Annotated in this window: 61 protein-coding genes and 2 tRNA genes (2 of these 63 cut by a window edge); 40 read left to right on the forward strand and 23 right to left on the reverse strand. The window is 30.7% G+C overall.

Annotated elements, in window-relative coordinates; all coding sequences use genetic code 11:
- The 15 genes from ACSIGC_RS06575 to ACSIGC_RS06645 form a co-directional block, all read left to right on the forward strand.
- A protein-coding gene (locus ACSIGC_RS06575) for a LytR/AlgR family response regulator transcription factor (protein WP_442267340.1) crosses the window boundary here: on the forward strand, positions 1-356 show its 3' portion. It extends 352 nt beyond the left edge of the window; only the last 356 of its 708 coding nucleotides appear in the window; its start codon lies beyond the left edge, outside the window; its stop codon occupies positions 354-356.
- A 39-nt stretch (positions 357-395) separates the two neighbouring features.
- Complete coding sequence (gene mvaD, locus ACSIGC_RS06580) at positions 396-1,475, forward strand: diphosphomevalonate decarboxylase (RefSeq protein ID WP_442267750.1); 1,080 nt, start codon at positions 396-398, stop codon at positions 1,473-1,475.
- A 6-nt stretch (positions 1,476-1,481) separates the two neighbouring features.
- Positions 1,482-1,967, forward strand: a complete 486-nt coding sequence (locus ACSIGC_RS06585; protein WP_442267341.1) for a toxin-antitoxin system YwqK family antitoxin — start codon at positions 1,482-1,484, stop codon at positions 1,965-1,967.
- 38 nt (positions 1,968-2,005) lie between these two features.
- Positions 2,006-2,932 (forward strand): mevalonate kinase family protein, encoded by a 927-nt coding sequence (locus tag ACSIGC_RS06590; protein WP_442267342.1) that lies wholly within the window; start codon positions 2,006-2,008, stop codon positions 2,930-2,932.
- A 6-nt stretch (positions 2,933-2,938) separates the two neighbouring features.
- Positions 2,939-3,859: a geranylgeranylglycerol-phosphate geranylgeranyltransferase gene (locus ACSIGC_RS06595; RefSeq protein ID WP_442267343.1), complete on the forward strand. Its 921-nt coding sequence runs from the start codon at positions 2,939-2,941 to the stop codon at positions 3,857-3,859.
- Positions 3,860-4,008: 149 nt separating this feature from the next.
- The gene (locus tag ACSIGC_RS06600) at positions 4,009-4,842 is read left to right on the forward strand and encodes a pseudouridine synthase (protein WP_442267344.1); all 834 of its coding nucleotides are present in this window, start codon (positions 4,009-4,011) and stop codon (positions 4,840-4,842) included.
- Positions 4,843-4,844: 2 nt separating this feature from the next.
- Positions 4,845-5,309 carry a GAF domain-containing protein gene (locus ACSIGC_RS06605; protein WP_442267345.1) on the forward strand — a complete coding sequence of 155 codons (465 nt, stop codon included), beginning with the start codon at positions 4,845-4,847 and terminating at the stop codon, positions 5,307-5,309.
- Positions 5,310-5,651: 342 nt separating this feature from the next.
- Complete coding sequence (gene purH / locus ACSIGC_RS06610; RefSeq protein ID WP_442267346.1) at positions 5,652-7,175, forward strand: bifunctional phosphoribosylaminoimidazolecarboxamide formyltransferase/IMP cyclohydrolase; 1,524 nt, start codon at positions 5,652-5,654, stop codon at positions 7,173-7,175.
- 80 nt (positions 7,176-7,255) lie between these two features.
- Positions 7,256-8,284 (forward strand): rod shape-determining protein, encoded by a 1,029-nt coding sequence (locus ACSIGC_RS06615; RefSeq protein ID WP_095070021.1) that lies wholly within the window; start codon positions 7,256-7,258, stop codon positions 8,282-8,284.
- 6 nt (positions 8,285-8,290) lie between these two features.
- Positions 8,291-9,103 carry a rod shape-determining protein MreC gene (gene mreC, locus ACSIGC_RS06620; protein ID WP_442267347.1) on the forward strand — a complete coding sequence of 271 codons (813 nt, stop codon included), beginning with the start codon at positions 8,291-8,293 and terminating at the stop codon, positions 9,101-9,103.
- Positions 9,096-9,605 (forward strand): rod shape-determining protein MreD, encoded by a 510-nt coding sequence (mreD, locus tag ACSIGC_RS06625; RefSeq protein ID WP_442267348.1) that lies wholly within the window; start codon positions 9,096-9,098, stop codon positions 9,603-9,605. The genes mreC and mreD overlap by 8 nt, the downstream gene beginning before the upstream one ends.
- A gap of 2 nt (positions 9,606-9,607) precedes the next feature.
- Positions 9,608-11,497 (forward strand): penicillin-binding protein 2, encoded by a 1,890-nt coding sequence (gene mrdA, locus ACSIGC_RS06630; RefSeq protein WP_442267349.1) that lies wholly within the window; start codon positions 9,608-9,610, stop codon positions 11,495-11,497.
- Positions 11,478-12,755, forward strand: a complete 1,278-nt coding sequence (gene rodA / locus ACSIGC_RS06635) for a rod shape-determining protein RodA (RefSeq protein WP_442267350.1) — start codon at positions 11,478-11,480, stop codon at positions 12,753-12,755. Before mrdA ends, rodA begins: the two co-directional genes overlap by 20 nt.
- Positions 12,756-12,915: 160 nt before the next feature.
- Positions 12,916-13,269, forward strand: coding sequence for an ISAon1 family transposase N-terminal region protein (locus tag ACSIGC_RS06640; protein ID WP_442267351.1), 354 nt, complete (start codon positions 12,916-12,918; stop codon positions 13,267-13,269).
- Complete coding sequence (locus ACSIGC_RS06645; RefSeq protein ID WP_442267352.1) at positions 13,256-14,245, forward strand: ISAon1 family transposase; 990 nt, start codon at positions 13,256-13,258, stop codon at positions 14,243-14,245. Before ACSIGC_RS06640 ends, ACSIGC_RS06645 begins: the two co-directional genes overlap by 14 nt.
- Positions 14,246-14,367: 122 nt before the next feature.
- On the opposite strand, the gene rpsT is transcribed toward ACSIGC_RS06645, so the two are convergent.
- The 4 genes from rpsT to proS form a co-directional block, all read right to left on the reverse strand.
- Positions 14,368-14,619 carry a 30S ribosomal protein S20 gene (gene rpsT / locus ACSIGC_RS06650; RefSeq protein ID WP_442267353.1) on the reverse strand — a complete coding sequence of 84 codons (252 nt, stop codon included), beginning with the start codon at positions 14,617-14,619 and terminating at the stop codon, positions 14,368-14,370.
- Positions 14,620-14,652: 33 nt separating this feature from the next.
- Positions 14,653-14,724, reverse strand: a tRNA-Glu gene (locus tag ACSIGC_RS06655).
- A 115-nt stretch (positions 14,725-14,839) separates the two neighbouring features.
- Positions 14,840-14,911: transfer RNA gene (locus ACSIGC_RS06660), tRNA-Glu, on the reverse strand.
- 73 nt (positions 14,912-14,984) lie between these two features.
- Positions 14,985-16,463, reverse strand: coding sequence for a proline--tRNA ligase (proS, locus tag ACSIGC_RS06665; RefSeq protein WP_442267354.1), 1,479 nt, complete (start codon positions 16,461-16,463; stop codon positions 14,985-14,987).
- 145 nt (positions 16,464-16,608) lie between these two features.
- Here proS and ACSIGC_RS06670 point away from each other — a divergent pair, with 145 nt between their 5' ends.
- The 5 genes from ACSIGC_RS06670 to porT all read left to right on the forward strand — a co-directional run bounded on the left by ACSIGC_RS06670 (position 16,609) and on the right by porT (position 21,611).
- Positions 16,609-17,763, forward strand: coding sequence for a hypothetical protein (locus ACSIGC_RS06670; protein WP_442267355.1), 1,155 nt, complete (start codon positions 16,609-16,611; stop codon positions 17,761-17,763).
- Between the two features lie 50 nt (positions 17,764-17,813).
- Positions 17,814-19,178 carry an OmpP1/FadL family transporter gene (locus ACSIGC_RS06675; RefSeq protein ID WP_442267356.1) on the forward strand — a complete coding sequence of 455 codons (1,365 nt, stop codon included), beginning with the start codon at positions 17,814-17,816 and terminating at the stop codon, positions 19,176-19,178.
- Positions 19,179-19,293: 115 nt separating this feature from the next.
- Positions 19,294-20,190, forward strand: a complete 897-nt coding sequence (locus tag ACSIGC_RS06680; RefSeq protein ID WP_442267357.1) for a NifU family protein — start codon at positions 19,294-19,296, stop codon at positions 20,188-20,190.
- Positions 20,183-20,911 carry a bifunctional demethylmenaquinone methyltransferase/2-methoxy-6-polyprenyl-1,4-benzoquinol methylase UbiE gene (gene ubiE / locus ACSIGC_RS06685; RefSeq protein WP_299673618.1) on the forward strand — a complete coding sequence of 243 codons (729 nt, stop codon included), beginning with the start codon at positions 20,183-20,185 and terminating at the stop codon, positions 20,909-20,911. The genes ACSIGC_RS06680 and ubiE overlap by 8 nt, the downstream gene beginning before the upstream one ends.
- Position 20,912: 1 nt before the next feature.
- Positions 20,913-21,611, forward strand: a complete 699-nt coding sequence (gene porT, locus ACSIGC_RS06690) for a type IX secretion/gliding motility protein PorT/SprT (RefSeq protein ID WP_442267358.1) — start codon at positions 20,913-20,915, stop codon at positions 21,609-21,611.
- A 384-nt stretch (positions 21,612-21,995) separates the two neighbouring features.
- On the opposite strand, the gene ACSIGC_RS06695 is transcribed toward porT, so the two are convergent.
- Genes ACSIGC_RS06695 through ACSIGC_RS06705 form a run of 3 tightly spaced genes read right to left on the reverse strand, consistent with a single transcriptional unit; the run spans position 21,996 to position 23,698 of the window.
- On the reverse strand, positions 21,996-22,859 hold the full coding sequence (locus tag ACSIGC_RS06695; RefSeq protein WP_442267359.1) for a mechanosensitive ion channel family protein: 864 nt from the start codon (positions 22,857-22,859) through the stop codon (positions 21,996-21,998).
- A gap of 23 nt (positions 22,860-22,882) precedes the next feature.
- On the reverse strand, positions 22,883-23,080 hold the full coding sequence (locus ACSIGC_RS06700) for a hypothetical protein (protein WP_442267360.1): 198 nt from the start codon (positions 23,078-23,080) through the stop codon (positions 22,883-22,885).
- Positions 23,081-23,125: 45 nt separating this feature from the next.
- Positions 23,126-23,698: an RNA polymerase sigma factor gene (locus ACSIGC_RS06705; RefSeq protein ID WP_442267361.1), complete on the reverse strand. Its 573-nt coding sequence runs from the start codon at positions 23,696-23,698 to the stop codon at positions 23,126-23,128.
- 210 nt (positions 23,699-23,908) lie between these two features.
- On the opposite strand from ACSIGC_RS06705, the gene ACSIGC_RS06710 reads away from it, so the two are divergent.
- From ACSIGC_RS06710 to ACSIGC_RS06720, 3 genes are all read left to right on the forward strand, one after another.
- The gene (locus tag ACSIGC_RS06710; RefSeq protein WP_075341103.1) at positions 23,909-24,772 is read left to right on the forward strand and encodes a sigma-70 family RNA polymerase sigma factor; all 864 of its coding nucleotides are present in this window, start codon (positions 23,909-23,911) and stop codon (positions 24,770-24,772) included.
- Between the two features lie 105 nt (positions 24,773-24,877).
- Positions 24,878-25,534 (forward strand): ribulose-phosphate 3-epimerase, encoded by a 657-nt coding sequence (rpe, locus tag ACSIGC_RS06715; protein ID WP_442267362.1) that lies wholly within the window; start codon positions 24,878-24,880, stop codon positions 25,532-25,534.
- A gap of 194 nt (positions 25,535-25,728) precedes the next feature.
- Complete coding sequence (locus tag ACSIGC_RS06720; protein ID WP_442267363.1) at positions 25,729-26,970, forward strand: N-acetylmuramoyl-L-alanine amidase; 1,242 nt, start codon at positions 25,729-25,731, stop codon at positions 26,968-26,970.
- A 36-nt stretch (positions 26,971-27,006) separates the two neighbouring features.
- Here the strand turns inward: ACSIGC_RS06720 and ACSIGC_RS06725 are convergent, their stop codons facing one another.
- The 15 genes from ACSIGC_RS06725 to mraZ form a co-directional block, all read right to left on the reverse strand.
- On the reverse strand, positions 27,007-27,816 hold the full coding sequence (locus ACSIGC_RS06725; protein WP_442267364.1) for a zinc-dependent peptidase: 810 nt from the start codon (positions 27,814-27,816) through the stop codon (positions 27,007-27,009).
- A gap of 84 nt (positions 27,817-27,900) precedes the next feature.
- A complete protein-coding gene (locus ACSIGC_RS06730; protein ID WP_442267365.1) occupies positions 27,901-28,347 on the reverse strand; it encodes a GatB/YqeY domain-containing protein in 447 nt (148 codons plus the stop codon).
- 77 nt (positions 28,348-28,424) lie between these two features.
- The gene (gene ftsZ, locus ACSIGC_RS06735) at positions 28,425-30,284 is read right to left on the reverse strand and encodes a cell division protein FtsZ (RefSeq protein ID WP_442267366.1); all 1,860 of its coding nucleotides are present in this window, start codon (positions 30,282-30,284) and stop codon (positions 28,425-28,427) included.
- 49 nt (positions 30,285-30,333) lie between these two features.
- A complete protein-coding gene (ftsA, locus tag ACSIGC_RS06740) occupies positions 30,334-31,680 on the reverse strand; it encodes a cell division protein FtsA (RefSeq protein ID WP_442267367.1) in 1,347 nt (448 codons plus the stop codon).
- Positions 31,667-32,410 carry a cell division protein FtsQ/DivIB gene (locus tag ACSIGC_RS06745; protein ID WP_442267368.1) on the reverse strand — a complete coding sequence of 248 codons (744 nt, stop codon included), beginning with the start codon at positions 32,408-32,410 and terminating at the stop codon, positions 31,667-31,669. The genes ftsA and ACSIGC_RS06745 overlap by 14 nt, the downstream gene beginning before the upstream one ends.
- Positions 32,410-33,756, reverse strand: coding sequence for a UDP-N-acetylmuramate--L-alanine ligase (murC, locus tag ACSIGC_RS06750; RefSeq protein ID WP_442267369.1), 1,347 nt, complete (start codon positions 33,754-33,756; stop codon positions 32,410-32,412). Before murC ends, ACSIGC_RS06745 begins: the two co-directional genes overlap by 1 nt.
- On the reverse strand, positions 33,756-34,844 hold the full coding sequence (murG, locus tag ACSIGC_RS06755; RefSeq protein ID WP_442267370.1) for an undecaprenyldiphospho-muramoylpentapeptide beta-N-acetylglucosaminyltransferase: 1,089 nt from the start codon (positions 34,842-34,844) through the stop codon (positions 33,756-33,758). Before murG ends, murC begins: the two co-directional genes overlap by 1 nt.
- A gap of 12 nt (positions 34,845-34,856) precedes the next feature.
- Positions 34,857-36,047, reverse strand: a complete 1,191-nt coding sequence (locus ACSIGC_RS06760) for an FtsW/RodA/SpoVE family cell cycle protein (RefSeq protein WP_442267371.1) — start codon at positions 36,045-36,047, stop codon at positions 34,857-34,859.
- Between the two features lie 4 nt (positions 36,048-36,051).
- Positions 36,052-37,386, reverse strand: coding sequence for a UDP-N-acetylmuramoyl-L-alanine--D-glutamate ligase (gene murD, locus ACSIGC_RS06765; RefSeq protein WP_442267372.1), 1,335 nt, complete (start codon positions 37,384-37,386; stop codon positions 36,052-36,054).
- Positions 37,386-38,612, reverse strand: a complete 1,227-nt coding sequence (gene mraY, locus ACSIGC_RS06770; protein ID WP_442267373.1) for a phospho-N-acetylmuramoyl-pentapeptide-transferase — start codon at positions 38,610-38,612, stop codon at positions 37,386-37,388. The genes murD and mraY overlap by 1 nt, the downstream gene beginning before the upstream one ends.
- 3 nt (positions 38,613-38,615) lie before the next feature.
- Complete coding sequence (locus tag ACSIGC_RS06775) at positions 38,616-40,082, reverse strand: UDP-N-acetylmuramoyl-L-alanyl-D-glutamate--2,6-diaminopimelate ligase (protein ID WP_442267374.1); 1,467 nt, start codon at positions 40,080-40,082, stop codon at positions 38,616-38,618.
- Positions 40,083-42,044 (reverse strand): penicillin-binding protein, encoded by a 1,962-nt coding sequence (locus tag ACSIGC_RS06780; protein ID WP_442267751.1) that lies wholly within the window; start codon positions 42,042-42,044, stop codon positions 40,083-40,085. It abuts the gene before it with no gap.
- 65 nt (positions 42,045-42,109) lie between these two features.
- Positions 42,110-42,433, reverse strand: a complete 324-nt coding sequence (locus ACSIGC_RS06785; RefSeq protein WP_442267375.1) for an FtsL-like putative cell division protein — start codon at positions 42,431-42,433, stop codon at positions 42,110-42,112.
- A gap of 2 nt (positions 42,434-42,435) precedes the next feature.
- Positions 42,436-43,335 (reverse strand): 16S rRNA (cytosine(1402)-N(4))-methyltransferase RsmH, encoded by a 900-nt coding sequence (gene rsmH, locus ACSIGC_RS06790; RefSeq protein ID WP_442267376.1) that lies wholly within the window; start codon positions 43,333-43,335, stop codon positions 42,436-42,438.
- The gene (mraZ, locus tag ACSIGC_RS06795) at positions 43,328-43,789 is read right to left on the reverse strand and encodes a division/cell wall cluster transcriptional repressor MraZ (protein WP_442267377.1); all 462 of its coding nucleotides are present in this window, start codon (positions 43,787-43,789) and stop codon (positions 43,328-43,330) included. The genes rsmH and mraZ overlap by 8 nt, the downstream gene beginning before the upstream one ends.
- A gap of 201 nt (positions 43,790-43,990) precedes the next feature.
- Between mraZ and ACSIGC_RS06800 the strand changes: the two genes are divergently transcribed.
- The 15 genes from ACSIGC_RS06800 to ACSIGC_RS06870 all read left to right on the forward strand — a co-directional run bounded on the left by ACSIGC_RS06800 (position 43,991) and on the right by ACSIGC_RS06870 (position 56,067).
- A complete protein-coding gene (locus ACSIGC_RS06800) occupies positions 43,991-44,755 on the forward strand; it encodes an alpha/beta fold hydrolase (protein WP_442267378.1) in 765 nt (254 codons plus the stop codon).
- 3 nt (positions 44,756-44,758) lie between these two features.
- Positions 44,759-45,370, forward strand: coding sequence for a ribosome biogenesis GTP-binding protein YihA/YsxC (gene yihA, locus ACSIGC_RS06805; RefSeq protein WP_442267379.1), 612 nt, complete (start codon positions 44,759-44,761; stop codon positions 45,368-45,370).
- 9 nt (positions 45,371-45,379) lie between these two features.
- A complete protein-coding gene (locus ACSIGC_RS06810; RefSeq protein ID WP_442267380.1) occupies positions 45,380-46,069 on the forward strand; it encodes an RluA family pseudouridine synthase in 690 nt (229 codons plus the stop codon).
- A gap of 33 nt (positions 46,070-46,102) precedes the next feature.
- Positions 46,103-47,131: an alkane 1-monooxygenase gene (locus ACSIGC_RS06815; RefSeq protein ID WP_442267381.1), complete on the forward strand. Its 1,029-nt coding sequence runs from the start codon at positions 46,103-46,105 to the stop codon at positions 47,129-47,131.
- A gap of 3 nt (positions 47,132-47,134) precedes the next feature.
- Positions 47,135-48,529: an aldehyde dehydrogenase gene (locus ACSIGC_RS06820; RefSeq protein ID WP_442267382.1), complete on the forward strand. Its 1,395-nt coding sequence runs from the start codon at positions 47,135-47,137 to the stop codon at positions 48,527-48,529.
- 4 nt (positions 48,530-48,533) lie between these two features.
- The gene (locus ACSIGC_RS06825) at positions 48,534-49,265 is read left to right on the forward strand and encodes a nitroreductase family protein (RefSeq protein WP_442267383.1); all 732 of its coding nucleotides are present in this window, start codon (positions 48,534-48,536) and stop codon (positions 49,263-49,265) included.
- 183 nt (positions 49,266-49,448) lie between these two features.
- The gene (locus ACSIGC_RS06830) at positions 49,449-49,979 is read left to right on the forward strand and encodes a hypothetical protein (protein ID WP_442267384.1); all 531 of its coding nucleotides are present in this window, start codon (positions 49,449-49,451) and stop codon (positions 49,977-49,979) included.
- A 408-nt stretch (positions 49,980-50,387) separates the two neighbouring features.
- Positions 50,388-51,179 (forward strand): hypothetical protein, encoded by a 792-nt coding sequence (locus ACSIGC_RS06835; protein WP_442267385.1) that lies wholly within the window; start codon positions 50,388-50,390, stop codon positions 51,177-51,179.
- A 163-nt stretch (positions 51,180-51,342) separates the two neighbouring features.
- Positions 51,343-51,681 (forward strand): hypothetical protein, encoded by a 339-nt coding sequence (locus ACSIGC_RS06840; protein WP_442267386.1) that lies wholly within the window; start codon positions 51,343-51,345, stop codon positions 51,679-51,681.
- Positions 51,682-52,014: 333 nt separating this feature from the next.
- Positions 52,015-52,623: a hypothetical protein gene (locus ACSIGC_RS06845; RefSeq protein WP_442267387.1), complete on the forward strand. Its 609-nt coding sequence runs from the start codon at positions 52,015-52,017 to the stop codon at positions 52,621-52,623.
- Between the two features lie 355 nt (positions 52,624-52,978).
- The gene (locus ACSIGC_RS06850; RefSeq protein ID WP_442264545.1) at positions 52,979-53,356 is read left to right on the forward strand and encodes a hypothetical protein; all 378 of its coding nucleotides are present in this window, start codon (positions 52,979-52,981) and stop codon (positions 53,354-53,356) included.
- Positions 53,357-53,498: 142 nt separating this feature from the next.
- On the forward strand, positions 53,499-54,029 hold the full coding sequence (locus ACSIGC_RS06855) for a hypothetical protein (protein ID WP_442267388.1): 531 nt from the start codon (positions 53,499-53,501) through the stop codon (positions 54,027-54,029).
- Positions 54,030-54,175: 146 nt separating this feature from the next.
- On the forward strand, positions 54,176-54,694 hold the full coding sequence (locus tag ACSIGC_RS06860; protein ID WP_442267389.1) for a hypothetical protein: 519 nt from the start codon (positions 54,176-54,178) through the stop codon (positions 54,692-54,694).
- 179 nt (positions 54,695-54,873) lie between these two features.
- Positions 54,874-55,293, forward strand: a complete 420-nt coding sequence (locus tag ACSIGC_RS06865) for a hypothetical protein (protein ID WP_442267390.1) — start codon at positions 54,874-54,876, stop codon at positions 55,291-55,293.
- Between the two features lie 189 nt (positions 55,294-55,482).
- Positions 55,483-56,067 (forward strand): Crp/Fnr family transcriptional regulator, encoded by a 585-nt coding sequence (locus ACSIGC_RS06870; protein ID WP_442267391.1) that lies wholly within the window; start codon positions 55,483-55,485, stop codon positions 56,065-56,067.
- Here ACSIGC_RS06870 and ACSIGC_RS06875 read toward each other — a convergent pair whose 3' ends face one another.
- Positions 56,068-56,496 (reverse strand): DUF6326 family protein, encoded by a 429-nt coding sequence (locus ACSIGC_RS06875; protein ID WP_442267392.1) that lies wholly within the window; start codon positions 56,494-56,496, stop codon positions 56,068-56,070. It lies immediately after the preceding gene.
- A 183-nt stretch (positions 56,497-56,679) separates the two neighbouring features.
- Between ACSIGC_RS06875 and ACSIGC_RS06880 the strand changes: the two genes are divergently transcribed.
- Complete coding sequence (locus ACSIGC_RS06880; RefSeq protein ID WP_442267393.1) at positions 56,680-57,390, forward strand: hypothetical protein; 711 nt, start codon at positions 56,680-56,682, stop codon at positions 57,388-57,390.
- A 153-nt stretch (positions 57,391-57,543) separates the two neighbouring features.
- On the forward strand, positions 57,544-57,671 hold the 5' end (the start) of the coding sequence (locus tag ACSIGC_RS06885) for a DUF6896 domain-containing protein (RefSeq protein WP_442267394.1). The gene runs 676 nt beyond the window's last position; only the first 128 of its 804 coding nucleotides appear in the window; its start codon is at positions 57,544-57,546; its stop codon lies off the right edge, out of view.

Raw genomic sequence — 57,671 nt, forward strand, 5'->3', positions numbered from 1 at the left:
AGAAAAGACAAATCATTCAAAAGACAGAAAATAAAAATAATAATGAAAATTTTCTATTTGTTAGATCTGAAAGGAAAATGGTAAAGGTTAACTATAGAGACATCATTTATATTGAAAGTCTAAGTGATTATCTTAAAATTCATCTTCAAGAAAAAACAATAGTTACAAGAGAAACTATAAGCAATATAGAAAATAAATTACCAGAAAAACTGTTCATTAGAGTTCATAGATCTTTTATCGTAGCTGTTCATTTTATAGATGCTTACACAAATGAATTTATAGAAATAAATAACAAAGCAATTCCTATAAGTCGAAATTATAAAGAAAGTACACTACAAAAGTTGACAGATATTTAAGTGAAAAGCTATCTTTACACAAAAATTAAAGATTTGAGTATTAATACAACTTCTTTTATTCCTAAAGAATTAGATTTTTCAATCAAAGAAACTACTGTAACTTGGAAAACCCCAAGTAATATCGCTTTAGTTAAATACTGGGGAAAAACCAATCCTCAACTACCAAAAAATGCTTCAATAAGTTTCACTTTAAGTAATTGTTATACAAAAACTAAAATTACTTTTACCAAAATTAAAAAAGTAAAAGAAGCTGATTTTGAATTATTTTTCGAAGGAAAAAAGAAAGATGAATTTAAACCTAAAATAGCTACCTTCTTTGAAAGAATAGTTACCTACTGTCCATATATTTTAGAATATAAAATGGAAATTCATTCAGAGAACTCGTTTCCTCATAGTAGCGGAATTGCTTCTTCTGCAAGTGGAATGAGTGCTATAGCTGCATGCTTAATGAGTTTAGAAAAATCATTAGACAATACAATTTCAGAAGATTTTTTCAACCAAAAAGCTTCTTTCTTAGCTCGTTTAGGTTCGGGTAGCGCAAGTAGAAGTATTGAAGGACCTTTAGTAATTTGGGGAAAACATGATGATTTTGAAACAAGCTCTGATTTATATGGTGTAAAATTCCCTCATTATATACACTCTATTTTCAACAACTATCAAGATACTATTTTGTTAGTTGACAAAGGAGAAAAACAAGTTTCGAGCACTGTTGGTCACAACTTAATGTTCGATCATCCTTATGCAGAAAATCGTTTCAAACAAGCAAACGACAATTTGAGTAAAATTTCTAAAATTTTACAAACTGGTAATATCAAAGAGTTCATTAAACTAGTAGAAAGTGAAGCCTTAACTTTACATGCAATGATGCTTACTAGCGATCCTTATTTCATTTTAATGAAACCTAATACTTTAAAGATTATTAATGAAATCTGGGAATATAGAACCAAAACCAATAGTAATGTTTGTTTCACCTTAGATGCTGGTGCAAATGTTCACTTATTGTACCCTAATAACGAGAAAGAAAAAATCCATAGTTTTATAGACCAAAAACTTTCTCAATATTGTCAAAAAGGTCAATATATTCATGATTTTTCAGGAAATGGAGCAGTCTTAATTTAATTCTTTATGAAAACTTTATTTATCCTTTTTTTTGTTTTTTTCTCGGTTAATATTTTTGCTCAAAAAACTACATGGTACGATAATAACTGGAAAGAAGTAAAACAAACTGAAGCTTATTTTTATGTTCCAATGCCTAAGAAGGTTAAAAACGGATATTGGATTGTAAAGTTTTACAAAAATGGAAATCGATATTTAGAAGGCTACAGTAGTAATTCTAAAATCAACAATGAATTATTCGAAGGAATCGTTAATTACTATGATATTGATGGTACACTTTCTAAAAAAGTAAGTTATAAAAATGGTATTGTAAACGGCCCTAAGAGAACTTATTTTAAAACTGGTGAACTCCAATCTTTAGGACGATTTAAAAATGGAAAAGAAAATGGAGTTTGGAAAACTTTTTACAAAAACGGAAAAATAAAAACTAGAGGAAAATACAAAGACGGAGAAAAAGTTGGGGTTTGGAAAACCTTTTACAAAAATGTTTATTAAATATTGAGTATCTTTGTGTTTAGAAAGAATTCTGAAAAATGAAAGGACCTTTATTTTACGCTAAAATTCTACTTTTTGGAGAATACGGTATCATCAAAGATTCAAAAGGATTAGCAATTCCTTTTAACTCTTACAAGGGAGCTTTAAAAGTTTCTAAAAATTTATCTGGTCAAGCACTAAAATCAAACGAGTGTTTACAAGATTTTTACGAATATTTAGTCAAATTAGAAACTGAAATAGTTTCATTTAATTTAGCTGAATTAAAAAATGATATCGATTCTGGAATGTATTTCGATTCTTCTATACCAATGGGTTATGGAATTGGAAGTTCTGGAGCTTTAGTTGCGTCTATTTACGACAAATATGCTAATGATAAAATAACGGTTCTTGAAAATTTAACTAGAGATAAATTATTAAAGCTTAAAGAAGTTTTCTCTTTAATGGAATCTTTCTTTCATGGTAAAAGCTCAGGATTAGATCCTTTAAATTCTTATTTAAGCTTGCCTATCCTTATCAACTCTAAAGAAAGTATTGAAGCTACTGGAATCCCTTCACAAAAAGAAGGAAAAGGAGCTGTTTTCTTATTAGATTCAGAACAAGTTGGTGAAACAGAACCAATGGTAAGCCTTTTCATGAATAAAATGAAAAATGAAGGTTTCAGAAAAATGTTAAGCGATGAATTTGCTACCTACACAGACGCTTGTATTGAGGATTTCTTAAAAGGAAATGTAAAATCTTTATTTTCAAACGTGAAACAACTTTCAAAAGTTGTTTTAACCAACTTTAAACCTATGATTCCTAATGCTTTTCATAAAGTTTGGGAAAACGGAATACAAACCAACGATTATTACCTAAAATTATGTGGATCTGGTGGTGGAGGCTATATTTTAGGTTTTACTGAAGACTATGAAAAAGCAAAAACTAGTTTAAAAGATTATAAACTTGAGCTAGTATACCGATTTTAAACACCTATGAACCTGAAGTTTTACGACAGAAATTTATTGGTAAAACTATTAAGCCTTTTATCTGTTGTAAGAGGATATAACATATTAGTATTAATAGCCGCTCAATATCTTGCGGCTATTTTCATTTTCTCAGAAAACAGATCGTTAAAACACGTTTTATTAGATTGGCATTTATTATACTTAGTACTTGCAACTGTTTGTGTTATTGCTGGAGGTTATATCATTAATAATTTTTATGATGTAAAAGCAGATAGAATTAACAAACCTATAAAAAGTACACTAGATGAAAAGATTAAACAAGAAACAAAACTTTCTTTATACTTTTTATTAAATTTCGCTAGCTTCACATTTGGTTGGTTAGTTTCATGGAGAGCAGCATTTTTTTTCGCTAGTTATATTTTTGGAATTTGGTTATATTCTCATAAACTAAAAAAATATCCTTTAATCGGATTATTAAGCGTTACTATTTTAACTATCTTACCTTTTTTTGTAATTTTTGTTCACTACAAAAATTTTTCTAAGGTGATTTTTGTTCATGCATTTTTTCTATTTTTAGTCATAGCCGTAAGGGAACTCATCAAAGATTTAGAAAACATTAAAGGAGCAATAGTTAGCAACTACAACACCTTTCCAATTGTATATGGTGAAAAAAAAACTAAAAAATTTATTTTCTTATTATTAGGTTTAACTCTAATTCCTGTTATTATTTTATTTGATTATCCGGCCATTCACTACATGAAATACTATTTTTATTTAGCAGGAATCTCTTTATTAATAATTGGTTTTTTCATTTGGAAATCTAACACAAAAAAGCAATATCAATTAATTCATAATGTATTAAAAATACTACTTTTAATTGGTGTGTTTAGTTTATTACTAATTGATAAATCTTTATTATTAGATAAAGTTATCAATCAACTCAATTAAAACTTCTCCTACTACTAAAAAAATCAAACAAAAGCATTCCTTAATCTATTAAATATCAAAGATTAAAACCCAAATTAATTTCACAATAACTTACACTGAAAATCAAATATTTAAACTATATTTGCGCCCGTTTTAAAAATCATTATAAGATGAATAAAAATAACTCGTCGAGAGGACGACAAGCTGGAAAGAACAGCAATCCTCGCTCAAGAAAACAATCAAATTTCAGAAAACCTGTAAAGAAAACTAATAATACTCCTAAAAAAGAGGAAAACACAGGAATTCGTTTAAATAAATTTATTTCTAACTCTGGAATTTGTTCAAGAAGAGAAGCTGATACATTTATCGAACATGGAAGTGTTACCGTAAATGGAAAATTAGTTACTGAAATGGGATATAAAGTTCAACCTGATGATGCTGTGCGTTTTGATGGAACTTTAATTTCTATGGAAGAAAAAAAATATATTTTATTAAATAAACCTAAAAATTACATTACCACAATGGAAGATGATCGTGGAAGAAAAACTGTAATGGAATTAATAGGTAATGCGACTAAAGAACGTATATATCCAGTAGGTAGATTAGATAGAAATACAACAGGATTATTATTATTTACTAACGATGGTGAATTGGCTAAAAAATTAACTCACCCTAAACATAATGTACGAAAACTATATCATGCTTCGTTAGATAAAAAGTTAACACTATCTGATCTAGAAAAATTAAGAGGTGATGTAGTAATTGAAGGTCGTAAAGTTTTTATTGACGCTGTTTCTTATGTTGAAGGTGAAAAGAAAACAGAAGTGGGAATAGAAATTCACTCAGGTAGAAATAGAATTGTAAGAAAAATATTTGACCACTTTGGTTATCATGTTGTAAAATTAGATCGAGTTATCTTTGCTGGATTAACAAAGAAAAATTTACCACGCGGTAGATACAGAACTTTAACACAACAAGAAGTTAACAACCTAAAGATGTTATAAAAATGAATATTGAAAATTTAAAAGCTAAATCTGAAGCTATTTTTAATAATGAAGTTACTTTAGAAGAAAAACTACAAAACATATGCGATTACTTAAAAAAAGAAGTATCATATTATGATTGGGTTGGTTTTTATTTTAAAAATGGAGATAAAGAAGAATTAAAACTAGCTCAATTTGCAGGTGAACCAACAGAGCATACAATTATTCCTTTTGGAAAAGGTATTTGCGGACAAGTTGCAATTAGTAATGAAAACTTTGTTGTTCAAGATGTCTCAGAACAAGACAATTATATTTCTTGTGGATGGAAAGTAAAATCTGAAATCGTAATTCCAATTTTTGTTGATGGAGAAAATATTGGTCAAATAGATATTGATTCTCATACAATTAATCCATTTTCTAAAAAAGACGAAGAACTTTTAGAATTTATTTGCGAAAAAGTTTCGTTTTTTTTACAAAAAAACAGCTAATCCCTTGGTTATAAAGTTTTTTTGTATAGATTTGTAAAAAGTTATCAACAATTTTATTACTAATCTTTAAATCCCCTAATGATGAGTAGAAATATCCCTAATTATGAAGGCTTGGGTAAATCTACCGATGCCGGAAAATTGACTTTACTGGAAAGAATAGCTCTTTGGGTAAGAGATTTCCTTGAAAACGCAGAATAAAAAGTCAATAAAAAACTTTAAACCGGAAAAACTTTTAAGTTATTAACAAGTTTTTCCGGTTTTTCTTTTAAAATCCCTCTTCAAACAATTGCAGTAAAATTCAAGTTTTAGTAAATTTGCGCGCTCATTAACAACACAACAAACATGAGCAATAAAACAATTAAATCTGCACTTATATCTGTTTTTCATAAAGATGGATTAGCACCTATAGCAAAAAAACTTAATGAGTTAGGAGTAACGATATACTCTACTGGTGGTACCGAAAAATTTATTACTGAATTAGGTATCGATGTTGTTCCTGTAGAAAGTGTTACAGATTATCCTTCAATTTTAGGAGGGAGAGTAAAAACATTACACCCTAAAATTTTTGGAGGAATTTTAAATAGACAAGAAAATGAAAGTGACGTAGCTCAACTTTCAGAATTCAATATTCCACAAATCGATTTAGTAATCGTTGATTTGTATCCTTTTGAAAAAACTGTAGCTTCTGGCGCTAGTGAGCAAGATATTATCGAAAAAATAGATATCGGAGGAATTTCTCTTATCAGAGCTGCAGCAAAAAATTTTAAAGACACCGTAATTGTTTCTTCAATGGAACAATATGATGAGTTTTTAAACTTAATTTCAGAAAACAACGGAGAAACTTCAATTGCTGACAGAAAAAAGTTTGCTGCTAAAGCATTCAATATTTCTTCACATTACGATACAGCTATCTTTAATTATTTTAATGAAGATGAAGTTGTATTTAAAGCTAGTGAAACCACAGCTAAAACTTTACGATATGGTGAAAACCCACACCAAAAAGGATATTTCTTTGGAGATTTAGATGCTATGTTTGATAAATTACATGGTAAAGAATTAAGTTATAACAACCTTCTTGATGTAGATGCCGCTGTAAACTTAATCAACGAATTTAAAGGAGAAGCTCCTACATTCGCTATTTTAAAACACAACAATGCTTGTGGTTTTGCTCAAAGAGAAACTGTATACCAAGCTTATGTAGATGCTTTAGCTGGAGACCCTGTTTCTGCTTTTGGAGGAATTTTAATTTCTAATGTTACAATAGACAAAGAAACTGCTGAAGAAATTCATAAATTATTCTGTGAGGTTGTTATTGCTCCAAGTTTCAACGATGATGCCTTAGAAATATTAAGAGGAAAGAAAAACAGAATTATTTTAGCTCAAAAAGAAGTGGCTTTACCAAATCAAATTGTAAGAACTTCTTTAAATGGATTATTAGTTCAAGATAAAGATGCAAAAACAGATAGCATAGAAGATTTATCATACCCTACTTCTTCTAAACCTTCATCAGAACAAATAGAAGATTTATTATTTGCTTCTAAAATATGTAAGCATACGAAATCAAACACTATAGTTTTAGCTAAAAACAAGCAATTATGTGCTAGTGGAACTGGACAAACAAGTCGTGTTGACGCATTAAGACAAGCAATTGAAAAAGCAAAAAGTTTTGGTTTTGATTTAGAAAATGCTGTGATGGCAAGTGATGCTTTTTTCCCGTTCCCTGACTGTGTAGAAATCGCAGATAACGCTGGAATTAAATCAGTTATACAACCTGGAGGTTCTATAAAAGACGAATTAAGTATAAACTACTGTAACGACAATGGATTGTCGATGGTGTTTACAGGAACAAGACACTTTAAACATTAATGTTTAAGGTGTATTTTCTAACGTTTTTTTTATTAGATTTGTGAGAATACATAAACGGGTTACACTTTTAAATATTTTTTATGGGATTTTTTGACTTTATGACGGAGGATATCGCAATCGATTTAGGCACTGCGAATACACTTATCATACATGATGGCAAGGTAGTTATCGATAGTCCTTCGATTGTTGCGAGAAATAGAGTTAATGGAAAAATTATTGCTACGGGTAAAGAAGCCCAACAAATGCAAGGTAAAACCCATGAAAATATTAAGACAATTCGTCCATTAAAGGACGGTGTGATTGCCGACTTTCAAGCTTCTGAAGAAATGATTAAGGAATTTGTAAAACAAATTCCTGCAATTAGAAAAAAAATATTCCCACCTTCTCTAAGAATGGTTATTTGTATTCCTTCTGGAATCACTGAGGTAGAAAAGAGAGCTGTAATTGATTCTGCTCGTCATATGAATGCCAAAGAAATTTATCTAATCTATGAACCAATGGCTGCTGCAATTGGTGTTGGGGTAGATATTATGGAACCAAAAGGTAACATGATCATTGATATAGGAGGTGGTACTACAGAAATCGCTGTCATAGCTTTAGCTGGTATTGTATGTGATCAATCTGTAAAAGTTGCTGGTGATTTATTTACTAGTGATATCATGTACTACATGAGAACTCAGCATAACTTATATGTAGGAGAAACTACTGCTGAAAAAATGAAAATTCAAATAGGTGCAGCCACTGAAGATTTAGACGAAACACCAGAAGATATGATGGTTCAAGGTCGTGATTTATTAAGTGGAAAGCCGAAACAAGTACAAGTTTCATACAGAGAAATAGCAAAAGCATTAGATAAATCTATTTTAAGAATAGAAGACGCTGTAATGGAAACTCTTTCGAAAACTCCACCTGAATTAGCTGCTGATATTTACAATACTGGTATTTACTTAGCTGGTGGTGGATCTATGTTAAGAGGATTAGATAAAAGATTGTCAAGAAAAACTGATTTACCTGTTTATGTAGCTGAAGATCCTTTAAGAGCTGTAGTAAGAGGAACAGGTATTGCTTTAAAGAATTTAAATAAATACAAGAGCGTATTAGTTAGCTAAAAAGTTATGCAACAGCTTATTTATTTTATTCAGAAATACAAATACTTTCTGTTTCTTTTGCTGTTACAAATTATTGGTTTCACTTTAACAATCAATAATCATAGCTATCATAGAAGTAAATTTATTAGTTCTGCAAATACTATTACTGGTGGTGTTTATGAGAAAAAAAGTAATCTTAGAAACTACTTAAACTTAAAAGACGAAAACCAGATTTTAATTGAAGAAAATTTAGCATTAAAAAACAAATTATCTAAGTTAGAATATTTTTTAGATAGTGTTTATGCGAAGACTGTTATTGACACTAATAATTTTAATCAGCAATTTAAATTTATTGATGGTAAAATTAGTAAAAACGAATTCCATAAACCTTATAATTACCTTACTATTAATCGTGGTTTAAAACATGGCGTAGAAAAGGAAATGGCAGTAATTAACAATAAAGGTATTATTGGTATTACTGACGCTGCTTCAAATAGTTACTCTAGAATTCGATCAATACTAAATAGGAATAGTAAAGTTAATGCACGGCTAAAAAGTAGTCCTTATTTTGGATCTTTAAGTTGGGATGGAAAAGATTACAACATTGTTCAATTACATGATATTCCTAGGGAAGCCAAGATAAATTTAGGTGACACAATAATGACTGGAGGTAATTCAACTATTTTCCCGAAAGGAATTTTAATAGGAACTGTTATTGACAAAACCAATGGAATAAACATCAAACTTTTTAATGATATGAGTAATCTTGAAAATGTATATATCATTAAAAACTTTCATCAAAAAGAAATCAAAGCTTTAGAAAACGTAAATAATGAGTAGAAAACCTTTCTATCTAGCTATAGTTTTTGTGAGTTTAATTCTAATACAAGTATTAGTTTTAAATAATATTAGATTTTTAGGTTATGTAAACCCTTACATTTACATTGCTTTTATTTTTGTTTACCCTTATAAAACCAATCGTTTTCCAATAATATCTTTAGCTTTTTTACTTGGATTATTGGTGGATATGTTTGCAGACTCTGGAGGTATACATGCAATGGCAACTACTTTAATTGCTTATCTTAGACCTAGTTTCTTTAGAACATTTTTTCAAAAAACTGAAGTTGACTACGAGTTCTTCCAAATGAATCAAGAGTCGTTTGGGAAAATATTTAACTTTGTAGCATCTTTAACAATTATTCATCATTTTGTCGTTTTTCTACTGGTAAACTTTAGTTTTAGTAATTTAATTTCAGTATTAATTAACACAATTTTATCGGCTATATTTTCGTTAATTTTATATTTTCTAGGAAACTTTATTTTAACTAGAAAACAACAATAATTGTGAAGCGAAGTTTTTTATTAATTTTTTTAATTACTCTTGTTGGATTAATCTATATAGGTAGGTTATTCCAACTACAGGTTATTGAAGGACATGAATCAAGTCCAACAAGTAGTGCAACTATAAAAATCGAATACGATTATCCAGAACGTGGTTATATATATGATCGTAACAATAAACTAATGGTTGCAAATGAAGTATCTTATGATGTAATGGCTATTCCTAAGGAATTAAAAACTATAGATACGCTAGAATTTTGCGAGTTAGTTAAAATTTCCAAAGAAGATTACATCAAAAAGGTTAAAAAAATTAAAAACCCAAGAAAATTTGCTCCTTGGCTTCCAGCTGTTTTTATAAAACATCTCGCAAAAAAAGATTACGCCTTCTTACAAGAAAAACTTCATAAATTTAAAGGTTTCTACATTCAAAAAAGAACTATTAGAAATTACCCCGAACCAGTTGCTGCAAATGTTTTAGGTTATTTATCTGAAGTAAATGAATTGCAAGCTAAAAATAATCCTGATTATGAAAACGGAGAACTTATAGGTAAATCTGGAGTAGAGTATTATTATGAAAAAGCCTTAAGAGGGAATAAAGGTAAAAAACACTTTAACCGAGACAACTTAATGAGAATTACTGGTAACTATAAAGATGGCATATATGATACTTTAGCTGTTCCAGGAAAAGATTTATTATTAACAATAGATTTAGATTTACAAAAGTATGGAGAGAAATTAATGACTGGTAAAAGAGGTGGTATAGTTGTTCTTGAACCATCGTCTGGAGAAATACTAGCATTAGTTACTGCTCCATCTTATGATCCTAATGTTTTGGTAGGAAGAAAACGATACAAGCATTCTACCATACTCTTTAATGACAGTATAAATAACCCTACTTATGATAGAGGTTTGCAAGGAGTTTATCCGCCAGGATCTCCTTTTAAAATTTTAAATGGTTTAGTGGGGTTACAAGAAGGTGTTATTAATGAGAAATCTTATGTTTATTGCTACGGAGGATATCGCTATGGAAAAAGAAAAAACGAATTTATGAAATGTCACTGTGGTATTTATGGTAGACCAATTCGATTAAAAAAAGCGATCGCTAATTCATGTAATAGTTATTTCTCTGATGTTTATCGTAAAATTATAGACAAACCTAAAAATACCAAAGTTGGATTTGATAACTGGAGTAATCAAATCAAAAGCTTTGGATTAGGAAATTTCTTAGGCTATGATTTAAATGTTGGTTTACCTGGGTTAATACCAAATGCTAAATATTATGATGATCGTTATGATTTTAGATGGGGAGCTACCACAAATATTTCTAATGCTATTGGACAAGGAGAAATTCAAACAACCCCTATTCAATTAGCTAATGCAACTGCTGCAATTGCTAATAGAGGTTTTTATTACACTCCTCATATTGTTAAGCAAATTGATGGAAAAAACATAAAAAATCCAAAGTTTACAACTAAAAAGCAAACACTGATAAACGAAGAACATTTCCCTGTAGTTATAGATGCTATGCATGAAGTATTCAAAACAGGAACTGGAAAATATAGCCGAGTAAAAGGCATAGATATTTGCGGTAAAACCGGAACTGTAGAAAACTTTACAAGAATTAATGGAGAAAAAGTTCAATTAGAAGATCACTCTATACTTATTGCCTTTGCTCCAAAAGAAAATCCTAAAATAGCCATGGCTATTTTTGTTGAAAATGGAGGTTTTGGTTCATCTATAGCAGCTCCAATCACTAGTTTAATGATTGAAAAATACCTAAATGGTGAAGTATTAAGAAAAGACTTAGAGGAAAGAATGATTAATTTAAGTTTACAAGAAGAATACGACAAATTAATTGTAAAAAAAGACAGTATTGAGACAGTTAGAAAATAACATATTTAAAAATATCGATTGGATAACTATAATTATATTTCTATTATTAGTGGCATTCGGATGGGTTAACATTTATGCTGCTTCCTCTACTGGAACAGAAAAAGAACTTTTCGATTTTAGCACTAGATATGGTAAGCAATTAATTTTTATAGCTTTAAGTTTCCCTTTAATAGTTTTTATTTTATTTCTGAATTCTAAATTTTATGAACAATTCTCGAGTTTAATTTATTTATTCTCTCTTCTTCTTTTAGCTGGTGTTTTAGTTTTTGGAAAAAAAATTAATGGAGCTACATCTTGGTATAACTTTGGCGGAATCGGACTACAACCCTCAGAGTTTTCCAAAGCTTTTACTGCTTTAGCTTTAGCTAAATTAATGAGTGATCGACAATACAATTTAGACTTGCTTAAAAACCAAATTAAAGCTTTTGTCATTATTTTTTTACCTGCTTTTTTTATTGCTTTGCAACCAGACATGGGATCCGTTTTAATTTACTTTTCATTCTTTTTTGTGCTGAATAGAGAAGGATTAACTTTAAAGTATTTTATTCTTGGCGTTATTACTGTCGTTTTATTTCTACTAACAGTTAATTATGGTACTTCTAAAGTTCTTATTGGAACACTTATAGCTTTAACCTTCGTATTTACTTACATTATTTATAGAAATAACCAATTTTTTAGATTTAACTGGCCAGTGATACTAGTTACATATATTATTTCTGCTTTATTTATTTCTGCAGCAGGTTACACATACACTAATATATTAGAACAACATCAGAAAAACAGATTTGATATCTTATTAGGCAAAATAGAAGACAAAAAAGGCTTGGGCTATAATACACACCAAGCAGAATTAACTATTAAATCTGGAAATTTTTTCGGAAAAGGTTTTTTACAAGGAGATCGTACTCAAGGTAATTTTGTACCTGAACAGGACACAGATTATATATTTTGTACTGTTGGAGAAGAATGGGGATTTTTAGGTACTTCCATCGTTATACTATTATTTATGGCTTTATTGTATAGAATAATATTTTTAGCAGAACGCCAAACAAATAAATTTGCAAGAATTTATGGATACGGAATAGCTTCAATACTGTTTTTCCATGTTGTAGTAAATATAGGAATGGTTATAGGTATTTTGCCAACAATTGGTATACCTCTACCCTTTTTTAGTTACGGAGGATCATCTCTATGGGGGTTTACTTTACTTATTTTTATCTTTATAAGATTAGATGCTCATAAAAAATATGACTATTAGTGTCATTTATTGTAAAGCTTTTCTGAAACTACAACTTTTTTGTCATTTCATATAATTGATCTTGTTTATCTAATTCGATAATTGTTCTTTTAATGGGGCAATCCCAAAAGTTGTGTGTTAATTGAAATAGAATGTTGATTTTTGCAAAAAAAGAGATTACTTGGACTTATCACTAGAGTTTTTAAAATTTATATTACCAGAGTTATTAATTACTCATTTTGATTTAACCAAACATGAATTAAAAGGAAAAGACTTGCATCTTTACTTTGAAGAGAAGAAAGGTATTCCAGAAGAGTTTTCTAAAGATATCGTGATATCTCACGGTTTTCATAAAGAAATTATGGTAGAAGATTTTCCTTTAAGAGGTAAAGTTGTGCTACTTCATATTAAACGCAGAAGATGGTTGAATAAAACAAGTAATAAAGTTGTTTATAGAAACTGGAATTTAGTAGCACAGGGAACTCGAATGACCGTTGAGTTTGCTGTTTTTTTAAAATCACTTGATCAGTACTAAAGCCAATGACTGTCATACCATAGCTAGTTTTTATGGTTTAAATGGTAAAAAGTTGCAACGCCAATTTAAAGACTATTTAAGTGATTTTAAACAGTGGAAAGAAAAGTCACATGCTAAAGACTGGTTACTTTTTCCTGAAAATATAGGAAAGCGACTTTCTATAGATGAAGTTACTTTGTCTAAAGGAGAGCTATATACCATTGTCACTAATAAGAAAGCCAAAGGAAAAGCAGGAAGTATTGTAGCTATAATCGCAGGGACTAAAGCTGAACATGTAATAGATAGACTGCTTAAAATCCCAAGCTCAAAACGAAATAAGGTTAAGGAAATTACTTTAGACATGGCTAACTCAATGAAGCTAATTGTTAAAAGATGTTTTCCTAAAGCAATACAAGTAACAGATAGGTTTCATGTGCAAAAACTAGCTCTGGATGCTTTACAAGATATTCGAATAAAACATCGTTGGGACGCTATTGATAAAGAGAATAATCAAATCAAAGAAGCTAAGAATAATAACAAAATATATCAGCCCGAAACTTTTGCAAATGGCGATTCTTTAAAACAATTATTGGCTAGAAGTAGGTACTTACTTTATAAAACAAAAGTAGATTGGACACAAAAACAACAACAAAGAGCAGATATATTGTTTGAACAATATCCAGATATTAAAAAAGCATATGGAATATGTCAAAAACTCAGAAACCTTTTTAATAACAAAACCATAACTAAAGGAATTGCTTATACAAAATTAGCGAAGTGGTTTAAAGAAGTAAAGGACTCAGGCTTTAAAGCGTTTAATATTGTAGCAAACTCCATTAGGATAAACTATAAATCAATTCTTAATTATTTTGATAACAGGAGTACAAACGCATCAGCGGAATCTTTTAATGCAAAAATAAAAGCCTTTAGAGCACAATTTAGAGGCGTAAGAAATGTAGAATTCTTCTTATACAGATTAACTCAGATTTTTGCATAACCACAACAATTGAGAATGATCCGATATCTCCTTTTTTCATATAAATACTTTTCTTTTCTTAAAACAAAAAAACACCTCGATATAATCGAAGTGTTAAATATTAACTAACTTTAAAGTTTTTTTTATAAAGCTGCAACGTGCTTAGCTAGTTTTGATTTTAAATTAGCTGCTTTATTCTTGTGAATAATATTATTCTTAGCTAATTTATCTAGCATTGAAGCAACAGTAGATAACATTCCTTCTGCTTCTTTCTTATCTGTAGTAGCTCTTAATTTTTTTACAGCGTTACGTGTAGTTTTATGCTGATATTTATTTCTTAAGCGCTTAGTCTCGTTACTTCTTATTCTTTTTAATGCTGACTTATGATTTGCCATTTTATAAAATCTTATATTGTTATAAAAACGTTGTACTCCGTACGGGATTCGAACCCGTGTTACCAGGATGAAAACCTGGCGTCCTAACCCCTAGACGAACGGAGCAGTAACAATCTTTTCTTGATTGCGGGTGCAAATATAAATTTATTTTTCTATACTTACAACTTTTTTTATCTCAAAATTTCGATAAAAAAAGCTTCGAATTAAATTCGAAGCTTTGTACTCCGTACGGGATTCGAACCCGTGTTACCAGGATGAAAACCTGGCGTCCTAACCCCTAGACGAACGGAGCAAAACAATCTTTTAGTTTGCGGGTGCAAATATATAACTCTTTTTGAAATACACCAAACTTTTTTAGATTATTTTTAATATGCTTTTGCGAAAAGTACTCTTTTTGAAGATTTTCTTCCTGTTAACACACATTTACCCTCTTCATTCTCAGCATCATTAGGTATACAACGTATTGTTGCTTTAGTTAACTCTTTTATTTTATCTTCAGTCTCTTCTGTTCCATCCCAGTGTGCAGATACAAATCCTCCTTTATTTTCTATTATATCTTTAAACTCTTCGAAAGTATCAACTTTAATTAAATGTGTCTCTCTGAAATTTAATGCTTTTGTAAATAAATTCTTCTGAATCTCATCTAATAACTCTTTAATAAACGTTACTAAATTATCTTGTTCAACAGTTTTCTTTTCAAAAGTATCTCTTCTTGCTACCTCAGCTGTACCATTTTCTAAATCCCTTTTTCCAATAGCTACTCTAACAGGTACTCCTTTCAATTCATATTCTGCGAACTTTGCTCCTGGTCTCATTGTATCTCTATCATCAAATTTTACAGAAACACCGCTTGATTTTAATTCTTCAATTATAGGCTTCAGTTTATCAAAGATTAAATTCAATTGTTCTTCTCCTTTATATATAGGTACAATTACAACTTGTATAGGAGCTAATTTAGGTGGTAATACTAAACCTGCATCATCTGAATGCGTCATTATTAAACCTCCAATTAAACGAGTTGAAACTCCCCAAGAAGTAGCCCATACATATTCTTGCTTACCATCTCTTGAAGTATACTTAACATCAAAAGCTTTAGCAAAGTTTTGTCCTAAGAAATGAGATGTACCTGCTTGTAAAGCTTTTCCATCTTGCATTAAGGCCTCAATAGTATAAGTATCATCGGCTCCAGCAAAACGTTCACTTTCAGATTTAGCTCCTTTAATTACAGGCATAGCCATAAAATCTTCTGCAAAAGTTGCATAAACTTCTTGCATTTGCCTTGCTTCAGCTAATGCTTCCTCCATAGTAGCATGAGCTGTATGACCTTCTTGCCATAAAAATTCAGCAGTTCTTAAAAAAGGTCTAGTTCGCATTTCCCAACGCATAACATTAGCCCATTGGTTGATTAACAATGGTAAATCTCTATGAGATTGTATCCAGCCTTTATATGTATTCCATATTATAGCTTCAGAAGTTGGTCGTATAATTAATTCCTCTTGCAATCTTGCATTAGGATCTACACGTAATTTCCCCTCGTTATCTGGATCAGTTTCCAATCTATAATGTGTTACAACTGCACATTCTTTAGCAAATCCTTCTGCATTTTTCTCTTCAGCTTCAAATAAACTTTTGGGTACTAAAAGAGGAAAGTAAGCATTCTGATGTCCTGTCTCTTTAAACATTCTATCTAATTCTGCTTGCATTTTTTCCCAAATTGCAAACCCATAAGGTTTAATAACCATACACCCTCGCACGGCTGAATTTTCAGCTAAATCAGCTTTAACAATAAGCTCATTATACCATTGTGAATAATTCTCAGCTCGTTTTGTTAAATGTTTACTCATAATTGATAGTTTGGCACAAAAATTGCTATTTTTTAATGTAAATTACAGCAACAAAACTACGTTAAATTCGTAATTACCGCAATAAACTTGTTTTTTTTTGCTTATAATTTTAAAAATTATTTAATTTTAATAAAAAGATAAGAATATGAAATCATATTACACAAAAACCAAACTTCCACAATATTTCTTGTCATTAATCGTGGTAACTACTCTACTTTCCTGTGGAGCTGCTCAAACGGTTTCTGGTAATGATGATGGCATTTATGCAGATGATACTGAAAAACCACAACGAAAAGTGGTTCAAATGAATGAAAGAGATTATAACGATTACAATGAAAATTACTTTACAAAAGAAGTTGAACGTTTAGATAATTTAAATGGTACAGACATAATAACGGATATTGAAAGTTATAGTTCTGAAGATTACTCTTTTGATAATGATTCTGAAGATGAATTAGTCAATGAAAATCAAATTTTATCAAATAGAGAACCATGGGGATTTGATAAAAATTCGGATGTAGTAATAAACATCAATACTTTTGGTAATGGTTATAACTGGGGCGTATACGGTCCTTATTGGAATTCATTTTGGGGCGATCCTTTTTGGTCTTATCCATGGCGTGGTCGTTTCGGTAATCGTTGGGGGTATTATGATCCTTACTGGCATCCTTTCCATGGACCTTACAATTGGAATGCCGGGATATATTTAGGCTTTGGTGGAATTTACGATCCTTTTTGCCCTCCTGGATATTATAGATACGGTAGAAACAGAGCTTATAGAGGTTATGGAGCATATAGAAATTTCAGATTCCGTAATAATAGAGGTATTTACAGAACAGCTTATCGCTCAGGAATATACAATAGAAGAGGTGCTTTTGCCTCTACCAATAGAAGATATGCTAGAAACAATACTAGAGCAACATCAAGACGTTCATCAAATGTATATAGAAGAAATAATAGATCTATAAACAGAAGCAATAGAAGTATTTCCAGAAACAGAAACAACTCCACAATAAGAAGAAATTCTAATTCAAGAAGTATAAATAGAAATTCTAGAAGCATTAGATCTAGAAGTTACAATAATAATTCCTCAAGAAGAAACAATAGATCTTACTCTCCTAATAGAAATTCATCAAGAAGAAGTTCAGCTAATAGAAGTTCATCATCAAGAAGAAGCTATTCTACAAGATCATCATCCTCAAGGTCAAGAAGCTACTCACCCTCTAGATCATCGTCAAGTAGATCAAGCGGGTCGTCATCTAGAAGTTCAAGTAGAAGCTCTTCAAGAGTTAGAAGATAAAACACTAAAAAAAATCTATAGTATTTACAATTAGCTATAATTTTGAAAGTATGAAAAAAATTATATTACTTGTAGCAACAATAGCTACAATAAGTACCTCTTATGCCCAATTTACAGATTATAATGATCTTGGAATTTTATTCTCTAGAGATCAGAGAACAGGTACGGCAAGATTTAACGCAATGGCTGGAGCTTTTGGGGCATTAGGAAGCGATATTTCTTCAACCGATATTAACCCAGCAGGTGCTGCTGTTGCTAGAAACAGTAAAGTTGCAGTTACTTTTGAAGGAACGAGTACTAATTTTGACTTGAATTATTATGGAAATAGTAATAATATTAAGGATGAAAGAATAAACTTAAGTCAAGCTGGGGCCATTTTTGTGTTCGATGGAAGTAATAACTCGAATTGGAATAGATTTGCTGTTACTTTCAATTATAAAGTAAAGGCTGATTTCGATAATTTTTATAATGGTAAAGGGAATAGTAGTTTAACTTTTTATGACGATAATTTTAATCGCACAGAACGACCTAACAACACTTTTTACACTCCTTTTGAACAAGAATTCTCAAAAGAAACTAGTGGTTTAAATAGTGTATTTAACATGGGCTTTTCAGCAGTACATGACAACAAGTTATTTATTGGTGCTTCTTTAAAATTTCACAGCATAGAGTACAGAGAAAGAACTCTTAACATTGAAGACAATAATGAATTTAATGGATCTCCAATTGTTTTTGATGAAATTGACGAGCGTTTTGTTGATGGAACCGGATTTTCTTTTAACCTTGGATTTATTTACAAATTAAATAAATTTATCCGAATTGGCGCTTCTTATGAATCTCCTACTTGGTACAGAGAAGTATTTGAAGAGAACTTAAATGATTTTGCTGTTTTTGACACAACTGATAATACAACTCCTGCCCTATTATTTGAAGACAGAGTTGCACAAGGACCATTTTCTCTACGATTCAGAACTCCAAGTAAACTTACAGCAAGTGGAGCTTTAGTTTTTGGAAAACAAGGATTAATTAGTTTAGACTATACCTATAGAGATTTCTCAAACTTCAGATATAACGACGGTGATCCTCTTTTACAAGATGCTAATCAGTTTTTCTCTAGAGACTTTAGAGCTACACATGCATTTAATTTAGGTGGAGAATGGAGATTCGATAGAGTTAGTTTAAGAGGAGGATACTTCTATGAACAGAATCCAAATTTAAGAGAAGGAGGAAATACAAATGAAGATAACTACAGAGGCTTTACTGCTGGTTTAGGGTATAATTTTGGAAATACTCAAATCGGACTTTCATACTTACGTTCTTTAAACGATGAATTTTATTCTCTTTATAATGTAGGAGACATTAATATAAATAATACTACTTCAAGAATAGCTGCCAGTATAACTTTCAGCTTATAAAATTTTTATTGGGGATTTTTAAAAGAACCTCTTAGTAAAGTTAATTAAAACTGAACTAAGAGGTCTTTTTATTTAATCAGTTTTTTACTGTAATTTTGTATTCTCATTTCTTAGTATGGAAAATATCAATATTAAAATAGAAAACACTACTAACAATACTATAATTAAGTTTGTTAGTGACACACTTATAGTAAACAGAGGAAGCTATGAGTACAACAATATAGACGAAGCAAAAGGAGCGCCTTTTATTCAACAATTATTCTACTTACCTTTTGTAAAAAAAGTTTTTGTTGGAGCTAACTTCATTGCTATTCAACGATTCGATATCGTAGAATGGGAAGATGTTCAAGAAGAAGTTAGATCACAAATCGAAGCTTATATAAATACTGGTAAAAAAGTAATAGAAGAAAACAACGACACAAAGAAGGAAGCTATTGAAGTTTATGCTGAAGTAACTCCAAATCCTTCTGTAATGAAGTTTGGAACAAATAAAGCTTTAACTCAATCTGATATTGAATTAAAAAATATAGAAGAAGCTAGCTTATATTCTCCATTAGCAAAAGCCTTATTTAACTTTCCTTTTGTAAAAGAAATTTTCGTTTCAGAAAATTATATTTCAATCACAAAATATGACGTTGTAGAATGGAATGAAGTATATCAGGAAGTGCGAACTTTTATTAGAACTTATTTACAGGACAACAAAGTAATTCTATCTGAAATTCCTCAGAAAAAAGCTCAAGAAGAAAATCAAATCCAAGTAGAAAACCTAGATGAAACTTCAACTAAAATTGTAGAAATTTTAGAGGAACATATTAAACCTGCAGTAGCATCAGACGGAGGAAATATAGCTTTTAAAAGCTATAATCCAGAAAACAAACAAGTAAATGTTATTTTACAAGGAGCTTGTAGCGGTTGTCCATCATCTACAATTACACTAAAAAACGGTATTGAAGCTCTTTTAAAAGAAATGCTTCCAAATCAAATTAATGAAGTAATCGCTATAAATGGATAAACAAGTAACACCATATAAAGGTTCAGAATTAGGCAAAAAAGAACAAGTTGCCCAAATGTTCGATAATATTTCAAACAATTATGATGGGTTGAATCGTGTAATTTCTTTTGGTATAGATGTTAGTTGGCGAAAAAAAGTTGTAAAATTAATTGGAGAAAATAATCCTAAAACAATTTTAGATATCGCAACTGGTACTGGAGATTTAGCTATGATGATGACTAAATTAAATCCTGAAAAAATTGTTGGTTTAGATATTTCTGCTGGAATGTTAGAAGTAGGGAAGCAAAAAATAAAAAAAGCTGGCTTTGATAACAAAATTGATATGGTTATCGGAGATAGTGAAAACATCCCTTTTGAAGACAATACTTTTGATGCTATCACTGTATCTTTTGGTGTACGCAATTTTGAAAATTTAGACAAAGGTTTAAAAGAAATCTTACGTGTTTTAAAACCAAATGGAAAATTTGTTATTCTCGAAACTTCTAATCCAACTAAGTTTCCTTTTAAACAACTTTATAAGTTACATACTCAAGTTTTTTTACCAATTATTGGAAAATTATTTTCAAAAGACAAAGTTGCTTACTCTTATTTATCGGAAAGTGCAAATTCTTTTCCTTACGGTGAAGCATTCAACAATATTTTGAGAAAAAATGGGTTTAAGAATGTGAATAGTTTACCTGTTACATTTGGGGTAGCTTCAATTTATACATCAACAAAGTAATATGTTAAGAAGACTTTTAGTTTCTAGTTTACTATTAATTGTAACTTTTAATGCTTTAGCTCAAAGAGAACGTATCGAAAATTTACCAAATTTTGATAAACGTTTTATTCATTATGGATTTTACCTTGGTTTAAACACAAATGGATTTAAAATTTCCTACAAACCTAGTGCTTTTCCAAATGCTCAAGTCGACGTAGTTTCTGATGTAGGTTTTAACGTTGGTTTAATTGGAGATATGAAATTACATAACAATGTAAATCTTCGATTCGAGCCAGGTCTTATTTCTAACACTAAAACACTTCGTTTTACACACGTAGCTAATGAAACCCAAGGAACTAGAGAAGTTGGTAACACTTATTTACATTTACCTTTAATATTTAAGTTTAGCACTAATAGGCTTAACAATGTTCGTCCTTATGTTTTAGCTGGAGCTTCTTTCGATTACAATTTTTCAAGTAACGAAAAGAATCAAGACGATAACTTTTCAGGTCAATTTAGACAAAATTCAAGTGTATTTATGTACGAAGTTGGTATAGGTATGGATTTTTATTTACCATATTTCAAATTTTCTCCATCTATCCGTGGTATTTTTGCCATTAATAACGAAATCAAATACGATAATAGAGGACCAAGTCAATGGACAGACCCGATAGATTTCTTTGGAACTAGAGGTATTTTTCTTCACTTATCATTTGAATAAAAAAAGAGTTGCTTTCGCAACTCTCATTTGATAATTAGGAATAGGTGCCCCCCGATACCTCATCCTACATATTAGTAAGACACATATTTAATTTATAAGTCACAAAAAAAATTAAAAAAGAACTCTTTTTAGAGTTATTTTTTAATTAAACCCTAGTTTACAGGGATTTATATTTTTAATTTATTAAAATATTTTTTTACAAAACAAAAAAGGACTAGATAAACTAGTCCTTTTAACGATTTGCTCACTACGCAAATCTGTAGATAGAAGTCCCCCGAAATCTACCAAATAATTTATATCAAATTTTCTTATAGAGATAAGCTCTATTAAGAAAGTATTATAAACTTAACTTAGCAAATATATTTAAAATTGTTTAAAAAATAATTATTTCTTAATAATTATTTTATTATCAACTATTTCTTTAATTGGTAAAATTACATTACCAGCTTCTGTAGTAATAGTAGCGCAAATATTATCTATTGCTATTACAACCCCTTCTACATCTCCAACTTTAACTGAAGATCCAATTGCTATATTTCTTCTTGTGTAATATCCGAACAGTAATCTACTAACAGCATCTCTTGCCCCTAAACCAAAAGCAATTGTAAATGCTAATAGTACAGAACCAATCACCAAGGTTAAGTTACTTTTTATTACTGAAGTATCTACGCCAGCCTGATCTAAAGCCGTTATAGAAAGAAACACTACAATTAGATAAAAAGCGATATTTCCTACTAAATTTCCTCCACTAATCTCAAGAGATTTAAACATTCCCTGGATAGCTTTCTTTACCATAGTCCCTAAATAAGCACCCGCAGCAAAAATAGCTAGAGCAGTTATTAAGTTTGGTAAATACGAGAAGAAACTAGCAATCCCTCTAGACACACCATCTAAACCAAAAATACTGGCTCCTGCCATTATAAAGACAAGTATCAAAAACCATTTTAAAACACCTAATATTACATTAGTTAAAACAATATTTATTGTACTGTCTCCAAATATTTTTGTTTCACTTAATTTTTCAGACCATTGATCTATGTTAGTTTTAGCAAGAATTTTTCTTATAACATACAAGAAGATTTTAATAAAAATCCATACAAAAATCACATAGCCAATAAAGCCTGCTACTTTAGGCAAAGATTGTACTAAATCTTCAAAAATATCTTGAAAAGGTTTTAATAAATCTATACCTGCTTCAGCTTTTTTCGTTACTTCCTCAGTAATTACATCTTCAACTTGTTCTTGCATAACTTTAGTTTTAGTTAGTGTATTTATTCTTTATCGTTTTGGTTGTCTTCTTTTGTTTTTTTCTTTTCCTTCTTATTTTCTGCAACTTCATCTACTCCTCCACCTGATAATAAATCTCCGATAGCGCTAGGATATTTCACCACGAATAAATCCGCCATATCTATAGACAGCTTTATCATAGCTACATCATTCAGTACTTTCTTTTTAAGTACCTCAGGCAACTCTTCATGGGTCAATATTTTCTTAAACGGATTATCCATTAATTATTATAAATCGTTATACGCTTTAATTACTTTTTCCTTTGCACGCTTTAATCGCATTTTTACTGCGCTTGCTCCTAAATCTAAGGCCAATTGAATATCTTTAATACTCATATCGTCTTGATATTTCATTAATAAAATCATTTTATCAGAAACATCTATGATTTCTAGAGCTTTCGCTAGCTTATCAGATTTTAGTTCAAATAAAGATGCATCATCAATTTCATCTACATCAGCATCTTCATCTTTTATTACATCTGTTACTACAGTTACTTTTTCATTCTTCTTGGCTGTATTCCTTTGTACATAATTCACACAGAAATTATAAGTAAAAGAATATAACCATGTTGAAAATTTAGATCGTCCTTTGAAACTTCTCAATTTAACAAACAAGCGAACAAACACATCATGTGTTAAATCTTGAGCCTCTTCTTTACTCTTAGAGAAACCGTAACACTTATTGTATACTAATCCTGCATATCGATCATACAAGATAGCAAACAAGTGCGTATCGTTTTTCTCTACGATTTTTTTTACGAGCTCTTCGTCGCTTAATTTATTAACGTTGTTAGTCTTCAATAGTTTTATTTCTTACTAAAAGTTTGGGTCTATTATGTTGAGACACAAAAAAGAAAGTAAGGTCACATTTTAATCAATTCAAATATAAAATTAACACTTCAAATTCAATTGAAAACTTTTTTCGAAAAAAAAATAAACTTTTTGTAACATTTATTTGAAATCATGCGTATAAGTATATGGAACGAATAGATAAAGTAAAATTAAACGTGTATGAGACAACTTAAAATTACAAAACAGGTAACCAACAGAGAAACTGCGTCTTTAGATAAATACTTACAAGAAATTGGTAAGGTAGATTTAATTACTGCTGATGAAGAAGTAGAGTTAGCGCAGCGTATTAAAGCTGGTGACCAAAGAGCTTTAGAAAAATTAACTAAAGCAAACTTACGTTTTGTGGTGTCGGTTGCTAAACAATACCAAAACCAAGGATTAACTTTACCTGATTTAATTAATGAAGGAAACTTAGGTTTAATTAAAGCCGCTAAGCGATTTGATGAAACAAGAGGTTTTAAATTCATTTCTTATGCAGTATGGTGGATTCGTCAATCAATTTTACAAGCTTTAGCAGAACAATCGCGTATTGTTCGTTTACCGCTTAACAAAATTGGTTCTATAAACAAGATCAATAAAATGTATGCTTTCCTTGAGCAAGAGAATGAAAGACCTCCAAGTGCTGAAGAGATTGCAAAGAAATTAGATATGACCGTAAGTGACGTTAAAGAATCTATGAAGAATTCTGGCCGTCATGTTTCTATGGATGCTCCTTTAATTGAAGGTGAGGATTCTAACTTATATGATGTATTAAACTCTGGTGAATCACCAAATCCAGACAAAACATTATTACATGAATCTTTACGCATAGAAATCAATAGAGCTTTAGAAACATTAACTCCACGTGAAGCTGATGTTGTTAGATTATATTTTGGTTTAGGTGAGCACCAACCGATGACTCTTGAAGAAATTGGAGAAACTTTCGATTTAACAAGAGAACGTGTTCGTCAAATTAAAGAGAAAGCTATTAGAAGATTAAAACACACTTCTAGAAGTAAAATTCTTATGACGTACTTAGGGTAATTAGTAATAAACTGACTACATATATATCGAAAACTCTCTTATTTAAAGAGAGTTTTCTTTTTTATTACCTACTTTTGCAGCCAATTACAAACACAACACAACAAAATGAATAAATTAATAGCTCCTTCTATTCTAGCTGCAGATTTTGGAAATCTGCAACGTGATATAGAGATGGTAAACGAAAGTAAAGCAGATTGGTTTCATATAGATATTATGGATGGTGTATTTGTTCCAAATATTTCTTTTGGAATGCCAGTTTTAAAAGCAATTGCTTCTCATGCTAAAAAAACAATCGATGTACATTTAATGATTGTTGATCCTGATAGATACATCAAAACTTTTGCCGATTTAGGCGCTGATGTTTTAACTGTACACTATGAAGCTTGTACTCATTTACATAGAACAATTCAGGCAATCAAAGCAAATGGAATGAAAGCAGGTGTTGCTTTAAATCCTCACACTCCAATTACTGTTTTAGAAGATATCATTACAGATTTAGATTTAGTTTGTATTATGAGTGTAAATCCTGGGTTTGGCGGGCAATCTTTTATTGAAAACACTTACAAAAAAGTAAAGCAATTAAAACAATTAATTGTTGAAACTAATGCTAACACTTTAATTGAAATTGATGGTGGAGTTACAAGTAAAAATGCAAAACAACTAACAGAAGCTGGCGCAGATGTTTTAGTTGCAGGAAGTTTTGTTTTTAAAAGTGAAAATCCAACAAATACAATAACAGATTTAAAAGGAATTTGTAACTAACTTCTTTTATAATTATATTTAAAACACATAATTAATAGTTGAATATCAATTATTAATTATGTGTTTTTCATTTTCAACAAAACACTAACTAACAAATAATTACAACAAAGTGACATATGAATGTCGCACAAAATACAACGCAAAAACTTTGAGTTGTTTTCAAATGAATTTAATCTTGTAGAAAATTCAATGGAATGAAAAAAACAAGTTTCAGAGAAAAATTAATTGAAGTAAGAACCTCTAGAGGTTTAACGCAAACTGAAGTTGCTAACTTATGTAATATCTCATTACGCACTATTCAAAGAATAGAATCAGGAACAGTGACTCCAAGAGCATATACTATCAAACAAATTTCTGAAGCACTAGGTTTTGATTTTTTTAAAGTATATGATGATCCGGATACTTATACAGAAGAAAAAACTAAAAACAACTTTCTAACTTCTATTGGATTTGTAAAAGATTTATTCAATTTAAAAACAAATACAATGAAAAAAGTATCTATCCTTAGTAGTTTTTGCTTTCTTATTGCCACTTCTATATTTCTATTTACTTATAAAAGCAATGCTCAAAGTTCAAAGCAGTTCGAACGCAAACTAAAAATAACTAGTGAAAGTGAATTAATAACACCAGTAAAAATTGCCTTTACTAACGATTTAACTTTTGAGGATTTAACTCAAATAAAAAAAGATTTACTAGACAAAGGAATTACTGTTGAATATAAAAAAATAGAATTTGATAAAAACAATAAACTCCAAGCTATTGGTTGTTTTGTAGATTGTAATGATGGATTTAATGGTTATTTTTTCACAAATTATTTAAACGGCAGTAGAAAATATGGTTTCTATCGCGATTATGACATTAACTCTTCTTCTCCTTTCGGAACGGGAAGTCTAAGAAAAACTATAGTTTTAGATGTCGGTCATGGTGGAAGAGATGATGGTAGTTTCTCTAAAGGTTTTCAAGAGAAAGAAATCACACTTCAAATTGCTAATAAAATAAAAACACTTTCAAAAGGAAATGAAGATATCGAAATCTTTTTAACACGATCTTCAGATGAATTTATCACATTAAATAAAAGAGTCGAGTTTATAAATGCATTAAAACCTGATTATGTTATTTCATTACATATTGCGAGTAGTGGATTAGAAGATATGAATGGCTTTAATTTCTTTACGAATAACAAAAATAAATTAAAGAAAGAATCTACTACTATTACTGAAAAATTTGTGAAAAGTATTTCTAAAAAACTAAAGGTAAATACAATTCAAAACATGAACTCTCATTTATTAAAACATATTGAATGTCCAGGAATGTTAATTGAATTAGGGTATTTAACGAATAAAAAAGATTATGATTTATTAACTACTGAAAAAGGTCAGAATAAAATTTCAACTACAATCATTGGAGCTATAAACAACTTAAATAAAACACATTAAGTCATTAAAAGAATTATTTAGACTAGAAGTGATGTTTTAAAACATCACTTTTTTATAATTCAGCATACGCTCTATTTTAAAATATAATTTAGGAAACTTCTGTTTTAGATCTTCAGGAGTTTCAAAAAAATGTTCCATAATTACAGAAACAAATTCTAATGCATTTGTATTTGCATAATCTCTAAAATATCCTGATTCGATAACTTCTGTTGAATTATCTGGATTTCTCATAAACTTGACAATTTCTAAGTATGTTCTATAAAAAATCCTTGCGCTAACATCTTTTGATTGTTTCCCGTGAAAAGTTAAAGCATGTGTAAACTCATGAATTCCTAGGTTTAAATTATCATTTAATACCATTTCCCCAAGTAAAAAGTCTTCCCAAGAAAATATAATCAATTTTAATCCTGGATTAAATTCTCCTTTATGGTATTGTTTTGTAATTAAAGAATAATACGAAGTAGGATAAACTATAATTTTATTGAATGTTGATGTTAAATACTTTCTCATTCCAAAGGTTAATTTTATATAAGAAGAAGCCATTAAAATTTTAGCTTCAGATGTCATTTTAAAACCATCTCTTTCTATAAAATCATAGTTTCTGAAGAATCTCACCAATCTATGCTCAAAATACACCTTTTGCTTGTCGTTTAATTTCTGATAAAAAAGAACACTTGATTCTAAAAATTCTTTCTTATGCTTTGGTAATTTCTTTTTTACTAAATAAGTATGAATTAGAACAGGTTTATTAAACAAAAAAACAAAAACACGTTCAACTACATTTAATAAAAAAGCAAGAAAGCTAACCAAATAAAAGGTTAGCTTTAAAATGTAAAATGATTTCATTTATGGTATTGTGATATCAATAAAATTTATTTTTAAAAACGGATATTTAAAATCGTTTGAAAAGAAATCCAAGTCTTTATTTGATTAAGCTAATTTTTGCTTTACAATTGTAGAAATCGTTTTTCCATCAGCTTTACCAGCTAATTTTTTAGAAACTACTCCCATTACTTTCCCCATATCTTTCATTCCTTCTGCTCCTACTTGTACTATTACTTCTACAACTACTTTTACAATTTCATCTTCACTTAAAGCTTCAGGTAAAAATTGCTCTAAAACTTTAGCTTCTGCTAATTCAGGATCCGCTAAATCTTGTCTGTTTTGACTAATAAAAACTTCTGCACTATCTTTTCTTTGCTTTACTTGCTTCTGAATAATTTTTAATTCTTGTTCTTCTGATAATTCTCCAGCTCCAGCTTCTGTATTAGCTAACATAAAAGCCGATTTTAAAGCTCTTAAAGCAGTTAAAGCTACAGTATCTTTAGATTTCATAGCTTCTTTCATTTTGTTCATTACTTCTTGTTGTACACTCATGAGTTTTCTTTTTTCAAATATAATAATAAAAAAATCCTGATTTCTCAGGATTTTTTTTAGTTGTTATTTTACAGATACTAATCTACATTATCATGTAGAAATGAATTATTAGAACGTAAAAATTCATCGTTATTTGTATTTAAAGGTGTTTTCTTTTCACTAATCTTAGTATTAACATCTAAATCTACTCCTAACCTTTTATATGCAGGTTGTTTTTCAATTTCGTCAATATTTTTATTCACTTTGTCAGAGAACTTATAATTAAAACCTTTCATCTTATCTCTTCTTTCTTGAGCTCTTTTTTGTAACTCAGAAATTGTTAAACTTAAAGGAGAAGCATCACTATCATCTTCAACAACTTCTTTTTCAGTCTTAGTTCTTACTTCAAATCTTAAAGCTTCTTCTTCCTCAACTTCAATAGCAGGTGTAGAACTTTTACCTATAGTTGGTTTTATATCAAAATCTTCTAATACAAAACGTTTTTCAATTCTAGGTTTAACTTCCTCAAATTCAACTTCAATATTCCTAATTGAATTTGTAGTTTCAATTAAGTCATTTTTTATTGTTGAAGTCGGTTTAACTTCTTCATATGAATTTAATGGTAAATCAAACAATAAATTTTGTTGAATTGGCGCTTCTTCTATTTTTTCTTCAACATGAGTTTGTGTCATATTTGTAATTACAAACTCTTCTTCTGCGATAGCATTATAACTCACCTCCTCAAAAGTAACATCTATACTATTAATAGTTTCTGTTGTTTGAATTAATTGATTTTTTGGTTCTTCTTTATCTTCTAAATCTAAAACATGAACTACTTTTTGATTTGTTGAGGCAATAGGCTCATCTATTGGAGTAGATTTAACCACTGATCTGTTATCAAACTCATAAGTGGCTTTCTGTTCATCTTCTAAAGTATGAACAATCTTTTTTGTTTCTGTATTATTAATGGTATTTTGTTGGTCTTGAGCAAATCCTGTAGCTACCACAGTAACAGAAATACCTTCTTCTATACTCTCGTCTTCTCCTATTCCCATAATAATGTTAGCATCGTAACCTGCTTCTGTTTGGATATAATCATTGATTTCTCCAATTTCATCTAAAGTAACTTCATTAGTACCAGAAACGATTAATAACAATACATTTTTAGCTCCTGTAATTTTATTATCATTTAATAATGGCGAATCTAACGCCTTAACAATCGCATTTTTAGCTCTATTTGTTCCTGATTCTTTTGCAGATCCCATTATTGCTGTACCACTATTCGCTAATACTGTTTTAGCATCATGTAAATCGATATTTTGTTTATAGTGATGTGTAATTACTTCTGCTATCCCTTTAGCAGCAGTTGCTAATACTTCGTCTGCTTTTGAGAAACCTGATTTAAACCCTAAATTTCCGTAAACTTCTCGAAGTTTATTATTATTAATTACTATTAATGAATCTACATTTTTACGAAGCTCATCGATTCCTTTTTGAGCTTGCTTTGAGCGCATTCTACCTTCAAACTGAAATGGCATAGTAACGATACCAACCGTTAATATATCCATATCTTTAGCAATTTTTGCTATAATTGGTGCAGCACCAGTACCAGTACCTCCACCCATACCAGCAGTAATAAACACCATTTTTGTTTGAGTGTTTAACATCTGCTGAATTTCTTGTATACTTTCTGCTGCTGCTTGTGCTCCAATTTCTGGGTTAGCACCAGCTCCTAAACCAGAAGTTAAATGTGCTCCTAGTTGAATTTTATTTGGTATTGGACTGTTTTCCAATGCTTGTGCATCTGTATTACAAATTACGAAATCTACTCCGTGAATTTGCTCACTGTACATGTGATTTACAGCATTGCTTCCTCCCCCACCTACACCAATCACTTTAATCGTATTCGATTGTGTTTTTGGCATATCAAATGAAATGTTATCAAATTCTGCGCTCATAATAACTCTTCTTTTTGTTAATTAATCCCTATATATTCTTTATCTTTCCTTACTCTGCGTTATCTAAAAACTCTTTAAATCGTTCTGTAAATTTTTCTAAAAACGATTTTCCTTTAGTTTTTTGTTTAAGTTCTTCTCGTTGAACAATTTCTGGTTCTTGTTCAGACAAATTTCCCTCATCATTAATTACTTCAGGCTCTTCTTCATTTACAACTACTACTGGTTCCTCTTTATTATACTTATCTAAACCTTCCATTAATAATCCAACAGCTGTTGCATAAGAAGGACTTGACAAAACATCATCACTTCCTCCAGCTAAATGTTCATTTGGATATCCAATACGAGTATCCATTCCTGTAATATATTCTACTAATTGTCTTAAATGTTTTAATTGTGATCCGCCACCTGTTAAAACAATCCCAGCAATTAGTTTTCCTTTTTGAGTTTCGTGTCCGTAATTTTTAATTTCTAAATACACATGTTCTATAATTTCTTGAACTCTAGCGTGAATTATTTTTGAAAGATTCTTTAAAGTAATTTCTTTAGGTTCTCTTCCTCTTAAACCAGGAATAGAAACAATTTCAGTTTCTTTATTTTCTCCTGGCCAAGCTGAACCAAACTTTATTTTTAATAATTCTGCTTGCTTTTCAATTATTGAACATCCTTCTTTAATATCTTCTGTAATTACATTTCCTCCAAAAGGAATAACAGCAGTATGACGAATAATCCCATCTTTAAAAATGGCTAAATCTGTTGTACCACCTCCTATATCAATTAAAGCAACTCCTGCTTCTTTCTCTTCTTGACTTAAAACTGCAGAAGCCGAAGCTAAAGGCTCTAACGTGATATCAGATAAGTTTAAACCTGCACTTTTCACACATCTTCCAATATTTCTAATAGAAGAAACTTGTCCTACAACAACGTGAAAATTAGCTTCAAGCCTTCCTCCATACATTCCTATTGGCTCTTTTATATCTGGCTGACTATCTACTTTAAATTCTTGTGGCAAAACATGAATAATCTCTTCTCCAGGCAACATCACCAATTTATGTACTTGGTTAACTAAATTATCTATATCTTCATCTTTTATAACTTCATCTGCATTATCTCTGGTGATATAATCACTATGATGTAAACTTCTGATATGTTGACCTGCAATTCCTACTACTACATTATCAATTCTTTGTCCTGACACACTTTCTGCTTCATCTACAGCTTGCTGTATCGACTGAATTGTTTGTGTAATATTATTTACCACTCCTCTTTTCACTCCCAAGCTTTTTGCTTTACCAATGCCAAGAACTTCAATTTTATCATATTCGTTCTTACGACCAATCATGGCAACAATCTTGGTTGTACCAATATCTAAACCAACTGCGATTTTATTGTTCTCCATCTTGATTTTCTTTTGTACATACCACTTGGTTGTGATACTTAAGGTTTATAGTTTTATACTTATTTATTGTTTTATCTTTGATTGCTTTGTTATAAAAAGCTTTCAATTTTTTAAATTTCAAATTTACATCTTCATATTTACCAAACTCTACTCTATAATTTCCACTTCTGACTGTAAAATTATATTCATTTGTGTTTAATACTTGAATTCCTGTGACTTCTTTGTGAAGAAATTCATCCTTGGAAATAAACAGTACTAACTGCGTTATTTCTTCTAACATACCAGATAGATTACTCCCATTTATTACAGGTACACGAGCTGAAAAATTTGACGACAACGGAATTTTAACCCCTTCTTTATCAATATAATAAATCTCGCCATCAGAAATAACTCTAGCGATAGGCTCTTTTTGTGTGATATGAGTTTTTAACACTCCCCCAAGCGTTATAAAAACTCTCGCTTTTTCTACATATGGATTTGACGCTACCCTATTTTCTAGATGATGTAAATCTAATATACTTTTGGGTTGGTTTTTAACTGTCACTTGACTTTGTATTAACAATTTATTAACCGACTCGTGAGTTAAAAAAGGATTAGATCCTTCGTTAAATTCTACAACAATTGCGTCAACAACTTTTTGTTGATTTCGCTTTTTTGTAAAACTATACAGGACTAGTAAACCTGCTACTAAACCTATGAATACAAAATATTTTGTTACTTTTTTAATCACTACAAATTGTATTCCTTTATTAACTCATCTTTTACTTCATTTACCATTAAACCAATATCACCTGCTCCTAACATTACTATCACTTTAGCATTAGTCAGTTTAATTTGCTTAATCATCTCTTCTTTAGACAACAACTGTTTTTTTTCAGCTGTAATTTTATCTAATAACCATTTTGAAGTAACACCTTCAATTGGTAATTCTCTTGCTGGATAAATATCTAGCAACATGACTTGATCGAATTTAGATAACGATAATGCAAAATCATCTACAAAATCTCTTGTTCTAGTGAATAAATGCGGCTGAAAAACCACTAAAACTTCTTCACTTGGATACATTTCTCGAACTGCACTTTCTACTGCATTGATCTCAGTTGGATGATGCGCATAATCATCAATTAGCACTAAATTTTCTGATCTTACTTTATAAGCAAAACGACGCTGTACTCCAGAAAAACTAGCTAATTGTTCTTTAATTTTATCTAAACTCACTCCATAAACATCAGCTAAAGCTAATGCTGCAAGAGCATTCATAATATTGTGTCTTCCTGGTAAAGAAAACTCAATATCATTTATATTATTTTTAGGAGTTTTAACATCAAAAACGTACACTCCATTTACTATTCTTAAATTAGAAGCAACATAATCAGCATCCTCTTCAATAGCATATGTTAAACCTTCAATAGGTAATCCTTTTGCAACGATTAACTGCTCAGAAACTTTATTAGAAAATGCTTTAAAAGAATCTAAAAGTGCCTGATATTCTCCATATATATCTAAATGATCTGCGTCCATAGATGTAATACACGCAATATTTGGAGATAAGTGTAAAAAAGAACGATCAAACTCATCTGCCTCAACAACAGAAATTTTATCTTTTCCTAGAATTAAATTTGAACTATAATTCTCAGCAATTCCTCCTAAAAAAGCTGTAGCTTCTTCAGGTTGCATGATATGACCAAGTATTGAAGAAGTTGTGGTTTTCCCATGAGTTCCTGCTACCGCTAAACAATAAGTATCATTCGTAATTCTACCTAAAATCTCTGCTCTTTTCAATACTTCGAAGTCATTATCTTTAAAATAATTCAACTCTGTATGTATTTTTGGAATAGCAGGTGTGTAAACCACAAGTGAATTTTCTTTTACAAAAACTTCTTTTGGAATTAGATTGATATCATCTTCAAAATGAATTTCTATTCCTAAAGATTGTAAATCCTCAGTAATAGGAGAAGGAGTTTTATCATAGCCTGCAACTTGTTTTCCATTTGCATGAAAATAGCGAGCCAAGGCACTCATTCCAATACCTCCAATTCCTATAAAATAGATAATATGTATATCTTTTAAATTCACTAATTTATTAATCTTTCGATTTCGTTTACTATATGATTTGTAGCATTTGGTAATGCTAACTCTTTTATATTTTCACTTAAACTTTCTTGCTTGCCTTTATCTCTAAGTAATGTTTCAAAAACTACGGGAAAAGTATGTAATTCACTCTCACGCAACATTATTGCCCCATGCTTATCTACAATAGACTTTGCATTTTTAGTTTGATGATCTTCTGCCACATTTGGTGAAGGAATAAACAATACAGGTTTTCCAACAATACACAATTCAGATACTGAACTTGCTCCTGCTCTAGATATTACAAAATCAGCTGCTGCATAAGCTAAATCCATTCGATTTAAAAACTGATGAATCTGAACACTATCATTTCCGTACTCTTTGTACTCTTCGTAATACAGTTTTCCGCACTGCCAGATTACTTGTACTTCTTGCTTTTTAAAGAAATCAAGTTCAGTAGCTATTAATTGATTAATTCTTCTTGCACCTAAACTCCCTCCAATAACTAAGATTGTTTTTTTAGCCGTATTTAAACCAAAAAACTCTTGTGCTTCTTCCCTTTTTGTATGTATCAACAACAAATCTTGTCGTACAGGATTACCCGTTTTCACGATTTTATCTAACGGAAAGAATCGCTCTAAATTATCGTAAGCAACACAAATTTTTTTTGCTTTTTTACTTAATAATTTATTGGTAATTCCTGGATAAGAATTTTGCTCTTGAATCACAGTAGGAATTCCTTTTCTATTTGCCATCATTAAAGCTGGCCCGCTTGCAAAACCGCCTGTTCCGATTGCAACATCTGGTTTAAATTTTCTTATAATTTTACTTGCGTTCCATAAACTACTTATTAGCTTTAATGGAAACATTAAGTTTTGTAATGTTAATTTTCTTTGAATACCCGAAATCCACAACCCTTTAATTTCATAACCAGCTTTGGGTACTTTTTCCATTTCCATTTTACCTTTGGCACCAATAAATAGAATATGCGCAGTTGGATAGCGTAACTTTATTTCGTTAGCTATGGCAATTGCAGGATAGATATGACCTCCTGTTCCACCTCCACTTATTATTACATTTATTGATTTTTCCATTGTCACTTAAATTTATATGGTTTCATGTAAAATATCTAACGGATTATCATCTAAAATTGATTCTTCTGTATCATTCTTCGAAGCACTAACACTTAAGACCATTCCTAGAGCAAAACAAGTCATCCAAATTGAAGTTCCTCCACTACTAATTAGTGGTAAAGTTTGCCCAGTAACTGGAAATAAATTTACTGCTACAGCCATATTAATAATGGCCTGAAAAATGATCGGCAAACCTACGCCAATTACCAATAAAGTTGCAAAAATTGTTGTCGCTTTTTTTGCAGCTATTATTATCCTGAATAACAGCAAGAAATACATAAAAATGACCAATAATGCTCCCATCATTCCATATTCTTCGACAATAATTGCATAAATAAAATCCGAAGAAGACTGTGGTAAGAAATTTTTCTGCACACTTTTACCAGCTCCTTTCCCAAAAGGACCTCCTGTTGCAATGGCTATTTTAGCTTTTTCAACTTGATAATTTTCAGGTTGATTTTCTGAATTAAAAAAACCATCAATTCTACTTTCCCAAGTTGCTAGTCGGTTTGGCATGGCTTCTGGAAAAGCTTTTATCACCAAAATAAAGAGCCCTAATGCTACAACACCAATCCCTAAAATATTTGCTATATATTTTATTGGATATCCCCCAATAAAAGTTAGCATAATTACCATTGAAAATATAATAGCTGTAGTAGAAAAGTTTGCAGGTAATATTAACATTAATATTAAACCTATTGGCAACCACAACTGCAATAAACTTTCTTTAAAAACAATCTTCTTTTCCTTATTCTTTGCTAAATAACGTGCAACATAAACTAACACCACAAGACCTGCAAGAGTTGAAGTTTGAAAACCAACTCCTACAAAAGGAATTTGAATCCACCTACTTGCATTTGCGCCACCAATTGTTGTTCCTTGAGCTATTGTAACTATTAACAAGAGCAAAACTATAGGTAACATCAATACAGAACCTCCACTAAAATATCGATACGGAATTTTATGAACTCCGTATAAAATACCAAACCCCATAAGCAGCAGTACAATGTGTTTAATTAAATGTCCTGTTGTTGATCCATTACCAACCACATACACCAAGTTTGTACTTGCACTATATACAGGCATGAAAGAAAGAATTGCTAAAACTGCAACTATAGCCCAAATGGCTCTATCTCCTTTTATATGTTTAAATATTGTTTTCAATATTTTACAAACTTCTTACTGCACTTTTAAATTGACGACCTCTATCTTCATAATTTTCGAACAAATCGAAACTTGCACATGCTGGAGATAATAAAACTGTATCACCTTTTTGCGCTATTTTATGAGCCACTTTTACTGCTTCTTGAGCTCCCGCTGTTTCCACAATAATATCCACAACATTTTGAAATGTCTCAATAATCTTGTGATTATCTAGACCTAAACACACAATCCCTTTTACCTTTTCTCTAACTAAAGGTAATAAGTCTGTATAATCATTTCCTTTATCTACACCTCCTACAATCCAAACTGTTGGAGCATCCATACATTCTAGAGCATAAAATGTTGCATTTACATTTGTTGCTTTACTATCATTAACATAAGTAACTCCTTCAATTTTAACTACTTTTTCCAAACGATGCTCAGCCCCTTCAAAACTTGACATACTTTCTGAAACCCTATTATTACGCACTTGTAATAATTTAGATGCCAACATAGATGCCATTGCGTTTTTGGTATTGTGCTTTCCTTGTATCGTTAAATAAGATTTATCCATTATAAATTCTTCTTCGTTTATTCTAATTATTATTGTATCACCCTTAATAAATGCTCCATATTTCAATTCTTTGGTGATTGAAAATGGAACTAATTTTGATTGAACAGGATGTTTATCCAACCAATTCACTATTACTTCGTCATCAGAATCATAAATCAAAAAATCATCTTTCGTTTGATTCATTGCTATTCTGAACTTTGAAGCTATATATTTATTAAAATCATATTCATATCTATCGAGATGATCTGGAGTAATGTTAGTAATCATTGCAATATGACAACGGAATGAATCGATTCCATCCAATTGAAAACTACTTAACTCTAACACGTAATTCTCATAATTTTGCTCTGCAACTTGCTTTGCAAAACTGTCTCCGATATTTCCTCCCATTCCAACATTTAAACCACCATTTTTTAAAATATGATGCGTTAACATTGTTGTGGTTGTTTTTCCATTTGAACCTGTAATTCCAACTATAGTTGCATCTGTATATTTTACTGCAAATTCTATCTCTGAAATCACTTTAATTCCTTTTGATAATAACTCTTGAATTAGAGCCACTTTATCTGGAATACCAGGACTTTTCATAACCACATCAGCATTAAAAATTTTACTCTCTGTATGCTGATTTTCCTCAAAATCTATCTCATTATATTCAAGAACTTCTTTATATTTCTTTGCTATTGTTCCTTTATCTGAAACAAAAACATCAAAACCTTTTTTCTTCCCTAGAATAGCCGTTCCTACGCCACTTTCCCCTCCTCCTAAGACAACCAATCTTTTCATTATCTTAATTTCAATGTTACTATTGTAAACACAGCTAGTAAAATCCCAACAATCCAAAATCGAGTTACAATTTTACTTTCGTGATAGTTTAACTTTTGGTAGTGATGATGTAAAGGCGACATTTTAAAAATTCGTCTTCCTTCACCATATTTTTTCTTCGTGTATTTGAAATATGAAACCTGTAAAATCACTGATAGATTTTCAGCAACAAAAATCCCTGCTAAAACTGGCAACAATAGTTCTTTACGAATTGCAATTGCTATCACCGCTATGATTCCACCAATTGTTAAACTCCCAGTATCACCCATAAAAACCTGAGCTGGATAAGTATTATACCATAAAAAACCTATTAGCGCCCCAGCAAAAGCAGCAACAAAAACCGTCATTTCACCAGAATTTGGTATATACATTACATCTAGATAATCAGCAAAAATTATATTTCCTGAAACCCATGTGAAAACAGCTAAAGTAACGACCATAATTGCAGAAGAACCTGCAGCTAAACCATCTATACCATCTGTTAAATTTGCTCCGTTAGACACACCTGTTACAATAAAAACAACAATTGGAATAAAAATTAACCATGCGTATTTTTCATAACCTTCACCCAAAAAACTTAAAGCTTTCGCATAGTCTAATTCGTTATCTTTTAAGAATGGAACAGTTGTTTTAGTTGACTTATGTGCATCACTAAAAACTTTCTTCTTACCATTCTCCATAACTATTTGTTGCTCTTGTGGCAATTGTTCTTTTATAGTTACATCATCATTGAAGTATAAAATCGCTCCGACAATAAGTCCTAATCCAACTTGACCAACAACCTTGAAAACTCCTTTCAATCCAGCTTTGTCTTTTTTGAAGACTTTTATATAATCATCAGCAAATCCAATGAATCCCATCCAAACAGTTGTTATGAGTAAAATGATTATATAAATATTTTCAAGCTTAGCTAACAATAATACTGGAATTAACGTCGCCATAATGATGATTACACCACCCATTGTAGGCGTTCCGCTTTTTTGCATTTGCCCATCTAAACCTAAATCTCTAATACTTTCACCAACCTGCTGTCTTCTCAAGAAATTGATAATTCTTTTACCAAAAATTGTAGAAATCAACAATGACAATATAAATGCTGCAGCCGAACGAAATGTGATAAATTGAAACACACTTGCTCCCGTTAGATTGAATTCACTTTCTAAATACTCAAATAGGTAATACAACATTCTTTATATATTTTTTAGTTGATTAAAACATTGTTTCACTTCTTCCAAATCATCGAAATGATGACGCTCACCATTCACTTCTTGATAATTTTCATGTCCTTTTCCTGCGATCAAGATTATATCTCCTGACTGCGCTAACTTACAAGCGGTTTTTATCGCTTGCTTTCTATCTACAATAGCTATTGTTTTTCTATAATTTTCTGGAGTTACCCCCACTTCCATTTCATCTATAATCACCTGAGGATCTTCTGTTCTAGGATTATCTGAAGTAAAAATCGCTTGACTACTCAATAAAGAAGCAATGTTTGCCATTTTAGGGCGCTTTGTTTTATCTCTGTCTCCACCACAACCCACAACAGTAATTACTTGCTCATTACCCGTTCTTATATTATTAATCGTTTCTAAGACATTTTTTAAAGCATCAGGCGTATGCGCATAATCTACTATCGCCGTGATTTTATCGTTAGATACGATATATTCAAATCGACCACTCACACTTTGAAGCTCACTAATCGCTCGTAAAACCTCTATTTTATCTAAACCTAACAACTCACTAACTCCATAAATTGCCAGAAGATTATATGTATTAAAATCACCTATAAGTTTTGACCAAACTTCAATTCCATTAATAGTAACTAGTGAACCAGAAAAACTTTTCTCTAAAATCTTCGCCTTAAAATCAGCTAGTGTTTTAAGCGCATACGACTTCTTACTTGCCTTAGTATTCTGAAGCATGACATTACCATTCTTGTCATCTATATTTGTTAGCGCGAAAGCGTTTTTAGACAAACCGTCAAAAAAAGATTTTTTCACATCTCTGTATTCCGCAAACGAATTATGATAATCTAAATGATCGTGAGATAAATTTGTAAACACAGCTCCCTCAAAAGTTAATCCTTCTATTCTCTGCTGATGAATCCCATGTGAACTCACTTCCATAAAACAGAACTCAACACCTTGATTCACCATTTCCGACAAATATTTGTTAATCGTTAATGAATCTGGAGTTGTGTGTGTAGCTTTATACGCCACCTCATCTACCATTATCTTAACCGTAGAAAGCAATCCTGCACAATACCCTAACTTTTTAAACAACTGATACAACAGCGTTGTAACTGTGGTTTTTCCATTAGTTCCTGTAACTCCTATTAATTTAATTTTACCTGAAGGATTATCATAATAATTTGCCGCAATGTTTGCCAACGCCTTGTTTGCGTCATCAACCTCAACATAAACAACTCCCTCTTTTTTATTTTCCGGTAAAACCTCACAAACAATAACTTTTGCACCTAAATTAATTGCCTTGTCTATAAATTTATGACCATCAACATTTACTCCACGCTGCGCCACAAATAAATCGTTTTCAACAACCTTCCTACTATCAAAAACCACATTAGAGATTTCAATATTTGTGTCTCCAAATACTGAATTCACTCCTACTTTATATAATATGTCTTTAACTATTTTCAATTATGATAGTTTTAAATATACTGTTGCTCCTTTTCGAACTTTTACTCCCTTGTTTATCGACTGTTCTTTTACTTTTCCAACTCCAGAAACATTTACTTTTAAACCCATATTTTCTAAAATTGAAATCGCATCCATAGCCGACATCCCTACTACTTTAGGCATAATTGTTTTATACCTGTTTATAACATCATAATACTTATTGTAATCTTTACTTATAGAAGCCGTCACAACAGAATCCGTTACCTTTTGCACACTTGAAGGTGTTGACGTATAAATTTTATGTGCTATTTCTTTAAAAACAGGCGCTGCAACTTTAGCCCCATAATAACCTTTTAAAGGATCGGGCTCATGCACAACAACTATACAAGAATATTTAGGTTTATCTACAGGAAAGAAACCAGCAAAAGAAGCAACATATTTTTTATTCGAATAATAACCACCTTCATATTTCCCTTCTTTATTCTTTTTTCTCGGAATCCATTTTTTTGCCGTACCTGTTTTACCTGCCATTGAAAAATTTGGAGAATAAATCTCTTCTGCAGTCCCTTTTTTAACTACATTCTCCATAATCTTCTTCACCTTATTTATAGTAGATTGTTTTGCAATTCTTTTCTTTAAGACAATTTTACCAAATTCCTCTACAGTTTCTCCACCAACTTTCAACTCCTTAACAAACCTTGGCTTAACCAACTCTCCATTATTCGCCACGCCATTATAAAACATTAATACTTGCAAAGGTGTCAAAGAAACACCATAACCCCAAGCCATCCACTCTAAGGCAATCGGATTCCAACGATCTGTTTTTGGCAACGGAATTATTGGCTTCCCCTCACCAACTATTCGCACACCCGTCTTCTGATCTAAACCAAATTGCTTAATTCGTTTAATAAATTTATTTGGATTATGGTCGTAGTTTTTCTGAATAGCTTTTACAATACCAACATTTGAAGAAACTTCAAAAACTCTAGCTAAAGAAATTTTCCCGTAACCTTCCCAATTACTATCCTCAACTTTTCTATTATTTATATAAATCCTTCCTTTTTCGGTATCTATAACATCAGCAGTATCTACAACATTATCCTCTAAAGCCGCCATTAAACTCGCCAACTTAAAAGTTGAACCAGGCTCATGACTTTCCCAAACCGCATAATTCCTTCTTTCATAATACTTCCCACTAGAAGTCCTTCCTAGGTTTGATATTGCTTTTATCTCTCCAGTTGCAGTTTCCATTACAACAGCACAACCATGATCTGCTTCAAAATACTCTAACTGCTTCAACAAAGCATAATGCGTTATATCCTGAATATTAACATCAATCGTAGTAATCACATCCTTACCATCTTCTGGCTCTTTTTCATTAATATCTCTTAACGGCTTCCATTGTCCCTTAGCTATTTTCTGCTTCACTCTCCATCCATCCTCTCCTTTCATATATTCAGAAAACGCACCTTCTATTCCCGCACCACCTCTATGATCATTATAACCAATTGTACGTTCCGCTATCTTACCAATAGGATGTTCCCTCACCGTTTTTTGTTCCGCTATAAAACCACCACGATAAACCCCCAATCTAAACATTGGAAAACCCCTCATTTTAGCATAATCATTATAACCTAAACCCCTTGCTATCAATAAATATTTATTTTTTCTATTTCTAGCATCACGGATTTTCTTCTCATAATACTGAGGAGTTTTGCCTAACATTTTAGAAAGTTCTTGAGTTAAAGCAGCAATATACTTTTCGAAATCCCCTTTCCTGACCGAAACAGGATCCATTCGAACTGTATAACTAGACACTGAAGTCGCTAAAAGATTTCCATCCGAAGCATAAACATTACCTCTATTAGCAGCAATAGTATCATTTTTAATATTCTTCTCTATCGCCATCTTTTTGTAACGCTCACCCTTCACATATTGAAGTTCAAAAACCTTACCCCCTATAACCAACAAAAAAAGCGACATCAACACCGCAACCACGTACAACTTGTTTAATATGCTTTTTTTAACTACTGACAAATCTTAATATTTTACTTTACTATTACCTTAATCTTCTGCGGTGGCTCTTGCGCAGGCTCTAAACCTGCAGGAATCACCTTTTTTCTAATTGCACTCTCCAACTTCATTCTCATTAGAATTTTACTTGTATCTACATATTCCGCCCGAAGCTCCCTTTTCTTCTTATTTAACTCCGCTATCTTCACCACCTTTTCATCTATCGAATGCGCACTCCATATCATTACCAACAAAAGCCCTACAATAAATATGATAATCTTCCAATTTTTCGCCGCTGAATCATCAGTCAAAAAACTACCACGTAACACATCATATATCCCACCTGAACTTTCTGCCATAATTATACTTTTGTTGCTATTCTAAGTTTCGCACTTCTAGCTCTATTATTCTGAGCTATCTCCTCATTTGTTGGCACAATCAACTTTCCAACTTTCTTTAACGGAACACTAATATTCCCATAAAAATCTTTCTCCGGTTCTCCCTCAAACAACCCTGTTCTAATAAAACGCTTCACTAAACGATCCTCTAAAGAATGATATGAAATCACACTCAACCTACCATCATCATTCAGCAAATCAGGGATCTGATTCAAAAACTCTTTCAAAACCTCCAATTCTTCATTGACCTCAATTCTTATTGCCTGATAAATCTGAGCCAAAATCTTATGCTCTTTCATTTTAGGCAAAAAACGCTTCAACACCTCTTTCAACTCAAAACTAGTTTCTATCTTTTTACTAACTCTAGAAGCTACCAAAGTTTTTGCAATAGCCCTAGCATTCCTCAACTCACCATAATAATACAAAACATCCGCAAGCTTAGACTCCTCGTAATCATTCACAACCTCCTTCGCTGAAATTTTCGCAGTTTGATCCATCCTCATATCCAATTCCCCATCATACCTCGTAGAAAAACCTCTTTCAGCTTCATCAAACTGATGAGACGAAACACCAAGATCTGCCAAAACACCATCCACTTTCTTCACTCCATAAAACCTTAAAAAACGACTTATATACCTGAAGTTCTCTTCAATCAAAACAAACCTATCATCATCTATTAAATTCCTAGTCGCATCAGCATCCTGATCAAAACCAAACAACCTCCCATTCTCACCTAAGCGTTTTAATATCTCTTTAGAATGCCCACCTCCACCAAAAGTGACATCCACATAAACACCATCTTCCTTTATATTAAGAGCATCAACACTCTCTTTCAACAACACCGACTCGTGATAACTATTCATCTATATCTATATTTCCCATTACTTCTTCCGCTAAATCTCCAAAATCCAAGACTGAATCCTCAATCACACTCTCATACTTCTCTTTATCCCAAATCTCAATAATGTTCACCGCACTAGAAAAAACCACTTCTTTTTTAATACCCGCAAACACTAACAAATCTTTCGGAATTAAAACCCTACCCGTAGCATCAACTTCCACAATCTTTACACCAGCTGTAAATCTTCTTATGAAATCATTATTTTTTTTCACAAATCGATTTAGCTTATTGATTTTATTCATCATTACATTCCATTCTTGCATTGGATACAACTCCAAACAAGCCTGAAACACAGAACGCTTAATCACAAAACCTTCTTGCAACACAGGCGACAACTGCTTTTTTAAACCAGAAGCCAACATAAGCCGACCTTTAGCATCAGCTTTACACTCATATGTTCCAATAAGATTTACCACATTTATTTATAAAGTAATATTCAAAAATATAAATTTTTTACCACATTTTACCACATTTTACCACATTGTTAATAACTTATACCACTTTAAATAAAACCATACACATTTTAAGAATACAGCTGCATTAATAACCACTCAGAAAAAAGAAAATTGACTTGTAACAAAAAAGGTTTATTTTTGCGATTAGCCAAATGTTCGCTAATGACTGATTTTTTAAAGAAAGAAGATAAATTTACTTATGCAGAAGCCGGTGAAGGAAGGCCTATCATTGTTTTGCATGGTTTAATGGGTGCTCTAAGTAATTTTAATCATACTTTTAATCATTTTTCCGAAAGAGGTTACAAGGTTTTAATTCCTGAATTACCTCTATACACATTACCTATTATAAAAACTAATGTTAAAAATTTAGCGAAATTTTTACACGATTTTATTGAGTATAAAAACTTAAAGGACGTTGTATTGTTAGGTAATTCTCTTGGTGGACACATTGCTTTATACTATATAAAACATTACCCACAAGATGTTACTGCTTTAGTTTTAACAGGTAGTTCTGGATTGTATGAAAACTCTCTAGGTAATAATTACCCTAGAAGAGGCGACAAGGGCTTTGTTAGAACAAAAACACAAGAAGTTTTTTACGATAAATCTATCGCAACAGAAGAATTAGTTGATCAAGTTTATGATGTTATTAACGATAGAAATACTCTTGTTAAAACATTAGCAATTGCAAAAAGTGCAGTTCGTCATAATATGGCTAACGACTTACCAAACATGGAACAGCCAACTTGTTTGATTTGGGGAAAAAACGACACCGTTACTCCACCAGACGTAGCAGAAGACTTCCATAGACTTTTACCTGATAGTGATTTATTTTGGGTTGATAAATGTGGACATGCAGCCATGATGGAACACCCAGAAGAGTTTAATGAAATTTTAGAAAACTGGTTTAAAGAACGAAATATATAAGCGATGAAAATAAAATCTGCTGAGTTTGTAATGAGTAACAGTAATGTTACAAATGCACCAAAAGACAGCATCCCAGAATACGCTTTTATTGGCCGTTCTAATGTTGGTAAATCTTCATTAATTAACATGTTAATGGAGCGAAAAAAATTAGCCAAAACCTCTGGAACACCAGGAAAAACCCAACTTATAAACCACTTCAAAATAAACGACGAATGGTTTTTAGTTGATCTACCAGGTTATGGTTACGCTAAAGTTTCAAAGAAAAAAAGAACAATTTTTCAATATTTTATTGAAAACTACTTTAAAGAAAGAGAACAGTTAGTTTGTGCTTTTGTATTAGTTGATAGCAGACATGACCCTCAAAAAATAGATTTAGAATTCATGCGTTTCCTTGGAGAAAACAGTATTCCTTTTGCTATTATCTTCACCAAAGCAGATAAATTACCTAGTTCTAAATTAAACAAGCAACTACTTTCTTATAAAAGAAAATTACTTCAACATTGGGAAAGTTTACCTGTCAATTTTTTAACTTCATCAAGTAGTAAACTTGGAAGAGAGGAAGTTTTAAATTTTATTGATCAAGTAAACAAAGATGTAGCTGACGATTTTAAATAAAATAATCTGATGCATTCTACAAAAGACAATCTTCAAGTTCTTCACGAAGACAACCATATCATTATTATCAATAAAAGATCTGGTGACATTGTACAAGGTGACAAAACTGGAGACAAACCTTTAAGTGATGTTGTAAAAGAATATATCAAAGAAAAATACAGCAAACCAGGAAATGTATTCTTAGGAACTGTTCATAGACTTGATAGACCCACTTCTGGAATTGTAATTTTTGCCCGAACTTCTAAAGCTTTAGAGCGTTTAAATAAAATGCTTCGAGAAAAGCAAATCCAAAAAACATATTGGGCAGTTGTAAAAGGACATCTAACCAACAATCAAAACACCTTAATAAACTTCCTGAAGAAAAACCCTAAAAACAACAAATCTAAAGCATACAAAAATGAAATTTCTGGAAGTAAAAAAGCTGTTTTACATTATACTGTGTTAAGAAAACTCGATCGTTATTCTTTATTAGAAATTGATTTAGAAACTGGTAGGCATCATCAAATTAGATGTCAACTTTCCAATATCGGACACCCTATAAAAGGCGACTTAAAATACGGATTCCCAAGAAGCAACAAAAACGGAAGCATCCATTTACACGCTAAAAAAATTCAGTTTACACATCCTGTAAACAAAGAAGAAATTACAATTAACGCCCCTACCCCAACCAATGATAGCATTTGGGATGCTTGTAACTAATTTGTATATTTAGTACAAATTCCTCTATACATCATGAAATCTTTAAAATATTTAATGGTATTCTCAGTTCCTTTAACTGTTTATATCTCTTTCACATCTACTGGATGGATTACTTTTCTGACATTAATTTATGTTTTTGGAATTGTACCTCTTGCTGATTTTTTCTTAAAGGTTGATGCTGTAAATTTTAGCAAAGAACAAGAAGAAATAGAAAAAAATAATAAGCTTTATTCTTTAATTTTATACTTAACACTACCAACACAAATCTTTTTTTTAGTGTGGTTTTTATTCGTAATCCAAGACACTTCAGATACAATTGATTTAATTGGCAGAATCTCTGCTATGGGAATAATGTGTGGCGTTGTAGGAGTTAATGTTGGACATGAATTAGGACATAGAAAGAATCGTTTAGAACAGTTATTAGGTGAAATTTTATTGTTGACTTCATTAGAAACTCACTTTCTCCCTTACCACAATGCTGGTCATCATTTCAACGTAGCTACACCTGAAGATGCTGCTACAGCTAAAAAAAATGAATTATTATATGTTTTTTGGGTAAGATCTCAAATTATGAGCTACATAGAAGCTTGGAAAATTGAAAACAGACGCTTAAAAACATCTGACAGAACTTGGTTTCATTACCAAAACAGAATGATTATTTATACAGCTGCACATATAATTCTACTCTGTTCTATTTATTTTTTCTTTGGATTTATAGTAATGCTGTATTTTTTAGCAGCAGCCACAATTGGAATTTTATTATTAGAAACTGTAAATTACATAGAACATTACGGATTATTACGCGAGAAAAATAAATTTGGTCGATATGAACGTGTTAAGCATACACATTCATGGAATTCTAATCACGTTATTGGAAAACTAGTTTTATTTAATTTATCAAGACACTCAGACCATCATTATAACGGAAGTAAACATTATCAAATTTTAAAATCACTTCCAGAAAGTCCACAAATGCCAACAGGCTACCCAGGAATGATGCTTTTATCACTTATTCCGCCAATTTGGTTCAAATTAATGAATAAAAAACTACAAGAAATATAATTTATGATCGATACAGTAACTACTGAAGCAATTCCTGAAATTATTCAGAAACAACGTCGTTTTTTTGCAACTCAACAAACAAAAGATATTTCTTTCAGAAAAAAGAGTTTACAAAAGTTACTTAAGGAAATCACGAAACGTGAAAATGACATCTTAAAAGCTTTATATAATGATTTTAAAAAATCGGAATATGAAGGTGTAATGACAGAAACTAGTATTGTTATTTCCGAATTAAAAATGATGATAAAAAACATAAAATCTTGGGCAAAACCCAAACGTGTTTTTCCTTCGATTTTAAATTTCCCTTCATCAGCAAAAATTCATTCAGAACCTTATGGAACTGTATTAATTATAGCTCCATGGAATTACCCATATCAATTAGCTTTTGCTCCTTTAGTTGGTGCAATTGCAGCGGGAAACACTGTTGTTTTAAAACCATCTGAACTCACACCACATACAAGCACAATTTGTAAAGAAATTATAGAAACTGTGTTTGATAAAAAACATGTAGCTGTAATTGAAGGAGGAATTCCTGAATCTCAGGAACTTTTAGCTCAACGTTGGGATTATATTTTCTTTACAGGAAGCGTACCTGTAGGAAAAATTGTTGCAAAAGCTGCTGCCGAATATATAACTCCAGTTACTTTAGAACTTGGAGGAAAAAGTCCATGTATAGTAGATGAAACTGCAAAAATAAAACTTGCTGCAAAACGAATAGTTTGGGGAAAGTTTTTAAATGGAGGACAAACATGTATTGCTCCAGATTACTTATTAATCCAGAAAAAAGTAAAAGAGCAATTTGTAAAAGAATTTAAAGAAGAAATTAAAAAAGCATATGGAGAAAACCCAGAACTTTCAGAAGATTTCCCAAGAATTGTAAATACCAAAAATTTTGATCGATTAAACCAAATGCTTCAGGGTGAAGTTTTCTTAACAGGAGGAAAAACAAATCGAGATGACAGATATATAGCTCCTACTCTAATTGACGAACCGAAATTAGATAGTGAAGTAATGCAAAGTGAAATTTTTGGCCCGATTTTACCACTTATTTCTTATGAGAACGAAAAAGAATTAGATCAAATTATTAGCAGTTATGATAAGCCACTTGCATTTTATGTATTTACCAACAAAAAATCCTTTGCTAAGAAACTAATTCAACAATATTCATTTGGTGGAGGGACAATTAATGATACTACCGTTCATTTTGCCAATCATAATTTACCTTTTGGAGGTGTAGGTGAAAGTGGAATTGGCGGATACCATGGAAAACGCACATTTGAAACTTTTTGCCATAAAAAAGGAGTTGTTACTAGAGGAAATTGGCTAGATGTACCTACTAGATATGCTCCATATAAAGGAAAATTAAAACAATTAAAAACCTTACTAAAATTCGGATAAAAGCATGAGCAAGAAAACCGTTAATGAAGCTATTAAGTACCGAAGATCTGTTCGTGTTTATGATAACGAGCAAAAAATTGAAACTGAAATTGTAAAAAAATGTATTGAACATGCAGTTTTAGCACCAAATAGCAGCAATATGCAATTATGGGAATTTTACCATGTTACATCTCAATCTATAATTGATAAAATGATTCCTTTATGTTTTAATCAAAACGCAGCCAAAACAGCTCAGCAACTTGTTATTGTAACAGTACGCAAAGACTTATGGAAAAAAAGAGCTAAAGCTAATTTGGAATATTTAGACAAAGTATATCCTTCAAAACCTAAGGCAGAACAATCTAGCAGAGAAAAATTCGCAAAAAACTACTACAAAAAACTCATCCCTTTTGTTTACAATGACTTTTTAGGTATTTTTGGTTTCTTTAAGTATTTGACTGTTTTAATAACTGGATTATTTAAACCTATTTATAGAGAAGTAAGAAGTAAAGACATACGCTTGATAGCTCATAAAAGTGCTGGATTAGCAGCACAAACATTTATGCTAAGTATGGCAGGAGAAGGATACGACACTTGTCCAATGGAAGGATCAGACACTTGGCGTGTTAAAAAAGTTTTAGGATTACCTTTAGGAGCTGAAATAAATATGATTATTTCTTGTGGAATAAGAAAACCAGAAGGCGTTTACGGAAAACGATTTAGAATTCCTTTTAATGAAATCTATAAAGAAATATAAAATATTTTCCTTGCAAAAACAAAGAAGTAATCCAGTCAAAAAAACACATATAAAACACTAAAAAACAGAGATTTAAACAAAAACAATATAAATACAGATATACTGCATTTAAGTATATACAAACGTTAGGTGCAATTAGAACGATTGATAAGAATTAAATTAGAGGTTATGGAAACAAGTACATTGACTATAATATTGACTTCTGGAGTTGTTGCTTCAATCTTTACGTCTGTTTTCGGATTGATAACTTCTAATAACACAAATAAAAGGTTAAAATCAATAGAAGAATTTAAAGTAAATAATTCAATTCAAGCATTTAGATATACGAGTCTATATAATATAAATATTGAGTTGAATGAATTGCCAGCTATTAGTTATAATTACTTAGAGCAAGAAGAGGGTGGTAAATATGTGCAGAGTCAAGAATTACTTGCTAAAGTCGTTTCAGAACAAACTGACAGATACCATAGGTTGATTAGTGTTTACTTTAAAGCAAAGCCATTGTTTAGCCAAACGTATTTAGAGACTGTTGAAAGGTTGATTAAGCAAGAAAAGGAAGAAAGTAATTTACTTGTAGGTTCTCTATATGGTGATTTAGTAAATCAAGGCGATTTAAAGAAGTTGCTCTTAATAAGACAGGACGTTGAAAAATATCTACAAGAAGCTATTGTGAATCAATTGGAAAATTTAATAAAAGCACCTAACAATGTATAAAAATAATAGCTGAGTCAGTAGTAAATTCAATAGCCGTAGCCCGCTTCAACTTTTGTGCAGTTTGAAAAGAAAGTGCTACGGAATCGGCTACTATTCTTATACTAACCGTTATATGCAAGCAGCATTATTTATCATAATGGCGACTTAAATACAAAACAGTCAATTTATTTAGTAAAGTCCGCGCTTAGACAAACCTCGACATAAAAGAACATCTTTAAATAATCGCTATTGAAAATATGTAGTCCTTATTTTTCAACTAATAAAGAGCCAGCAAATAACAGTGTGTATATTTAGTTGCGGAATACTAACTTTTTTAAACTAAATCATATTATTCCCAACTCAAAGCTTTTTTATTAAATTTACAGAAAAAGCGCAAAAAAACATACACATAAAACGTTAGCACCAATTATGAAATCGAGTTTTTTAATAAAGTTTCTACTTTTATTTGGGGTATTATACTCTTGCAATAAAAAAACTGAAAATACGAATTCGGGATTTATTGAAAATAAATTATTTGGAAAAGTAAAAAGTGTTGAGATAAAAACTTTTAAAAATGACACGCTAAAATCAGTAGAATTGAAAACCTATAGAAAAGACGGATTTATAGAAAAAAGTAAATTCCGTTTTGAGCCAAATTTATCATATGGAGAAACAATTTATGAATACAACAAGAAAAATAAGTTAGAAAAAGAAATAATAATTTCAGACGGAGATACAACTAATACGAATTTGTACATTTATAATAATCTTGGTTTATTAAAAAAAGAAGAATATTATGAGAACAAACTTCATTGCTTAACTAATTTTAAAATAGATTCTTCTGGAAAAATCATTGAAAAAAATTTTAAGTATGTGAATTCTGACGGTTTGAGAACTTTTAAATTCTATTATCCTGATAGTTTAACAACAATAACAAAGGAGTTTTTAAGAGGAAATCCAGATATAACAACTGAAATAAAAATTTATCCTAAACAAAATAAAAAGAGAGTATTTAAAAAAAGTCATTTTCCAAAAACTGAATTTGGAGAAATCTTGTATCATAATAGCGAAGGAAATATTATTAAAAAGGAAAAATATTACGAAGGAAAAATAACAGAAACTGAAAATTATAAGTACGAACTAGATTTAGAAAAAAATTGGGTGAAATCTGAAAGTGACAAGATTAGAAAAGAAAGGAAAATTGAATATTATGAAAAATAACAGGTGCTAACAACGTGTATATTCAATTGCTTGTTTCTTTCCTACTTGGAAAAATCCTCGCGAATTTTCAATTCAGTAATTATTTGCTAAATTAGAGTTTGAACCACGCACCTGAAACATACACAAAACGTTGGTAGTAATTAGACAATAATGATAAAGTTAAATGTTTAAAAAGACAATTATAGAAAAAATTGAGTCTTTTGGAGGAATAATTAGTAATCCTAAAAGTAAAAATATAGAAGATTTTACTTTGTCGATTAAGCTTGACAATGAGCTATTTTACAGACCTGAATATTTCCCATGGTCAGCTATTGAATCAAAGTCTGCAAATTATTTTATTGATAATGAATGTTGTGGACAATTAAAATGGGTAGGTAACTTATTTACCCCAATGAACGAATTTACTAAAGACTACGAGCAGATGTATTGGAGTGATAGCTTTGATGAAGAATGTTTGAAAGAAGTAATTAATGCGACAGGTAACCATATCCAGACTTTATAGAAATATTTTATTCTTGTTATACAAATAAAGAAAATTATACTGAAGGTATTTATTATTACTTGTGTACATCCGATAAAAATATTGAAAATCCTCTTGTTTATAGCACAAATGAAGATTGTTTTTTTTGTGAACTAAAAAATGAAGGGACGTTAGATGTTTTTTTAAACAAACTAACAAAATGATGAAATTTAACTACTACCAACAAAGGTTATAGTTTATTGTGTTATAAGTTATTTTTAGAAATGAAATGGATTAATCAGAGTTAAGGTTTTATTTATTAATTTAGAGCCAAACACCACAACAAACCATACCCCAAACGTTAGCATTCATTTGATGAAACTAAAATTAGACATATCAGGAGTAGATATTGTAGATAGCGATATCGTTGATTTTTACGATAGCAAAACAATATTCTTCGAACCAACAAACGAATTGCCTGAAACGGTTTCATTTAAGATCTGGGGTGCCGATATAGATAGAGAGTTTGACTGGAATCAGTATTTGAATCTTAGTGACTTTCCAAACTTAATTAAAGCTCTTGATACCAAATCTGGACGATTCACAATCAAAGGATTTTCAACTATCACTTTTGAAAATGTTGTTGCGGGTAAGATTGAGATTTCACCTTATGACAAAGGTAGTTTCGTGAAACTCAAAAATGGAGAAAATCAGACTTTTAAAAGGGAATGGAATATTGACAAGATAGATGATGAATGCTTGAAATATTGGTTGGACACTTCAATTTACTTTCCTTATGGTGCTTGCGACTTAAAACTCTACACGAAGGGAAAAGTATGGTTCGAATTTAATCCATCGGACTGTGTGAACTATTTGGAATACATAACTGACAAAAACAGAAATGAAACCTTTTGGGGATATCTGAATGATAAAGAATTATGCACCAATTCGATAAAATATGAAGATGTTGACCCTGAAAAATAAAAACGAAATGCTAACAATGTATATAAAAAATAGGCGAAATAGTAGTAAAATCATGGCTTTTCGCACGTATCAAACTTGGTGCATAGCTGAAAATTTCGTGCTTCGTAACCGCCTACTTTTCATATACTAAACGTTACCCAACATTTACAATAAATTGAAAACAAGAACAAAATACATCCTTCTAATTTTATCAATTATCACATTTACTTTATTAATTTTTAATTCAGTAAAAATGCAATATTGGTACAATGTAAAGTTGGAATTGACAATTTCAAAAGTTTTATTTTTTATAGGTTTTATAAGTGTTGGACTTTATTCCCTCGCTAAAGATTGGCGGAATTTCTTGACAAAAACAATGATTGGCACATTTGGAATCTGTTTTGTTTTAAATTTACATTTATGGACTGAATATTATAAATCTTTACAAAAACAAAAGAGACTTACTGAATATTATGAATTAGATACTTGTGAAAAAATGGAAAATAGATTCTCTATTGACTTAAAAAAGGGTGAATTAAAATACTTTCATTTTGGTATTGGCTCTATTATAGGAATGGATGAAATTTTGGGATCGAAATATGATATTGAATACTATTCAATGGGTTGCATTTTAAGGTCAGAAATGGAATGTTATAATAAACTAATAGATAAACATCTAAAAAAGAAATTCAACAAATCTATATCTGATATTCAAAAAGAAACTGATTTTTATAAATTAACTGAATCTGAATAAAAACATTGGGTAACAAAATGTATTATTAATTGCTTACGGATTTATCCTTCGGACAAATCTCGCAATACCAAAAGTTCATCACTTTTAATTAACTTTACAATCAAAAAATCGCAAATAACAATACATTTTGTTACCCAACATTTTGAAGAACGTCACGAGAAATAATCTTGAATTGAATTTAAAAGAGGCTACTTCTACTCTATTAGAAATGGCAAGAAGCTCTTGTTGGAATAACATTTCGGAAAATACGAGCTACATAATTTCGGAAATCAAAAATGACTCTCGAAATTTTAAAATCCAAAAACTTGAGAGGAACAAATCGAATCAGAAAAAGAAACCTATAACACTGGAAAACGCAACAACTGAATTAAAATCGATTTACGAAAACCTGTACGACATCAATCTGGAAATTTATAAAAGTCGAAAAAACAAAACTATTGTTGACATTAGATATTATCCGAAATCAGCACTTAAATCTGACTATTACGAAAAAGTAAAAAATAATGAGCCAATGCTACATTGCAAAGTTGGAATTCCACCTTATGCAAGTGACAAGTCAAAAAAATATGACGTGAATTGGGAACTTGGCGGAATAAGACACGAATGGAACTCATTTTGGAACAGAATCCAATTGAAATGGAAATACAGAAACCGAATAAAAAACGTTGGGTAACAACGTATATAATTAATTGCGGCTGAATTTCCTCACCAGAAATTCAATCTTATTAATTATCTTTCCACATCAACGGAAAAGAACTCGCGTCCTTTCCCGCAAAAAATCATACACAAAACGTTAGGCAACATTTAAACAGAACGCATATGTCAATGACACAAGCAGCTTTTTTAAAGAAAGCTGATCTACCAAACAAAATTGAAATAGAGAAAACTATTCGTGAACTCGGATATGAATTCGAAATTCTTGACGATTTTGAAAATTTTTATGGAATTGACGGACTTGAATGCAAAATAAATGGACAGAAAACCTTTTTTGAAATCTATTTTGAAGAACCGAACGAAATAACAACAGATTTTGACTTTATCAAAAGGGATTTAACTGAGCAAGACACTGTTGTTTCTTTTATTTGGGGTGCGGACTTTGCGGCTGGAGCGTCAATCGGGCTTATTTCTGTTGCGTTAATTGAAAAGTGTAATGCACTAATTTATTATTTGGATGACGAAATAGCTTACTCAAAAGAAATGTTATTAGCAGACACACCTGATTTTATAAAAGAACTGGAAAAACAAAAAAAGTACGCGGAACAAAATCAGAATGCAGAAACAAAAGTTCTCCCTAAGAAAAAAGGACTTTGGAACGGAATTAAAAATCTATTTAAATAAAAAGCGTTGCCTAACAAAGTGTAAAAATAATTGCTAGCTTCTAGCCTACTTTGGAAAATCCTCTCGGATTTTCCATTCAGTGATTATTTGCTAAATTTAGTGCTTAAACCACGCAACTGAAACATACACCAAAACATTGTACACAATACCTTTTATAGTTTTTAATTAATTTCAAAAAAATGAAAATAGAGAATGATTACAAAAACGACTTTATTGAAAGCTGGGATTTAATAGAACAGTTTTATCGTAGATATCCGGACAAAGAAGAACCATTCACAAAGGACGCTCTAAAATTGATTAAAAAAATGAGACGTTTAGGACTTGATGAAGAATTAAGAGCAGGACAATCTTTATGGTTTTTATTACTCTCAAGAAACAGGTTTCATGGGATTGATAAAGAACCTCATTTGAAAATAGTTTTCTTAGGAGAAAATAAAATGAGTGTTAAATCAAGTATAAATGAAATCGAAACCACTCATGAATTAAAAGTAGAATACGACGGATACCTTGAAAAAGTTACGAATGAATTATTAGCTCAAAAAATAATTTTTAATGAGTATAATTATGAAGAAGATGAATTCGATTCTTTATTCGAATGATTGATTTTAATAAATAGAGTGAAGTAAAGTGTATAACATAATGTATAGTTAATTGCTTGCGTTGCGGATTTAATCCTGCGGAATAAATCTCGCAAAACAAAAAGCTCATCATATTCAATTAACTTTAAAACAAAAAGCGCAAATAACAATATACAAAACGTTGGTAAATTTTATAAACACTGAAAATAAATGAATCATATTCTTGTAAAATTAATGTCTGAATTGACTCCTCTTTCTGAAAATGAAAAAATGGATATTGAAAGTAGCTTTCCAATTGAAACTTATGAAAAAGGAACATTTTTGATACGAGAAGGACAAATTGTTCGAAATGCTTATTATGTGATTCAGGGATTTATACGCGAATATGAAATCGTTGATGGAGAAGAAAAAACTACCGCATTTTACTTCGAAAATCAATCTGCTATCAATTTTAATAGTCTTGCCAATCAAACTTCATCAAAAATAAATTTCGTTTGTGGGGAACGGACAACTCTGGCTGTTCTAAATACCGAAAAAGAAAAGGAATTATACAATAAGCATCCTAGATTTGAGACGTTTTGTAGGATAGGGATGGAAAAAATGATGGGAGTTAAACAGAATCAATTAAATGAATTCATAATACTAAAGCCTGAAAAACGCTATGAAAAATTACAGCAAGAAAACCCAAAACTACTAAATAGAGTACCCCAATATCAAATAGCAAGTTATCTTGGGATAACACCAGAAGCATTAAGTAGAATTCGCAACCGAATAGCTAACAAACTATCAGATTAATTATGATTTTTCGGACCACTTATAAGAAATAATAATTATTGTAATAAGCAACAAGACTTCAAAACTTGCAATAACCAAATAATAGGGCATTATACTACCTCCTCCAATCACAAAAAGTATTGTAAATATTCCAGTAATAATATTTGATATACGACTAAATTTATAAGTTAGAACCCAAGACATAATTATCATTAAAATCGGAATCGCCACCATAAAAGCAGCTATAAGCATTGCAGATTTTACCTCAATGGGAATTTGAATTGTATTTCCTAATTCTATCTCAACTATTATGGAGAAAATATCAGCAAACACCATAAAGAACATTACAACTGTCCATAATAATGATAATGTGATTTTTATAGAATCATTTTTTGTAAGCATAATTTTTAATTTTAAGGCAAAGGTCACAATGAAATAAAAACTTTTCATTGACTATAATCAATAAATGAAAAACACCATAGAACAAAGTATAAGATTAGTTACGGAATACTAAATATTTTAAACTAAATCATCTTATTTCAAACTCAAAGCTTTTTATTAAATTTACAGAAAAACTGCAAAAAAAACACACACATAAAATGTTATACATAATTAAGAAAAATCAAGATTGAAATGATTAAGGAATTAGAACTATTGCAATCAGAAATCTTTAATAATTGTGATGAATTACTAAAAATAGGTACTAAAAAAATAAACATTATACCTGATTTTAACTTTGAAAACCATATTGAACTAAAAGACAAAGACAGAGGTTGCAGAATATACCCATACCATTTAAGCGAAATACCTAAATATGAGTTCGAATGGGATGACTGTCCTCTTTTTAAAATATCAAGTAATGATGTTAAAAGGCAAGTTGAGATTATAAAAAGCTGGATATTAAGCAGAAGCATGCCTTCAGAAATACAAATTCAGTTTCCTGAAATAGAATTGAACAAACTCGCAAAATATTATGAAAATGGAAATGGGATAAAAGGCGAGTTCATTGAGAGTTGGAATGATACTCAAGAAACTCATTTTAATCCAATTAAATATCCTTCTGACAAAGAAGCAATAAAATTAATTAACGAAATGAGAGAGAAAGGACTTAATGAATCATTAAGAATAGGTACTCGATTGTCTTGGTTGATTTTATCTAGAACACGAAGACACATCATAAATGATAATACTCCACATATAGGTATATTTTTTTTGGGTAATAATCGAATGAAAATATATTCTTCTAATTTGAATGATGAAAACAATGAACAAGAAGTAGATGTAAACTATGGAGTACATCTAGAAAAACTTTTAAAAGAATTACTAAAAGAAGATATAAAATAGGTATAACATCATGTATATTTAGTTACCGAATACTAAATATTTTAAACTAAATCATCTTATTTCAAACTCAAAGCTTTTTATTAAATTTACAGAAAAACTGCAAAAAAAAACATACACATAAAATGTTGCTCGTCATATACAAACCCGATAACTTTGATTAGAAAAACAAACATAATTTCAATAAATTCAATTAAGGAATTACCTTCAATCGAACAAATTAAGTCAATTCCAAGAGAAAAAACTTTAAAACTTGTTTTTGAAAATAATGTCAAAAGTAAAAG

This window comes from Tenacibaculum aquaeponti (genome assembly GCF_052084715.1).
GTDB lineage: Bacteria > Bacteroidota > Bacteroidia > Flavobacteriales > Flavobacteriaceae > Polaribacter.

Bases quoted from the DNA above. Each gene is read 5' to 3' on its own strand.
- ACSIGC_RS06585 (WP_442267341.1), top strand. From the start codon at position 1,482: ATGAAAACTTTATTTATCCTTTTTTTTGTTTTTTTCTCGGTTAATATT.
- ACSIGC_RS06590 (WP_442267342.1), top strand. From the start codon at position 2,006: ATGAAAGGACCTTTATTTTACGCTAAAATTCTACTTTTTGGAGAATAC.
- ACSIGC_RS06595 (WP_442267343.1), top strand. From the start codon at position 2,939: ATGAACCTGAAGTTTTACGACAGAAATTTATTGGTAAAACTATTAAGC.
- ACSIGC_RS06600 (WP_442267344.1), top strand. From the start codon at position 4,009: ATGAATAAAAATAACTCGTCGAGAGGACGACAAGCTGGAAAGAACAGC.
- ACSIGC_RS06605 (WP_442267345.1), top strand. From the start codon at position 4,845: ATGAATATTGAAAATTTAAAAGCTAAATCTGAAGCTATTTTTAATAAT.
- purH (WP_442267346.1), top strand. From the start codon at position 5,652: ATGAGCAATAAAACAATTAAATCTGCACTTATATCTGTTTTTCATAAA.
- ACSIGC_RS06615 (WP_095070021.1), top strand. From the start codon at position 7,256: ATGGGATTTTTTGACTTTATGACGGAGGATATCGCAATCGATTTAGGC.
- mreC (WP_442267347.1), top strand. From the start codon at position 8,291: ATGCAACAGCTTATTTATTTTATTCAGAAATACAAATACTTTCTGTTT.
- mreD (WP_442267348.1), top strand. From the start codon at position 9,096: ATGAGTAGAAAACCTTTCTATCTAGCTATAGTTTTTGTGAGTTTAATT.
- rpsT (WP_442267353.1), bottom strand. From the start codon at position 14,619: ATGGCAAATCATAAGTCAGCATTAAAAAGAATAAGAAGTAACGAGACT.
- proS (WP_442267354.1), bottom strand. From the start codon at position 16,463: ATGAGTAAACATTTAACAAAACGAGCTGAGAATTATTCACAATGGTAT.
- ACSIGC_RS06670 (WP_442267355.1), top strand. From the start codon at position 16,609: ATGAAATCATATTACACAAAAACCAAACTTCCACAATATTTCTTGTCA.
- ACSIGC_RS06675 (WP_442267356.1), top strand. From the start codon at position 17,814: ATGAAAAAAATTATATTACTTGTAGCAACAATAGCTACAATAAGTACC.
- ACSIGC_RS06680 (WP_442267357.1), top strand. From the start codon at position 19,294: ATGGAAAATATCAATATTAAAATAGAAAACACTACTAACAATACTATA.
- ubiE (WP_299673618.1), top strand. From the start codon at position 20,183: ATGGATAAACAAGTAACACCATATAAAGGTTCAGAATTAGGCAAAAAA.
- porT (WP_442267358.1), top strand. From the start codon at position 20,913: ATGTTAAGAAGACTTTTAGTTTCTAGTTTACTATTAATTGTAACTTTT.
- ACSIGC_RS06695 (WP_442267359.1), bottom strand. From the start codon at position 22,859: ATGCAAGAACAAGTTGAAGATGTAATTACTGAGGAAGTAACGAAAAAA.
- ACSIGC_RS06710 (WP_075341103.1), top strand. From the start codon at position 23,909: ATGAGACAACTTAAAATTACAAAACAGGTAACCAACAGAGAAACTGCG.
- rpe (WP_442267362.1), top strand. From the start codon at position 24,878: ATGAATAAATTAATAGCTCCTTCTATTCTAGCTGCAGATTTTGGAAAT.
- ACSIGC_RS06720 (WP_442267363.1), top strand. From the start codon at position 25,729: ATGAAAAAAACAAGTTTCAGAGAAAAATTAATTGAAGTAAGAACCTCT.
- ACSIGC_RS06725 (WP_442267364.1), bottom strand. From the start codon at position 27,816: ATGAAATCATTTTACATTTTAAAGCTAACCTTTTATTTGGTTAGCTTT.
- ACSIGC_RS06730 (WP_442267365.1), bottom strand. From the start codon at position 28,347: ATGAGTGTACAACAAGAAGTAATGAACAAAATGAAAGAAGCTATGAAA.
- ftsZ (WP_442267366.1), bottom strand. From the start codon at position 30,284: ATGAGCGCAGAATTTGATAACATTTCATTTGATATGCCAAAAACACAA.
- ftsA (WP_442267367.1), bottom strand. From the start codon at position 31,680: ATGGAGAACAATAAAATCGCAGTTGGTTTAGATATTGGTACAACCAAG.
- murG (WP_442267370.1), bottom strand. From the start codon at position 34,844: ATGGAAAAATCAATAAATGTAATAATAAGTGGAGGTGGAACAGGAGGT.
- murD (WP_442267372.1), bottom strand. From the start codon at position 37,386: ATGAAAAGATTGGTTGTCTTAGGAGGAGGGGAAAGTGGCGTAGGAACG.
- mraY (WP_442267373.1), bottom strand. From the start codon at position 38,612: ATGTTGTATTACCTATTTGAGTATTTAGAAAGTGAATTCAATCTAACG.
- ACSIGC_RS06780 (WP_442267751.1), bottom strand. From the start codon at position 42,044: ATGTCGCTTTTTTTGTTGGTTATAGGGGGTAAGGTTTTTGAACTTCAA.
- ACSIGC_RS06785 (WP_442267375.1), bottom strand. From the start codon at position 42,433: ATGGCAGAAAGTTCAGGTGGGATATATGATGTGTTACGTGGTAGTTTT.
- rsmH (WP_442267376.1), bottom strand. From the start codon at position 43,335: ATGAATAGTTATCACGAGTCGGTGTTGTTGAAAGAGAGTGTTGATGCT.
- ACSIGC_RS06800 (WP_442267378.1), top strand. From the start codon at position 43,991: ATGACTGATTTTTTAAAGAAAGAAGATAAATTTACTTATGCAGAAGCC.
- yihA (WP_442267379.1), top strand. From the start codon at position 44,759: ATGAAAATAAAATCTGCTGAGTTTGTAATGAGTAACAGTAATGTTACA.
- ACSIGC_RS06810 (WP_442267380.1), top strand. From the start codon at position 45,380: ATGCATTCTACAAAAGACAATCTTCAAGTTCTTCACGAAGACAACCAT.
- ACSIGC_RS06815 (WP_442267381.1), top strand. From the start codon at position 46,103: ATGAAATCTTTAAAATATTTAATGGTATTCTCAGTTCCTTTAACTGTT.
- ACSIGC_RS06820 (WP_442267382.1), top strand. From the start codon at position 47,135: ATGATCGATACAGTAACTACTGAAGCAATTCCTGAAATTATTCAGAAA.
- ACSIGC_RS06825 (WP_442267383.1), top strand. From the start codon at position 48,534: ATGAGCAAGAAAACCGTTAATGAAGCTATTAAGTACCGAAGATCTGTT.
- ACSIGC_RS06835 (WP_442267385.1), top strand. From the start codon at position 50,388: ATGAAATCGAGTTTTTTAATAAAGTTTCTACTTTTATTTGGGGTATTA.
- ACSIGC_RS06840 (WP_442267386.1), top strand. From the start codon at position 51,343: ATGTTTAAAAAGACAATTATAGAAAAAATTGAGTCTTTTGGAGGAATA.
- ACSIGC_RS06845 (WP_442267387.1), top strand. From the start codon at position 52,015: ATGAAACTAAAATTAGACATATCAGGAGTAGATATTGTAGATAGCGAT.
- ACSIGC_RS06850 (WP_442264545.1), top strand. From the start codon at position 52,979: ATGATTGGCACATTTGGAATCTGTTTTGTTTTAAATTTACATTTATGG.
- ACSIGC_RS06860 (WP_442267389.1), top strand. From the start codon at position 54,176: ATGTCAATGACACAAGCAGCTTTTTTAAAGAAAGCTGATCTACCAAAC.
- ACSIGC_RS06865 (WP_442267390.1), top strand. From the start codon at position 54,874: ATGAAAATAGAGAATGATTACAAAAACGACTTTATTGAAAGCTGGGAT.
- ACSIGC_RS06870 (WP_442267391.1), top strand. From the start codon at position 55,483: ATGAATCATATTCTTGTAAAATTAATGTCTGAATTGACTCCTCTTTCT.
- ACSIGC_RS06875 (WP_442267392.1), bottom strand. From the start codon at position 56,496: ATGAAAAGTTTTTATTTCATTGTGACCTTTGCCTTAAAATTAAAAATT.
- ACSIGC_RS06880 (WP_442267393.1), top strand. From the start codon at position 56,680: ATGATTAAGGAATTAGAACTATTGCAATCAGAAATCTTTAATAATTGT.